The following is a 56371-nucleotide window of genomic DNA, read 5'->3' as shown; positions in this document are numbered from 1 at the left end:
ACCTACCGCCCAGACATCCTGGGCCGGCTGTTCGACAACGGACGGGTACGCAGGCTCTATTTCCACGATGCGCGCACCGGGCTTGCGCTCGGCGCACAGCCGCTGTTTGAGCAAGCAGAACATGGCAGCGAACGGGAGGGCTGCCTGGCTTGGCTGCCACTGCGCCATGAGGTGTCGGGATGATTCTGCAAAGTCTGGATCTGGATGCACTACAAGGGGCGGTACTGTGGTCAACCAACCGCAGGCTGTCTGACTTCCTGCTAGAGACGTTGAATGGTTCACTTCCGCGCTTTCATACCCGCGGCGAGGATGTTCCTCCCTTCGTAGCCAAAGCGGGGGCGCTCGTCAGCAAAAACGGTTACACCTGCGGCAAGGAGTACAGCTTGCTCGTGCTCAGCCATTTATTGTTAGGCCTGGGGTGGTGGGCCGATCCCGCGTGCGAATCGGTGTGGTCAATCAGACAAGCACCTGGCCTCACCCAGAATGAGCAACTTGACCTGCTGACCATGCAGGCGGCAAATCATCGTTCACGGTGGGAGCGTCAGCTTACCCCCATGCACGACATCACACTGGGGATGTTGCGCTGGACCGACGACGACCGCGACCAAGACCGCCGGTGGCGATCGCTGGAACAACTGATGGCCCTGCGTGGCGTACCTGAAGACGCATATCATGCGTGCTATTGCCGCTATGAGTCGGATGCCTGCAGCCGCTATGCGCTGCCCGTCATCAACCACGTGGAGCTTAACGGAAACGAAATCCGCGCCTATCGCTATTACGGCAAACGGCTACCACAGCCCTCCGACGACCTGCACAAGCTGCCCCAATTGTCCCGCAGCCGAGTGCTGCTGCATGTCCTCCTGGCCATAGCATTCGGTCGTTACTTCTTCCTCAACCCTTTGTTCACTCCCTGGGTGAAGTCGCTGGAGGCCACCGACTCGCCCAGCGAGCGACGCCACGCGTTGGCAAGTCAACTTGCAGCTCATCAACAGGCACTCAAGGAGCCGAGCCCGCATGTTTGAATCATCTGCTTTACAAGCCTTGAGTCATGCCGCACTCAACGGAGCGCTACCCATTCCTCCAGACATTTGCGTGCCGTGCTCTCTTCCCGGTGCAATGTTTTCGCTCGACGGTGGTGATGGCTGCGACCAGGTACTGGGCATTCCGTCGCAGAACGGCGTTGGCCCCGCTTGGTTTCGCAACAACCCCTGGATCCGCGACCCAGCACGCAATCACCGCGACACCTTCCTCCAGCAAGTGCTGGAACACGCTGGCGATACGCTGGGCAATGCCTGGCTGGCAGATTTTTACGCCTTTGCCGCTCGCGAAAAGCTGCAATTGGTATGCATCGACGATGAAATCCGCCTGGACGAACTGGCCCCGCCAGTACTCGACCACATGGGCAAGCGCGACCAGCAAGGCTTCGGCTTCACCCTGCACAGCAATTTCCTGTTCACCGACCACAAGATCTACTTCGCCACCTTCACCCACGTAGAGTGGCGCGAAGCGCAACGGGAAGAATACATCGACGAGCACGGCACCCAGCGCATCAGTCCACCCTACACCTGGCACACACCCAGCGGCCTGTACCCAATCAACCTGGCCTGCGAACAGCTGGCCCGCCACTATGCCGAAGCCAAGGGCCGCGCACGCCTGTGGCAAGGCGTTATCGGTGCGGGCGAATTCGCCCTCGGGCTTCTGGCAGTCATCCCTGTGGTGCGGGGTGTCAAGGGTGCCCTCACCCGCGGCCGCTATGCTTTCGTCGCCCTGGAAGCCGCCTTGGCAGCAGACGCCATGATCGATGGCAGCAGCCGCATGATCACCGGCGAAGGCCTGAGTATCGGCGAGCAGTTCTTCACCGACCTGGCGCGCCTGGCCAACCCAGACACCGCCGAGGCACGTGGCAAGCAAGTATTCATGGCCATCAACCTGGCCTTGCTGCTGCCGGCCGCCATGGGCGGCGCCCGCTGGCTGATGCACAAGCTGCGGCCCGGCAGTATCACTACCGTGCGCCTGGACAACGCCGCACTGTCGCAAGAAGACGTCCGTCGCCTGGGCAACCGCAGCGATGGCGAAGTCACCGTACTGGAAACCCGCATCCAGCGCCGCACCCGCGAAGGTGAGCTATCGGTCACTGCCCGCGAACTGCACTCGGTAGACCGCAATGCCAGCCAGGTCGCACTCGACGTGGTCGGCGGCAAGGCCGACTACGCCTTCATGGCCACCACCCTGCGTGACCGGCTGGTGGCACTGATCCAGCACAGCGTCGGTCCAGTGCGTATGGGCGGTAGCCTGACCCGCGTCGTCGCCGATGCCGGCGAAGAAGCCTTGGCAGCGGCCCTGGTCAGTCACTGGAAGGTCAAGCCCGAAAACATCCTCGGCATGAGTACCCACCCCTCCCGGCCCAGCCAGTTCGGCTTGAAGAACAAGAGCGACCAAGGCATCGACATGCTGGTGTACGTACCGCCTCCGCCTTCGATGACGGTACGAAATCCGACGACGCAGGAAATGCGCCATCACATTGATGGGCTGAAAGGCACGGCGCCGCTGAACGAGCTGAAGTTCGAGGCGGGGACGTTGTTGGTGATAGAAGTGAAGACGACCCTTGGAAAAAGCAGGACGCCTGGGTTCCTGAACACACAAATGGCCGGCGGAAGTGCGAATGTGGAGCGTATACAAAGACTGATAGCACGAAGGAAGGGAGGCTGGAACATCGACAACCTGAAGGTAGCAATGCCTGAGATTGCAGCCAAAGCAACACATCTGCGCAATGCAATGAGCAGCGGAAAAATCTCATACCTTCACGCGCAGGTGTTTCTTGCTCCTAGCGGACAGCTAAACAAGGTTGCGGGCAACTCGACCGGAATTCAGATAAATACCTGGTGACGAAAATGGCATCAACCTCTAGATCTCGACTAACCAGTAGCCTCAGAAACATTCGCGATTGGGCATCATCTGACGCATCACTTGAAAGATGCAGAATCACTGATTACATACAAGGGAATGACAGCATCGCTATTGCCGCCGACGAAGTATTCAGGCTCGGCATGAATAGCATAGGAGACAGTCTACTCCAAGCCGCTGAAAACCCATACGCGAAAGCGCCCCAAACACTGGCTACGGGCGTATTGAGGCTACTAGTAGGAAACAGCGTAATCGTCGAGAATCTTAAAGGCACTTCCCGAACCGGCCTTGATGATCTGGATGGCATCACCCATGTAATGCTATGCGCCTTGGCAACCGGACAATTTACGGTGGTAGTACCTTGCCATGATGCAGTCTTCTCCGGCATTAACAATGGCTACGGTGTGAGAGATGGTCACAATCCACCGATTGGCACCACCCTACGTTACGCCGCTTTTGGCCTGACCATCATCGGCGACTGGCTAGACAAACCGCTAGACCTCGACAAACACGCCCTGCCCCGCGACCCTGCCTGGGGCCAACTGGTCGCTAACTGGCGCGAGCCCGACCCCGACAAGCTGATGCCGATGCTGGTCACCGCCTGCGATACCCACGTTGAACGCATCGCCCTGACTTCCCGCGAACTCGACTCCGGCAACTTCGAATTCGGCTCGCCCTTTGAAGCCGTCTACCCTGCCGAAATCCTCGCCATTCTCAACCTGCGGCGCTCGATGGGCCTGCCAAACCCTTCCATCGACCACCCACTGATGAAGACGCCCTACGCTCAGCTGACCTGCCCGCCAGGCATGCGCTTCGAGCCGGATGAGTTACTGATGCGTTTCCTGGCTGCGGCCTGCAAGTATGATCCCGATGCCGTACCGGCTGGGCTTTACGAAGCCGTCGTGCAGAACAGTGCAGAGGATTGAGCGATGTCCAGAAAAGGCGCAATTCGCAAAGGCGACCCTCACAGTGGCGGAGGCCGGATGGGGGAAGGAAGCGGGATGGTTGTCAACGGGCGGCCGCAATGCATCCTTGGTGATCATGCGCCCTGCCCGCTTCATGGTGGGACATTTGCACTGGTATCTGGCGGTGATCGTGGTGTGCTGTGCAACGGTATTGCGTTGGTGTTCGAGCCGGCAGAGCTTGCGTGTGGATGCAGGGTTTCATCCACCTGCTCGGGACCTTACGCCAAAGATGAATGAGCGCGCAGCGGATCTTCGGGGCTTGCTCCACACATTGTTTTCGGGCCAATTAATCTTTTGCCAATGCGCCCGCACCTGACGATCAGCGGAGCAACCCTCGATATCGGATCGGACAAACGAGGCGGATAAAGATAACCACACAGAAGTGGCCGGACCGAAACAAATGTGTGCGGGCTTGCCGCGCGGGCGGCGTTCGATCTTACAGGCGCCCAATCCCGATCACCAAGCACCTGGACGCCCCACCCTCAGTCCTGCAACGCATTCCCGCGCCCGGCCAACGGTTGCCTCTCAACCCCATCCAGCAACGCCTCCACCACCGCCTTGGCCGAATCCAACCCATGGTCATTGCTCAACAACAGATCACGGCAGGTGCCCTTGGCCAGTTCCAGCGCCTTGAGGTTGGTCGCAAACGCCCCTTTCAGCAGCGTGGACAGGTGCACCAGCGCATCTTCGTAATCCACGCCCGAACGAACGGCGAACAACGGTGGATGGCTGCATTATCGCGACACAAGGCCCCACATCGACCGCGCAGGTGCCGTTGAATCTGCTTCAAGGCTGCAGATTCTGGCTCAAGAACTTGTCCACCGTGGCCTTGCCATCAGCTGGATCCCCCGCCACCTGCCACAGCCGCCGCTCGATCCCCTGCGCCAGCAAATGCCCCACCGCCGCTTCGATCGCCGACAGCACGCACAACTGCGCCGGTTCATTGGTGGTATACCCCACCTCGGCTTCCAGCAGTTTCTTGAACTCGATGAACTTGAACACCCCGGCACTGCGCCCCACCGAGTAGATGGTCTTGCTGGTCATCACGTTGGCCAGCACCTGCCCGGTGCGCACGTCCACAGCGCGCAGGTTGACGGTGACCTGGTCCACCCGGTACTCGCGAGAGATGTCGATCCCCAGGTAGCGGGCGCCCTCGCCGCCGCTGCGCACGTTGGTGTCGTAGGCGATGATGCCGCCTTCGAGCATCAGGTTGGCGGCCTGCAACGGGGGCAGTTCGCCCATGATGTTTTCCGCTACATCCGGCTTTTTCTGCGATGCACGGATGATCTTGCGTTCGGTCAACAGGTTCTGCAGCCCTTCACGCTCCAGCACCACGAACCAGCCGCTGGCACTCAGGGCGTCCATCAACATGCTGGCCGCGCCTTGGGTGACGCTGGTGGAGAACGAGCTGGCCGGGGTGGGCTTGTACTGCCCGGTCTGGTCGCGGAAGCCGTACACCACGGCCATCAGCCGGCCTTTGGGGCGTGGCATGTTGATCAGGTCGTAGTAGGTCGAGGCCCGAGGGGTCAGGGTCGGGGTTTCCGAGTCCTGTTCAGCGGGCATCGGTTCGCGCAGGCCACAACCTTGCAGGCCCAGGGCGGTGAGGATCAGCAGCGTGCTCAGCAGACGTTTCATGGTGTTCCCTCCCCAACATAAAAGCCCTTCCCTCTCAGGGGTTCAGGCCGCTGACCTCAATGATCGAAATTTCTCCTGTGGCACGATCGGTGACCTTGATGCTCAAGGCCCCGGAATCGTCGATGACGTCGATGAGAAACGCATCGGTCGCCATGCTGCCGGTGTTGCCGTTGCTGATGTTGTCCAGCAACTGCGACAACATCCGCGACTCCAGCTGGTTGCTGAAGCGCTCAAGGGCTGTGGTGCCGGTAAAGGCCGAGGCACGGTCCTTGAGGTCCGGGTCGTCGTAGTCGTTCTGCGCCTGGGCGTTGTTCAGCAGCCAGGTGCCGTTCAACGGGTTGCCGCCAAAGGCCGGGTTGACCGGGGTGTACACCAGCTCGGTGGCCTGGGCAGCACAGGCGCTGGCCAGCAGGCAGGCGGCAATGCAACGTGGAATGCGGTGGTTCATAGCTCGTCCCTCTCCAAGTCGGTGGTGTCCTGTAGCAGGCGTTGCAGCTTGCGTTGAATGATCTGCTGCTTGACCAGGTCGGCGGCGGCGACGGCCTCGTCTTTGAGCTCGGTGGTATTGGGTGGCAGGAAGCGGCGGTACACCACTTCACGCTCGAACTCCACCGTCACCAGGCTGCCCCAGCGGGCATCGGGGCGTTCGCGTACCACCAGGTTGAAGTCCAGACGGCTGGTGGCACGCAGGCGGTCGGCGAAGTAGTAGTAAAAGTCGTGGCCGATGTGCGAGATGGTGTTGTCAACGATAAAGCCCTGCATCTCGTCTTCAGCACCCGCCCTGGCGCAGGTGGTCACCCCTGCCATCAGCAGCAGGCCCAGGCACAGCGCAGCCAGGCGCTTCATGGCGTGTCTCCCGGGCCTGCATTCGTCTGCACACCGCGTGCACTTTCGGTAAAGGCCTGCTCGGCGACGAACTGCCAGTCGCTGTAGTGCTCCATCCCCTCGAAACCGCTCCATTCGGCGCTGAAGCCACTGCGCTTGAAAGGGGTGGCATCCGAACGGCTGTACACCCCGGTGATACGGCCGTCGATCGAACGCAGCAGGCCCCACTCGTCGCTGTTGCTGATCGGGTCAGGGTAAAGCCTGCGAATGTGCCGTTTGGCCTGCGGGTAGCGGTTGTCCTGCAGCAGGTCGGCCAGATCCTGGGGGTACTGGGCCAGCCCTGGCGAGGCGCGGTAGTAGCTGCGCAAGGCCTGGGCATACTGGCTGCCGACCCACAGCAACTGGCGTTCGCGGTCGCGCTGGGCGGCGCTCGCCCAGATCGTGCCGGTGGCCGCCAGGGCCACGCTGCTGACCGCAATCAGCAGCAGCACACCCAGGTAGGTGAAGCCGCCGTTGGCCTTACCATTCAGCGAAGAGGCTGCCATCACGCGCCCTCCCTGTGGCACCGCTCTTGATGTCAGCCACGCCGCCAGCAACACCCTCAGGCGGCGGCACCAGCTGCCAGGCATCGCTGCGCTCGGTGATCGGGTCGACCGGTGTGTTGCGCAGGTAACGTTGTTCCACCAGTTGTTCCAGCGAATCGGGGTAGTGGCCGGTATCACCGTAGTAGTGGTCCAGCGCCTCGCGCAGCACTGCCAGGCTCTGACGCAGGGTGGCCTCACGCGAGCTTTCCAGGCTGTTGAAGTAGCGCGGCATGGCGATGGTCATCAGCGTGGCGATGATCGCCATCACCACCAGCAGTTCGATCAGGGTGAAGCCTTTGCTGCGTTTCATGGCTGTCACCATTGCCCGTAAGGGATATTGTTCAGGCCTTTGCCGCGGGCCCTGGAATACACGTCGAACACGTCTTCGCCCTCGCGCGGGTTGTCGGGGCTGCTGTCGTAGGCGCGCAGGCCCCAACCGCCTTCGTCTTCATCCTTTGCCGCCACCAGCGGGTCGTGCGGGATGCGCCGCAGGAAGTAGAACTTGGCGCCCTTGGCACTGCGCACATCGCGCACGCCCTCTACCAGCACCTGCAGGTTCGGCGGGTAGCCACTGCTATCGACGCGCTTCTCGATGTAGCCGGCGTCGAAGGCCCGCTTGTAGGCATCGATGGCGTCGCGAATCTGGTACAGCGCCTCGCGCAGTTGCTGCTCCTTGCCGCGGCGTACCACCGTTTCGGTCAGCGGCGCGGCCATGCTGGCGAGCAAGCCGAGCAGTGCCAGGGTCAGCACCACCTCGATCAGGCTGAAGCCGTGCATGCGACGCCGGGCGCTCATGGCCGTGGGCTCCCGTTGACCGGGGCGACCGCCATCTGGCTGTCCACGACCGGTTCATCGGTGGTCGGCGCATTACCAGGTATGTCCATCGGCGGCAGTGGCGCCATCTGGCGCACCTGCATGGCCGACTCGGTGCCCGTGGAAAACTCCATGTCCGACGGGCTCTGGTACGGCAGGTTACGCACGATGCGCGGGGTGATCGCCAGCACCAGCTCACTCTTGCTCATGTCGTCCTTGTTGCTGCCGAACAGCCGGCCCAGGCCCGGGATGTCGCCAAGGCCGGGAATCTTGTTGCCACTGGCGTTGTGGTCGTTGCGCACCAGGCCGGCCAGCACCTGGGTTTCGCCGTCGTGCAGGCGCAGGCTGGTCTGCGCGTTGCGGGTGTCGACCTGGACCGGGATGGTGCCCTGGCGGGTGGCCTCCAGCGGGGTGGCGTTGCTGACCTCGAGCGCCACCTTGATCGCCACTTCGTTGTTCAGGTGCACGGTGGGCTGCACTTCTAGCTTCAGGCCGACGTCCAGGTAGGTGACGCTCTCGGTAATGACCGGCCCTTGGGTCGACGGCACCGAGGTGGCGCTGATGATCGGCACCCGCTGGCCGATGTGGATGCGCGCCTGTTCGCGGTTGCTGACGCGGATCACCGGGCTGGCCAGGGTGTTGATGTCCTTGTCCTGGGCGTTGATCTTGGCCTGCGGCGCCGGCGCAATGCTGATGCGGCTGGAATTGATGCCCTTGAGCTGGTCGAGCACGCTGACCGGGTTGCCATCGTCGCTCAGCACGCCGAAGGTGTTGGGCCATTGCAGGCCAAGGTCGAGGATGCGCGAGGTGGCCACCTCCATCACCTCCACTTCCAGCACCACCTCGGGGTTGGACTGGTCCTGCGACTGCAGCAGCTTCTCGGCCATGCGCACCGCGTCCGACGTGTCGCGCATGGTCAGGGTGTTGAGGCGCTCGTCAACGAACACGTCGCGGGTCTTGAGCATGGTCTTGACCATGTTCAACGCGGTATTGGCGTCGATGCTGGTCAGGTAGAACGTGCGCATGACCAGTTCCTGGTAGTCCTTGGTCTTCTGCGGCGAGTCGGGGTAGACCATGACGGTGTTGTCGTTGACGATCTTCTGGCGCAGCTGGTTTTGTTCCAGCAGCAGCGCTATCGCGTCCTCGATGCGCACCTCGCGCACGAAGATGGTGGCTTTCATGTCCGGCCGCAGGTCCTTGTCGAAGATGAAGTTGATGCCGGCCACCTGCGACAGCACTTCGAAGATGGTCTTCAGGTTGGCATCGCGAAACTCCAGGGTGACCGGCCGCTCCAGCTTGCTGCGCAATTGCGGGTACGGCTGCGCGGTGCGTGCCTGCACGTTTTCGATGTCGCTGCGCAGGGTCATGCCCTTCTGGTTCTGCGGGTCCAGACGCAAGACTTCGCGCATGTAGCGTTCGGCACCGAACAGGTCGCCCTGGCGCAGCGCCGCCTGGCCAAGCGCTATGCGTTCGTCCAGGGTGCGGATCAGCTCCAGCTGGCGAATGCCTTCCTGGGCGCGGCGGTTGTTCGGCTCCAGGGTGAGCACCCGGCCATAGCCCATCCGGGCATTGGCGAAGTCGTGGCGGACGCGGTCGCTGTCGGCCTGGCCAATCAGGGCCTCGACCGCCGCCTGGCGGCTGTGGGCCAGGGCGATATTCAGCTCTGTATCACGCGGGTCATCGCGCAGGGCCTCTTCCAGGCGGGCGATACCGGCTTCGTACTGGCCCTCTTTCATCAACTGGTCGCTGTCCTGGCGAACCGCACTGGAGCCGCAACCGGCAATGGCCACGCACAGCGCCACGAGCAGAAACGGAGCAGGCTTGCACAGCTTTGACGACTTCATGGTGCGCTCCCGACAGACAAGGTCTGCGACTGGTGCAAAGGCAGGTAGACCAGGTTCAGCTCGTTGGCCGATACCCGGTCGAGGCGATAGGTGTCTTCGATCACGTCGCCTTGGCGCACGACGTAGAGTTTTTCGCCGCTCTGCAGGAAGACCTGCAGGTCGTCGCGGTCACCCATGCGGCCGATGAACTGGAAAGGCAGTTCCGGGGCCGTCGGGGCCGCGGCGACGACAGGTGCGATCATCACGGGTTGTTCGGTGACCGTGGCCAGGGTTTGGGGTTGGGTCCATTGCTGGGTTGGGAACAGGTCGCGGGAGGCCTGTTCTGGCCCTTTCGCGGGCAAGCCCGCGCCTACAATGGACGCAGCGCTTTCTGTTGTAGGAGCGGGTTTACCCGCGAAGGCCGCGACGCCATCGTCCTGGCCAAACCAATGGTCCGGTGCCCAGGCCAGCGCCGCGCTCACGCCGAGGAAGCCGGCCCAGATGACTGCACGTTGTGTGTTCATCACGACCTCGACAGATAAAGGGTCATGCGCAGGCGGGCATTGAGCTCGCTGTCGCCGATGCGCTTGCGTTGCAGCTCAAGGTCTTCCAGCACCAGCGTCGGCAGTTGCTTGAGCAGGCCCTTGATAAAGCCACGAATCTGCGGGTAGCTGCCGCGCACTGGCAGCACGATCTGGTAGCGGGCCAGCTCGGTCTTGGGGTCGATACCCAACGCGTATTCACCGCGGGCCAAGCTGATGCGCTCGGCGCTGGCCAGGCGGTACAGACGCTCGATCAACTCGCTGGCCTGGGGCTGACCGGGCAGTTGCTGGCGCAGGCTGTCGAGGGCCTGCTGCTCGGGCTGGACCGCAATCTTCAGCTCACCCCGCTTGACACGCCCTACCTGTTCGCTGGCCTGCGCTTCGGTGGCACGCAGCTCGCGTACGCTTTGCCATTGCGGCAGCACGCCGGCACACCCCACGCCAATGGCGAGCAGGCCTACGGCTACGGCAGCCAGGCCTACCGGGCCGACAACACGCAGGCGCTCCTGGAGGATCAGGCTGCTGAACGATTCAAGGGCGCGCATGGCCGGTCTCCCAGGTGGCGGTGAGGGTGAAGCGCACCGGGTGCTCGGGCCGCGCAGCGAGCACCTCGTGGTTGAGCAGCGACACGTCGCTGAGCTCGTCGCTGGCTTCCAGGCGCTGGTGGTACTGCAGCATCGCTTCGAGGTTGCGCGCCTCGGCGGCAATGCGCACCTGGCCCTTGCGCGCATCCGGCGTCAGGCCGAGCAGCGCGACGTCGTCCTGCGGCATGGCTTCAAGCATGGCGAACAGTTGCTGCCAAGGGCGTTGCAGTTGCTGCGACACACTGCGCATTTGTGCCAGGCGCTCAGCCTGCTCCCGGCTGGCAGCGCTGTTCTTGGGTTGTGCAATGGCCGGGCGCCGGCCAAGTTGCAGTTCCAGGCTATGGACGCTGGCTTCCAGCGCCACTTGCTCGGTCTGCAAGCGTTGCTGCAGCAGCACCAGGCCGGCGACCATGGCGCTGGCAAGGACGAGCAGCGACCAAACCAACGGGCCGCTGCGCCGTGGCTGGAATTCCAGATCGAGGCGGCGCATGTCAGGCCACCGCCCGCCACATGGCGCACAGCGGGTCGGCTTCGCTGGCTGGCTGGCACAATTGCACCGCCGCCAGTTGCGGCACGTCGCAGCGGCCCGGGGCATGCAGGTACACCCGCGGCAGGTGCTCGCCGTACAGCTCACAGGTCCGCTCGATCAGCGCTTGCAGGGCCTGGTCGCTGTCAGCGCAGCCTTGCGCCAGCACTTGCTGCCAGGCACCGCCGGCGGCCAGCAGCAATACACTGCGGCGCGGCTCGGCCAGCACGAACAGGAAGTCACCCTGCTCCAGCTGTGACCAGCAACGGTTGTAGGCAGCCATCAGGTATGGCTGCACCGAGCGCAGGCTCAGGCGGCTTTCCCGGCCCAGTGCCTGCAGCCGCTGCAGCAAGGCTTCGGGCAGCGCCGTGGCGATGCGGGCGGCACCGGCAGGCTCCGGGGACAGCACGATGCGCCAGTCGTCCAACGGCTGCCCGTAGAGGTTTTCGAAGCAAGCGCGGGCATAGGCGTCCAGCTCGCGAGGGTGGCCGATGGCGTCACTCCAGGGCACCAGGCAGAAGCGGCTGTAGCGGGCCGACAGCAGCACCCGCAACTGGGCGCCACGTACCGCATGCTCGGCCAGCAGTGCGGCCAGCCCGTCAACAGCAGCATCCCAGGTCGGTTGGGTGGCGTCGCTGCTGAATGCGCGGCTGCCCAGCCATTGGTGGTGGTTCTTGTGCCAGCGACCCAGGCCGACACCCTCGGCGCCCAATACGGCGCAGTAACGGTCAGATGAATGTGACACGGTTGATCTCCTCAAGGGTGGTACGGCCATCGCGGACCAGGTCCAGGGCCGAGGCCCGCAGCAGGCGCAGGCCGCGCTGGCAGGCAAGCGTCTTGATCTGCGCCAGCGGGCGGCGCTCCACGATCATTTGCCGCAGGTCATCATCCAGGTGCAGCAGTTCGGCAATGGCACTGCGGCCGCGGTAACCACTGCCACGGCAGTGGCCGCAGCCCTTGACGCGGACGAACGTCCAGCCGGCCACCCCCTCGCGGGTCAGGCCTGAGCCATACAGGGTGTCGTCATCGTGTTCGCAGGGCGTGGCGCAGTGCGGGCAGGCCAGCCGAATCAGGCGCTGGGCCAGTACCGCATTGAGCGCGGAAACGAAGCTGTAGGGGTCGACCTGCATCTGGCTGAAGCGGCCAATCACGTCGAACACGTTGTTGGCGTGGATGGTGGTGAACACCAGGTGACCGGTGAGTGCCGATTGCACGGCAATCTGGGCCGTGTCGGGGTCACGGATTTCGCCGACCAGGATCTTGTCCGGGTCGTGACGCAGGATCGAGCGCAGGCCGCGGGCGAAGGTCAGGCCCTTCTTCTCGTTGACCGGGATCTGCAGCACGCCGGGCAATTGATACTCGACCGGGTCCTCGATGGTGATGATCTTGTCCACGCCATGGTTGATCTCGCTGATCATGGCGTACAGGGTGGTGGTCTTGCCGCTGCCTGTAGGGCCGGTGACCAGGATCATGCCGTAGGGTTCTGCAGCCAATCGACGCAGGGCGCGCAAGGTCTCGTCGGCAAAGCCCAAGGCTTGCAGCTGCACGCCGCTGACCCGGTCGGACAAGTCCTGCTTGTCGAGCACCCGCAGCACGGCATCTTCACCGAAGATGCTCGGCATGATCGACACCCGAAAGTCGATTTGCCGGTCGCCCACGGCCACCTTGAAGCGGCCGTCCTGGGGCACGCGTTTTTCGCCGATGTCCAGCTCGGCCATGACCTTGATGCGCGAGATCACCTGGTCGGCGAAGGCGCTGCCACTGGCCTTGCCAGCACCGTTGAGCACGCCGTCGATGCGGTACTTGATGGTCAGGCCCTGGCCGGTCATGCCCAGGTGGATGTCGCTGGCGTGCAGCTTGAGGGCGTCGTACAGGGTGGAGTTGACCAGTTTGACCACGCGGCTCTGGTCTTCGCTGATACTGGCCAGCGACAGGCGTTGCAGCGGGTCTCCCTCGCTGCTGGCTTCGGCGTCGTGGTCAAGGGCATCGACTGCGTGGAAGCTTTCTTCATGACGGGCCAGGAAGGTGGCCAGGTCGGCGGCGTGGGCCAGGTAAAGCGGCGCGCCTTGCAGTACGTCGTCGATCCAGGCCAGGCGAGCGGGGTCGAAGGGGTCGGCAAACACGCCCAGCAGTTGGCCGCCTTGCTCGATCAGCACACATTCGCGCTTGAGGCACTGGGCCAAGGCCACCTTGTCGAAGCGTGGGGTGCTGGCCAGCAGGCTGTGGCTGTCGAGTACCGGGTAATGCAGGGTCAGGCCCAGGCGCTGGGTAAAGGTGTCGGGGGTGTCGCAGGCCAGGCGTTCCAGGCAGTCGAGCAGGCGCTCGTCAGTGGCTTGCAGACGGGCCTGGGCCAGCAGTTCGCGGGGGTAGGCGGAAATTTTTGCTGGGTTCTTCGCGGGCATGCCCGCTTCCACAGGTACATCACAGGTCTGTGGGCTGCATACATCCTGTGGGAGCGGGCATGCCCGCGAAGACGTCGGTGCAGGCTTTGCAGATTCCGGGGTTGCATCGAATGCTTCTGGCATGGCCTGCGACTCCGCTCAGGGGCGCGTCGCAGGCTGGCTTGGCCAGGGGTGCGGGCGCCGCTATTCCCCTGTGAGCAGTTGATCGTCGTCGGGCCCTGGTGGCTTGGCGCCGTTACGGCGGCGGTCGGCCAACACCCAGCTTCCATCGTACAACTGCAGGGGGAACGATTCGTTCCTGTTCTGGCGTCGTTCGACGAACCCTTCGGCCGGGTTGTCCGTGGCCCTGCGCCGGCGCTCGATGCCCAGCAGGTCGAAGATCGCACGCGCCAGCTCCATCAGTGGGAACGGCTTGAACAGGACGTGACTCACTCCGAGTTCGGCGGCCCGCTCACGCACCTCGACGGTGGGGTGGGCGGTGATCAGCACGAAGTGGCATTGCCTGTTCTTGCGTACAGCCTCCAGAACCTGAAAACCTTCCATGTCGGGCAAGCGGTAATCCAGCACAACTACTTGCGGTGCCAGGCTTTCAGCCTGTTCGATACCACTGGCACCGTCGTGGGCAACATGAACTTCCAGGCCTTGCGCCTGCAGATACGCTTGCAGGTTCTGCGCAAGAGTCTGTTCGTCATCGACTACCAATACTCTGTTCACCAAGGTCGACTCCCAAGTACTGCCCGGTTCCCCGGTCTGCGAAGTACGCCCTTGTAGAGACTTGAGCAGGCTTCGTGCCAGGCGTGAATAGTCATGTTGCACCACTGTAAGCCACTGATTTTACTAAGGTGCCGGCCAGCAACCGACAGACGCTGAACAGGCAAACCCAACCCGTTCCCCACAAGCGGGGAAAATGATGGCACATTGCCAAACATTAATTCCCCAGCATTGGGGGAAGCGCCCTCAACGGCCTCAGTCGGCGATTTCCACTTTAGCGGACTCGCGCAAACGTTGGCGCACGGATTGGCGCGCCTGCGCCTCCCGCTGACCGATGAGCGTTGCCCTGGCCAACGCCAGGCCCTGTTCGCGTATGACCGATGGATTATCACTTTGGTTCTGCGCTCCTTGCAGTCTCTCCTGGTTGGCATCATAGAATGCCTCCACTTCGCCCTGGCTCGGCGCGTCGACTGCGCTGAGCTGGGCGTACACCTGCTGGGCCGCCATCTCATGCCGGGTGTATTCAGTGTACTGTGCCCTATCGAAGCCTGCCTCTGCCAGCCGCCTTTCGAATAACGCCGGGCTGCCAAATGCCGCTTCCACCTCGCCAATCTGTGCCGACACTTGTTCATCGCTGACGGCAATGCCTTGGCGTTGCGCTTCCTGCCACAACAGCTCCTTGTCGATCAGCTCGTCCAACGCTTGGTCGCGCAGGCGTTTGTACAGGCCTGGGTTGCGGATGCTGGTCACCGCCCGCCCCTGGGCGTCCAGGTACTCGCTGAAGTAGCGCTCCAGGCGCATCAACCCGATCTCGACACCATTGACCCGCGCCGCCGGTACATCGGCCCAGCTCGCCCTGGTCAGCACCAGCAACAGGCACAACCATACGATACGCATGACAACCTCCGCTCAAGGGCTGGCCGGCACTGGCCGGTAGGGGCTGACCGAAGTAAAGCGCGGCCCGGGCAGGGCCACCGCCACCACATGGGCACCTGCCATGCCCTGGCGGCGACCAGGGCCAAAGCCCAGTGCCGGGGTCAGGCCGGTGGGCACATCGTGCAGGCCTTCGAGCGCAGCGATCAGTTGTTCGCGGCTGGCATCCCGACCGATCTGCTTCAGCGCTTCGCTCAGCAGGCGCAACGCGCACAGCGTATTGACCTGCAACGATGCCTGGCGCGGGTCCAGGCCCTGGCGCTGCTGCAGCCCGGCGAGCGTAGCCAGGCCTTGCTCGGTCCAGTCCTCAGGCACGTAGGGGTAGGCCAGAAACAGCCGCTGCGACCACTGCGCCGGCAAGCGCGCCACAGCGCCGGCTACCTGACTGGAAGCAGCGAACAGGTAGGGCTCGCGGCCGGCCACCTGCAACGCCGCCGCCAACTCGGCAAAGGCCTGGGCGCGGCCAAGGAAGACGATGCCCTGCCCGTCCACCGCCTGGCCGTCGAACGCCTGGATAGCGGGTGGCGCCCAGCCCTGCTGTCGTAAACGTTCGCGCACCTGCTCGGCCAACGCGGCGTGTTCGTTACCGGCATACACTACACGTAACTCATCCGGGGCCAAGCCCAGCGCCACACGGGCGTGCTCTGCCAGGCTCAGCAATTGCTCGGGCAAGCCGGGTAGCGGGTCGAAGACCTGTGCGCTGCCGCCGCTGCGCGGGGTGCTGCCGACCATCGGCACGTTCTGTGGCGCCAGCAAGGTCGTCAGGCGCTGGTCGAGCATGGGCGCCAATGGCGCGATCAGGGCGAACACCCGCTTTTGCTCGAGCAACTGTTGCAAGGCGCGTTCGGCACTGACCGGGTCGGAACCTGGGTCTAGTACGACCAGTTCCAGGCGCCGCCCGTGAATGCCGCCTTGCTGATTGAGTTGATCCACGCCGTCTTCCAGCACGGCACGCACCACCTGCCCGGCTTCGGCCAGCGGACCGCTCGCAGGCAGCAGCGTGCCAAGGCGCAGCACGCCCTCCTCCACCCCAGGGTCGCGTTCATCGGCCAAGCGTTTGAGATAGGCGGTGAGGTTGCGCTGGTCGGCCAAGGTCAGTTCGAAGCGTGGCATGGCCGGGTCGAGGCGATTGCCAGCCGGGTCAATGCCCTGCTGGATGGCCCGCGCCAGGCTGCTGTCGGTGTAGGCCGGATAGCGGCGGCCGTTGGCCTCGCGCGGGCCCTGACCAAGTGCCAGGCGTTGCCAGTCGAGGCCGGGGGGGCGCACACCGCCTTCGGCACGGCCACGGCCGTCGTTGCCATGGCAACTGGCGCAGGGCAGCACGCTGGCGGGGACTGTGATATCGCTGGCGCCGACCCGGGCTTGCAATTGAGCGTCGCTACTGGAGACGCCCTCGCGGTAAAGGCGTTTGCCGGCTTGTTCGTGGTCGGTCAGGTCCAGGGCCAAGGCTGAGGTCGAAGTTGCCATGCCAAGCACGCATGTGAGCCATATCGCAAGCCCTGTGGGAGCGGCCTTGCGTCGCGAAAGGGCTGCGCAGCAGCCCCGGCAGTGGCAGCTCAAGCGCAGAAAGAGGGGAGCGCTGCGCGCTACTTTCGCGACGCAAGGCCGCTCCCACAAAAGCGGATGCCACAGAGGCCAACTCCCCAGGCGGCCCATGATACTCACCGACCGGCCAGCGGCTGGGTCAACAGCTGCATGCGCTGGGCAATGGCCGCTGGCGGTGCATCCGGGCGAATCTTGCTCCAGCGTTTACCTGCAACATCACCGGCAATCAGCTGCGTCGAATGCTGCTCGGGACTCGGCAGGAACTGCCCTATACGGCCAAGCACCAGGTCGACATTGGCCTTGTCGCCGGTCAGGAACAGCCAGTTCGGCCCATCCACCCCCTGCTTGGCGGCGAACGCCTTCAGCGCCTCGGGGGTGTCGTTCAGCGGGTCACTGCTGATCGACACGAAGGTCACCTGGGCGGCCAGCGCTGGCCCCATGGCCTCGCGTACCTCGCGTAGCTTGCGGGTGATCAGCGGGCAGGCATCGGTGCAGTGGGTGAAGATCACGTTGAGCATCACCACCTTGTCCTTGAGCACGTCACTGTAAAAGCGCAGCTCGCGGCCATTCTGGTCCTTCAGCACGGTGTCGGTGAACCAGGTCTTGGCGTCGCGTGTACCGCCACCACTGGCCATCGCCTGCGGTGCTGGCTGCGGCTCGGGGGGTTGCGGCGCATGGCCTTCGTGGGCGAACGCCACCGACGTGAGGATCCACAGGCAGCCAGCCAGCACCAGCCAGTCGAATGCACGCATGCCAGCGCGGTGGGCGGTTGCAGTGCTCATGGTTGCACCTCGTGATGGTCGGCAATGGCAGTACTCTTGGCATGGACCCGGCGCGCACTGAGGCGGTTGATTTCTTCGATCAATACGCCCGGGTCGGTGAAGCCGTAGTAACGCGTCCAGTGCCCGCTACGCCCGTCACCCACCAGTATCAGCGGCGGGTGCTGGCTGAGGTCGGCGTTGAAGCTGCCCAGCCCCTTCAGGGTTTCGGTGATGGCGTACGGGGTACCGGTCAGCCAGCTCCAGCCCGGCCCTTTCTGGAATGCCTTGGCATAGTTTTGCAGGCGCTTGGCGTCGTCACGCTGGGGGTCGACACTGATCGACACCAGGCGAACCTCCTCGCCTACCCGGCCGCCCAGCTGCTGCTGGACCTTGCCCATGATCGACGACACCACCGGGCATACCGTGGTGCAGCTGGTGTAAATGAAGCCCATGACCACCAGATGGTCACCCACCAGGTCTTTCTCCAGGCGTACCGGCATGCCGTCCTGGTTCAGCAGCGACACATCGGCAAAACGCACACTGGTCTTTTCCTGGTGCGCCGCCGGCGGCTGCCCGGCATGGCCGTCATGGTCGTGACCGGCGTGGGCCATGGCCAGGTGGCTGGCGAATGCCAGGCTCAGGGCCAACAGTGTGCAAGCAGGCTTGGCGTTCATCGCACATTCCTCACATCAGTCTGGGAAGCGTTGGTTGCAGCAGCCGGCAGAACGCGCAGGCTGGTGTAGTTTTCTTCGGCAAACTTGCGCCCCAACGAGGGCGACTGCACATGCAGGTACCAGGCGCCGGCCTCAGGCAAGTTCAGCGCCGCCTGGTAGACCCCCTCGCCCACCTCTTGCAACCGAAGGTTGCGCGGCATCGACGATGGCGCCAGGAAGTAGCGCAGGCTCAGGTCGTTCAGGCCCAGGCGCGGCTGCCCGTCGTCACCGACAATCCGTACCCGCGCGGTGAAGTCGCTGTGCTGCGGCATCGGCTGGTCGAGGCCGATGAACTCGGCACGCGCGCCTTTGCGTTCGCTGGCACTGGCCCCTGCGGCCACCTCGGTGCTGAAGCAGTGAATGATTTGCGGCTGGTTGAGCAGGAAGGCAACGTCGAACTTGCCGGCGGCGGGCAGCTTCACCGTCGAGCCATACACCCCGGGGGCCACTTCGCGCAGGCTGCGATCAACGACGAGGGCGGCGCGGGCCTGGTGGCCGCGGTTGTTGTAGCCGGACATCGGCGCATTCATGCCTTCGGTGTAGAAGTAGGTGTTGTTGTCCACCGGGTTGACCACGAACACCGAATTGTCATCACGCGATACCGACAGCCCTTGGGCCAGTGGCAGGTCACCGGCCTGGCGCGGCGCTGCCGGGCCGGCCTCGAAGCTTTGCACGATTGGCGAGCGCCCCTCTCCCAGGCTGGCCAGATTGATCATGCTCACTCTCGGTGAGGCCAGGCCACGCACATAGGCATAGCCTTTGGTGAACGTCAGCTGGTACGGTTCGGCCGCCACCGGGATGTGGTGAATAAGCTTGTCGGTACTGGCGTCGATGACCAGTGCCTGGTTCTCAAGGGTATTGAGCACGATGCCGTAGCGGCCATCATGGCTGAAGCGCATCGGCCCCAGGCCCTGTTCGGCCTGGACCGTGTGGCGCAACTGATGGCTGCGGGCATCGAACACCCGTACGCTGCCCTCCTCGCCATCGACCACGTACACGGCCTGGGACAGCGCCGAATAGCTGACCGACAGCGGGTGCGGGCCCACCTTGATGGTCTTGGCCAGGCGCATTTCCGGGATGTCGATGACGCTTAGGGTGCCGCTGTCGCGATTGCTGACGTAGGCATAGCGCGAGTCGGCGCTGAAGGCAATTTCGTGGTGCCCGGTACCGGTGTTGAAGTGCTTCATGGCGCTGCGCCCCGGCACGTCGATCACCGTTACCCCGCCTTTGCCCGGATCGCTGCTGTTGTTGCCAACCCACAGCCGGTGCTGGTCCGGCTGCAGGGCCACGCGCAGCGGCTGGTCACCGGCGTCCAGGTCGGCCACGCGGGTAAAGGTTTCGGTATCGATCACCGAGACCTTGCCCCGCTCCGGTATCGACACGAAAACCTGCTTGTCGTCGCTGGTGGCCGCCCAGTCCATGGGCCGCCCTGGTAGCTCGATGCGGGCCATGGTGCTGGTCACGCCCCCCACCGACACCGTCGGGTCGATCACTGTCAGGCTGGCGTCATTGTTCAGCATCAGCAAGAAGTAGCTGTTCAGGTCGAGCAGCGGCCGGGCCCCGATGCTGCTCTTGAGAAACAGCGCCACCCGCGCCTTGCAGCTCTGCTCGCGGTCCCCGGCCGGGGCCGACTGCGCCGGGTCGATCCACGCCCCCGGGGCCATGCCCGACAGCGGTTGGCCACTGGTCTGGTCGCTGAGCTTGAAGCGGATGTTGGCGAAGCCGCCCTCCTTCAGTTCGCCTCCGGCCAATGGCCGGGCCTCGAACTCCACTGTCACGCCGTCCCGGCTGAGCCGGTGCAAGGCCTGCGGGCCGCCCCGTTCCTGCAACAGCTCGCGCGGGTCGCACCATAGCTTTTCGTACGCCACGCCCAGGCCGATCAGCGCTACCCCCAGCACTACCCCCAAGTAAGCAGGGCGAGTCTTTTTGTTCATGCTCGCGTTCCCCTTCCGTCACTGCGCCGGGGCCGTTGCCGGCGGCGCTTCGTTGGTCACCCGCAAGATCCCCCACAGCCCCGAGAGGTTGCCGTAGGCGGCGTAGTCGCGGAACAGGTAGTCACCCGCCACCGCGTTGGCACCGCCGGCACTCGGCAGCATGAAGCTGAAGTGCGCCGCTGGCAGTACGCTTTCCTGCGCGCCGATGTACATGGCCATCGGGTTGTAGCCAAAGCGCACCGAACCGATACCAGGCAGGCTAATCGGGTAACCATCCGCATCGCTCTTCTCGGCCTGGTAGTTGTGCAGTGGCCATACGTGCCCGTCCAGCTGGTAGACCATGCCGCGGCTGCCACCACTGGGCATCACGATATGGTTGCGCACCGGTTGGCCAGGCTTGGCGTACAGCACCGGGGTTTGCGGGTCTCCACCGACCAGGGCGTTGGCGTAGGCCATGTGGGCGTTGGGTACATCACCAAAGCCCAGGCCATTGGCGCGGCCGAATGGCGAGTCGGGCGCCATGCCGAAGCGCAGCCACAACGGTTCGGTCTTGTAGTTGACCGCCATGTTGCCGTTGTCTTGCGGATCACCGGCAGCGCCGTTGCCTTCGGTATTGATGCCTTCTACCGGACGACCATCGGCCCAGCGCATGTTCAGTGCGCGCTGCCACACCGTGACGAAGTCGCGGTAGTCCGGCTGGCCACTGACCTTCACCGTGGCCTGGGTACGGGTCGCAGTATCCTCGGTCCAGGTGGCGGTTTGCGGCAGGATGCTCATGGCGCCCACCAGGCCTTTTTGCGGCTGCTTGATGAAGTCTGACGGGGTCAGGTTGAGGCCGCCGAACTCGATAGGCGTGGTGTTTATGTTGTCCACTGTGCGGCCCAGCTGCGACACCGGTTTGCCTTCACGCTCCAGGTGGCCGGCGTAGTATTGGTACTCCTTGGTCGGGTAAGCGCCGCTGGCGCCGGCACGCGGTGGCACGGTCTGCACCGGGTTCAGGCCAACGTTGGCACCGTCGGACTTGGTGATGTCGTAGGCCAGCAACTGCGCATGCAGGCCCACGTGGCTGGACGGCCGCATCAGGTTGTTGGCAAAGGCGGTGGAGCCTTCGCTGTCGAAGCGGTCACGCTTGACCACGTTGTGCATCACTGCAGTGCTCGGCAGGTCTGGCATCACCAGTGGCAAGCGGTTCTCCAGGGTGATGCTGATGCAGTCGCCGGCATTGGCGCGCAATACCAGCGGCTCTACCGGGACACCCGCCTTGAGCTTGCCGGTGGTGGCATCGAGGTCAGCCTTGCGCACGTACAGGATCGCGGTCGGGTCATGCAGCGGCGCACTGTGGCCACCGATGGTGAAAGGCTCCCCATCTTCGGGGTCTACACCACTCACCAGCGGGATGGCGGTTCTACGGCTGTTGAACACCAGGGTGCCGCCGTTGGCCTTGAGCGCGCCACCGACATGCTGGCCGATGCCCGCCGGGTCATTGATGCTGACGCCATTACGGTTTTCGAGGATGTCGTTGGCCAGCGCCGCGACGATCTCGTAGTTGCGCTTGACCGTGGTGCGGGTGCCGATGCCATTAGGGTTGGCCGTGGTTTTCGGGCAGATGCCGTTGAAGTTCACGGTGTTGCGCATGGCCACCGGCTGCGGGTTGTTGGGCAACGGGAACAGGTCGGCACGCTGCGCGGTGTAGTTGCGCATGATGCCCCAGATACCGTTCCAGTAGCCTTCCAGGGCGGCGTCCAGCGAGTACAGGTAGTCGCCGTTGGTGGCTGCCGAACTGGAGATCATCGACACCGGTGCCATGAAGCCCAGCTGCTCGGAGATGCCGATCATTTGCGACGACTTCCAGCCCGAGTTGGAGCTGCTGCCGAAGCCAGAACCGTTCTGCAGCCATTTCACGCCGTGCAGGGTGACGTTGTGCTCCTCTTCATGGCCGCCGGCGTGCATGCGCAGGCGCACGTTGTCGCCGGAATAGGTACGCAGCAACGGGGTGAACGGGTCGCCCGGTTCGGCGCCAGCCGTGTTGATATGCGGCGGGAACAGCGTAGTGCCGCCGGTAGGGCCGACTGCCGAGGTGATCGCCGATGGCGACAGGTTCATCGCCGGGATGGCGCGGTCGGTACGGGTTTGCAGGGCATAGCTGAGGTCGCCGGCCAGGCCGTCGGCCTGCATGCCACGCTTGCCGTCCGGGCCGACCTTGTTCGGGTCATACACGCGCAGGGCCAGCGGCTCGTTGCGGTAGTTGACGACGAACATCCCCGGGTCATCCACCGAGATCGCCTGCGGGCATGGCCGGCTTGGGCAGCCCGGGTTGAGACCACCGCGTTTCTCGACGATGGCTTCGAGCAGGTTCGACGCCTTGCCACGCACGGGCGGGTTGATGGCGTAGCGGAAGCTGTCGGCAGTGGCCGGGTACGACTGGGCATTGGGAATGCCGTCCGGCCCTGCGCCTACGTACACCCCGGCTTCATAGGCATGCTGGAAGTCACTGTACTCCAGGAAGAACTCGCGGTAGCTGTCGTTCTTGCCGTCGCCATCGTGGTCGCCGGTCTTGATCACCGCCTGCCACGAGGTCGGGCCGCCGTCCTGGCGCGTGGCCGGGTTGTACAACTGCTCGCCGGTTTCGGCGTGGTACCAGGTGGAGCCGGCCGGTTCGGCCAGCACGGTGGCATACAGGCCCAGTTGCTGGTGGGTCGATGGCCCAAGGTGGTCATGGGTGAAGATGGTCCCCAGGCCACGATCGACGTTATGCACGTTCACCAGCGGGTCGGCGAACCAGCGCTGCATCGCGGTACGTGCGCCCAGCCAGTCGGCGCGGCCAAAGCGGCCGAAGTACGGATGCTGTCTGGCTTTCGGGCAGGCAGCGGTGCCATCGCGGCTATCCCCTTCGGTGCAACCGTTGTAAGTACGAATGGCATGCACGCGCTCGACCACGCTACCGGGCGAGAGAATGCCGTCTTCATAGTTCCAGCCGTTGGCCGAGCCGTCGGCAGCGGTCAGGTCCCATTTGGGCAAGTGGATGTGCTGGCCGATCACGTCGGTCGGGGTGCGCACCTGGTAATCGTCCATCTCATAGATGTTCGGGATCAGGTTGGTGTGCTGGTACATCGCGCAGTCGAAGGTGTTCATGCGCATCACCAGCGGCTCTGGCGGGCGCTGCTTGGTAATGACCGGCCAGGCGTCTTCCCACAGGGCGATGATGCGTGCCTGCGGGAAGTGGTAGCCCACTTTGTTGTACACCGCGTCGAACTGGATGTTGGCCCCTTTGTAGATGCGTGGGCGGTCGGCAGTGAAGGCCGAGGCGCCACGGAAGTTCACGCCCGTCAGGCTCTCCCCACTGTTGAACTCCCCTACCCCGGAAGACTGGGTCAGGCGTTTTCCACGGTCATCCATGCAGGGCTCGTAGAACGGCGCACCCGCAGTCGGCAAGGCGCCGTTGGTGCGGAACGCACTGGCCACTGGCTGGCTGCCGGGGATCAATGCATAGCTGGGGTGTTCACCCATGGCGTGGAACTGCATGGCTGCCTGCTCGACATCGGTGCCCTCTTCCGGCAGGTAGATGGGCTTGGCCTTGTGCACGACCTTGGTGAAGTCCAGTTTGGTGGTGGTGGTATCCGCTACGCCACCGGCGGAGACGCCGTCCAGTGCATGGCGGCCAAGGCCGCCGTCCCAGCCATCGACCTGGTTCGCATCCAGGTTGGCCCACAGGGCTTTACCACTGTCTTTCAGTTGGCGGGCCAGGGCCGGGTCGAGCATGTCCAGGGGCGGGGTTGGCGGGCGGTTGCCCACGCTGCTTTCCATGCCACCGATCCAGAACGGGTAGCCTGGGTTTTTCAGCGTACCGTCGGCATTGCGGTTGGCCTCGGTGCGGTCAACCAGCGCCAGCGAGCCCACGGCCTTGCGCACGGGCGCCTCACTGGCGTGGTCGTCATCATCCTCGTCTTCGTGGTCATCATCGTTGGCGGCAACCAACGCTTCGGAAAGCTTGGGCACGACCACGACTTTGCCGGGCATGGGCGCCATGGCCTTGCCGGGCAACGGCACGATGGCCGGAATCGGCGTACCGGCAACGATCTCGCCATCGGGCAGGGCCCGGGCGCCAACGGCCGGCTTACCGCTACGCAGGGCAAACGGGATACTGTGGAAGCCATTCTCGCCCTGCCCGCTTACCTCCAGACGCGTGCCTTCTTCGAACACGTCATGTACCCGCCACATGGCCCACATGCCCTGGGCGAAGTGCGGGTAGAAGTGACAGTGGTAAATGGCATCGCCGGCAACGCGGTTGCGGTTGCCCGAACCACCGTTGGCGATTTCGTAGGTGTAGCCGACGCCGGCGCCGATGCCTTGGGCATCGATGTAGTCGGAGTTGTCGTCATTGGGGTTGAACAGCCACTGGTGGCCGTGCAAGTGGAAGATGTGCTGCTCGTGCCCGTTGTGGGTGTTGCGGAACTTGGTGAAGTCACCGATATAGCTGTGGTGCACATTGGCAGGCTCTGAAGGGTAAAGAGCCATGCTGGCCTTGACCCCGACGGCGCTGGCCGGTGGCACCTCGCCCGGGCGGATGTGTTCCAGGCCGACGTTGGCCGGTACATCCACCAGGGTGCCTATGTCGCCGACTGTGTGGGCGCTGAGGAAGAACTCTTCATAAGCACACGACAGGCAGTCGTGCATCGGGCCCACCCCCAAGCGGTTGGCCACCACTTCGGCACCCATGCCACCAGAGCCGTAATTGATCATGAACGAATCGCGCGCCGGCTCCAGCACGTGGCCCATCACAGGGTCGGCCCAGTAGCCAGGGAAGGCCTGGGTACCGGCAACCTCGTCGGCGAACTGCGAGGCGAAATCACGGAACGCTTCCAGTCGGTTGGGCAGCGCCGGGTTGCGTTTGCCCGCGCTTTCCAGCGGGTAAGTGGATTTTGGGAAGCTGCCGTCGGGGTTGGGGCCCATGACGATGGCATCGGTTTCGCTGCTGATGATCTCGTTGCCGTTGACCATGGCAATGATCGGTTTGCCGGCCTTGCCTTCGGCGATCCACGGTTCGACCTGCGGATAACGGGCTTCGTAGTCGATCACGGGCTGGCCGGTGGCGGTTCGACCCGTGGTGGCCAGGCGCATTTCTTCTTCAGTGAGGGTGTTGCGGTAGGTACGGCCCAGTTTGGGCACGACCACCACCTGGCCGAACAGGCCGTTGGAGACGTTGCCCGCCGTGCCCTCGCCGCCGAACGTAGCGGCTTTGCTGGTGGCGGCGAAGGCGCCTTCGCGCTCGGCATACAGGGTGTAGCTGCGGGTGCTGCCGGGGCTGACGAAGAAGTTGCCGTTACGCCCGGTATAGGCGGAAATATCGGCAATGCTGTTCACCGCCTGCATCCCGTTGACCTGGAAGCCAACCATGCGCTCGGCCACCTGCTCGTCGGCGACAAAGCCCTCGCCGCCTTCGTTTTCAACCTCCGGCCCCTCTTCCTCACCCTCAGGCTGTTCAGCCTCGATACCGTGCTTGTTGGGGTTCGCCTTGTAATCCAGCAGGTTGGTCAGGTTGACCGTGAGGCAGTCACCGGCCGCCACGCGCAGCACGATAGGCCGCGGGCGCTTGTCCGGGCGCAGGGTGACCTTGCCCGGAACCGCGGCCCCGCCCATGCTCAGCGGGACGAGCTTGTCGTCCACCACATCCTCGCGCAGGGCAAACATCATGCCGTTGGCGTTTTGCGCGCCAAGGCGGTTGAACATCAGTGGCTGATCCAGTGCCACCACGTTGGCGACCAGGGTGCGCTGGCACTGCACAGCCGCCTCGCTGGTTGCTTCCCAGCCAAGCAAGGCCAGTACAAGTGATGACAGGATGGGGCCTTTCAGCGGCGTCGACATGCTGCACCTCCGGGACACAGGATCTCTGCGGGGAGCTGGAGCAAGGTGTGTGCCAGAAGAAAAATTTCATGTTTATCAGCAAGTTGCATGATCAACCGCAACGGATTGGGGAGGATCCCCCAACAGGTTCCCCCGAATCGGGGGACGAAATCCCGTGGGGGTAAAGGCTACTGCACAGGCGCGCGCTGGCCTCACACAAGGTAAAAACGCACGGTACCCTTGCACAATTGTCGATTGTGCAAGGCAAATTCGCATGCCAGGATCCTGCGATCCTCCAGCGAACTCCAGACTTCACTTGGAAAATCAATAACAAAGCAGGGAGAACGCAATGACTGCACACGCTCATACCCCGGCAGCAACCGACCATGTACTGGCCGAGGTCCGCAACCAGATCGGCCACCTGACCCTGAACCGCCCAGCCGGTCTCAATGCCCTGACCCTGGACATGGTGCGCAGCCTGCGTCAGCACCTGGACCAGTGGGCCGACAACCCGCACGTACGCGCCGTGGTCCTGCGCGGCGAAGGCCCCAAGGGGTTCTGTGCCGGTGGCGATATCCGCTCGCTGTACGACAGCTTCAAGGCCGGCGACACGCTGCATGAAACCTTTTTCGTCGAAGAGTACGCCCTCGACCTGGTCATCCACCGCTACCGCAAGCCGATATTGGTGGTGATGGACGGCTTCACCCTCGGTGGCGGCATGGGCCTGGCCCAGGGCTGCGACCTGCGCGTGGTCACCGAGCGCAGCCGGCTGGGCATGCCCGAGGTCGGTATCGGCTACTTCCCGGACGTGGGCGGCAGCTACTTCCTCTCGCGCATCCCCGGCGAGCTCGGCATCTACCTGGGTGTCAGCGGTGCCCAGATCCAGGCGGCCGACGCCTTGTATTGCGGCCTGGCCGACTGGTACCTGGCCAGCGACCAGCTCGCCGCCCTCGACCTGGGCCTCGACCAGCTCGACTTCAGCGACCACCCGCTGAAGGACCTGCAAAACCTGCTAGCTAGGCTCGGTACCCAGGTACTGGATGATGCGCCACTGGAAAAGTTGCGCCCGGCCATCGACCACTTCTTCGCCCTGCCCGACCTGCCAGCCATCGTCGAGCAACTGCGTGCGGTGAGCATTGGCGACAGCCACGCCTGGGCGGTGGCCACCGCCGATCAGCTGGAAACCCGCTCGCCTCTGGCCATGGCGGTTACGCTGGAGATGTTGCGCCGAGGGCGCGAGCTGGGCATTGACGACTGCTTTGCCATGGAACTGCACCTGGACCGCCAGTGGTTCCAGCACGGCGACATCATCGAAGGCGTGCGTGCCCTGATCATCGACAAGGACAAGCAGCCCCGCTGGAACCCGCCGACCCTGGCCGCGCTGCAAAGCCAGCGGGTCGAACAATTCTTCGAAGGCCTGTGAGCCCGGGAGTACACAGATGCAAGACCTCGAACTGAGCGAAGAACAGATCATGATCCGCGACATGGCCCGGGACTTTGCCCGTGGCGAGATCGCACCCCATGCCCAGGCCTGGGAAAAGGCCGGCTGGATCGATGATGGCGTGGTGCGCAAGATGGGCGAACTGGGCCTGTTGGGCATGGTGGTGCCCGAGGACTTCGGCGGCAGCTACACCGACTATGTCGCCTATGCCCTGGCCGTGGAAGAGATCGCCGCCGGCTGCGGCGCCACCGGGGCGATGATGAGCATCCACAACTCGGTAGGTTGCGGCCCGCTGCTGGCCTACGGCACCGCCGAACAGCAACAGCAGTGGCTGCCACGCCTGGCCAGCGGCGAGGTGATTGGCTGCTTCTGCCTGACCGAGCCACAGGCCGGCTCCGAGGCGCACAACCTGCGCACCCGCGCCGAGCTGGTAGATGGCCAGTGGGTCATCAACGGTGCCAAGCAGTTCGTCAGCAATGCCCGCCGTGCAGGCCTGGCGATCGTCTTCGCAGTGACCGACCCGGAGCTGGGCAAGAAAGGCCTGTCGGCGTTCCTGGTACCCACCGACAACCCTGGGTTCAAGGTCGACCGCAGCGAACACAAGATGGGCATTCGCGCCTCCGACACCTGCGCGGTCACCTTCGACAACTGCCGCATTCCTGCCGCCAATATCCTCGGTGAGCGTGGCAAGGGCCTGGCCATTGCCCTGTCCAACCTCGAAGGCGGCCGTATCGGCATTGCCGCCCAGGCCTTGGGCATCGCCCGCGCCGCATTCGAAGCGGCGCTGGTCTACTCGCGTGACCGCATACAGTTTGGCAAGCCGATCAACGAACACCAGAGCATTGCCAATCTGCTGGCCGACATGCAGGTGCAGGTGAACGCCGCACGTTTGCTGATCCTGCATGCCGCCCGCCTGCGCAGTGCCGGCAAGCCGTGCCTGTCGGAAGCGTCACAGGCCAAGCTGTTCGCTTCGGAAATGGCCGAGCGGGTGTGCTCGATGGCCATCCAGGTGCATGGTGGGTATGGTTATCTGGAAGATTACCCGGTGGAGCGCTACTACCGGGATGCACGGATTACCCAGATCTATGAAGGGTCGAGCGAGATCCAGCGGATGCTGATTGCGCGGGAATTGAAAAACTATCCGCTGTAACGCAAAGGCAACGCGGTTTTTGGGGGAGCGGGCGACGCGGTGGCTGGCACCGGCTTTGCCGGTGTTCGCGGGCGCGCCCGCTCCCACAGGAATGTCACCGCAGCAAACTTCTCGCCTCAGCGCCAATACCGCTCATCATCCACCACCCTGGCATGCCCCTCGAACAGCGCCGGCAGCTGCTCCTTGAGGTAGTCGATCCAGGTGCGCACCTTGGCATCCAGGTAGTGGCGTGACGGATACATCGCATACAGCGCACTCTCCCGCAGCCGATACGGTGCCAACAACCGGCACAAGCGCCCCTGCCCGATCGCCTCGCTGGCGGTGTAGAACGGCAGCAGGCCAATGCCCATGCCCAGCTCGCTGGCCACCAACATGGCGTCGGCGACGTTGGTAGAGAAACTGTCGTTTGGCGCGATCACGCACTGGTCAACCCCTTGCGGGAACACCCAGTCGCCTTCGTACATCGGGTAAGCCATGCGCAGGCAGCGATGGCCGTGCAAGTCTTCCGGGCGTTCCGGTACACCGTGGGTGTCCAGGTAGCCGGGGGCCGCGCAGGGGATGCTGAAAATGTTGCCCAGCGGCACAGCGATCAGTTGCGAATCCGGCAGCGCACCGTCCACGGTGATCACCACGTCATGCCCTTCGGCCAGCGGGTCGGGGTTGCGCTGCGACAGCGTCAGCTCGATCACCACTTCCGGGTAAAGCGTGTTGTAGCCGGCCACCAGCGGCATCAGCAAAAGCCCCATGCCGTGCGGGCAGTGCAAACGCAGATGGCCGCGAGGCGTGAGGTGCGCCCCTCGCGCTTCGCCCACGGCTTCTTCGGTCAGCAGCATGATCTGCCGCGCACGCTCCAGAAACCGCTCACCCGCCTCACTCATGCGCAGGCGCCGGGTGGTGCGGTGCAGCAGGCGGGTCTGCAGCTGGTTCTCCAGCTCGGCGACGATGCGCGAAACCTGCGCTGCAGAAATATCCAGAGCATTGGCAGCTGCAGCGAAGCTGCCACATTCCACCACACGGGTGAAGGTACGCATGGCATGCAGCATGTCCATGAAGGGGTGCTCCTTGTTTTATTCCTGCATTAAAGGCAGGAATCTATCACGGTTTAGCCCATTTATTGTGGATGACCAATGAATAGATCATTAGCCATCCATTAAAAAAGGAGCCTGTCATGAAACGCTCGATCGCCGTCCTTGCCATTACCGCTGCCTTCGCCTCGTTCGGTGCTTTTGCCGATGCAGGCGAAAACCAGCCCGTCAGCAGCACCTATGAATACGGCATGCCGCTGGACGTGGCCAAGGTCATCTCCATCACGCCGGCCAGCAACGCCGCTGACTGCCAGGTTGGCACCGCGCACATGGTGTACGTCGACCATCAGGGCCAGAAGCGCGAAATCGACTACCGGGAAATGGGCAACTGCTCGCAGCAGTGAGTCAGGCCAGCACCTGGGTGATCCAGCCCGCCTGCTGATTGAAATCGTCGATCTTCGCCTGAGGCACCGCATCGCGGGCCCGCTGGAAATTGGCCAGGGTCTGCTGCTTCTGCCGCAGCATGCGCCGCCACTTCACCACAAACGCCTCGCTTTTTTCCTGCATCAACACGGGGCCGAAGTACAGCTGTTCAGCGCTATACACCCCCCTGCCCGGCTCAGCGACGATAATCTCGTAATCGAAGCGGTTTTCCCGCAGCAGTTCCTCGCTGACGATCTGGTAGCCATTGCCCGCCAGCCACTGGCGCAGCTCGCGCTCACCGCCATTGGGCTGCAGTACCAGGCGCGTGACGCCGCCAAGGCGCTGCTTGCCGGCCTCGAGGATCTCGCACATGGTGTCGCCGCCCATCCCGCAGATGCTCACCACCGAGATACGGTCTTGCGGCTCGACCGCTGCCAGCCCATCGGCCAGGCGCACGGTTACCTGCTCTTGCAGGCCGTTTCTGCGCACATTGCGCTGGGCCGAGGCGAATGGCGTCTGTGCCACTTCACCCGCTACAGCGGCCTCGAGTACGCCACGCAGCATCAAGGCCACCGGCAGGTAGCCGTGGTCCGAGCCAATGTCGGCCAGGCGCGCCCCCTGCGGTACATGGGCGGCCACGCGCTCCAGGCGCCTGGACAAAGTCTGTTCGTTCAACGTAAACCTCTGGTTTTGCAATCGCCCGCGATTCTGACGGCGAACGCCGCGCATTTCAAACGCCGAGGCACCCTCGACCGGGCTGGTGCGCTCGCGTAGGCTTGCCGTTTTCCTTCCGTTGCAAGGCAGACACACCATGGCACATGCAGACATCATCTACACCCCGGACCCGGACGCCGAGTCGATTTCCTCGGACGTTGCCGAGTACAACGGCGTGCTGGTCACCACGCAAATCCCGACCCACGCCGACGGCAGCCTGGAGCTGGGCGGCATCGTCGAGCAGAGCGAATGCACCCTGCAGGCGCTGAAAGTGGCCCTGGAAAAGGCCGGCAGCGGTATGGACCGCGTGCTGCACCTGACCATCTACCTGACCGACATGGCCGACCGCGCAGCGTTCAACGAGGTGTACCAGCGCTTCTTCAGCAAGCCCTGGCCGGTGCGTGCGGCGGTGGGTGTGGCTTCGCTGGCTTTTGAAGGCATGCGCGTGGAAGTGACGGCGATGGCTGCCAAGCGCTGAGCTGCGCTTGTGGGGGTGCGCAGCGCCCCCGACATCGTTGACTGGCCGCAAAATCGCCGGGGCCGCTCTGCGGCCCTTTCGCGACGCAAGGCCGCTCCCACAGTTGCGCGTACCCGCAGCCAATCCCGCACCTCTCGGCACCCCAATGATGCCGCCAGCCCGTTTCACCGCTACAATGCCCGCCTAAACCGTGACAGCCCGAAAATATAACGACATGTCCCTTCCAAAGAATCACCTGGAACTGCTCAGCCCTGCCCGTGACGTGGCCATCGCCCGTGAAGCGATCCTGCACGGCGCTGACGCCATCTATATCGGCGGCCCGAGCTTCGGCGCGCGCCATAACGCCTGCAACGAAGTCAGCGATATCGCCGAGCTGGTCGAGTTCGCCCATCGCTACCATGCACGCGTGTTCACCACCATCAACACCATCCTGCACGACAACGAGCTGGAACCGGCGCGCAAGCTGATTCACCAGCTGTACGATGCCGGCGTTGACGCGCTGATCGTGCAGGACCTTGGGGTGATGGAGCTGGACATCCCGCCGATCGAGCTGCATGCCAGCACCCAGACCGACATCCGCACCCTGGAACGGGCCAAGTTCCTCGACCAGGCCGGGTTCTCGCAACTGGTACTGGCGCGGGAGCTGAACCTGCAGCAAATCCGCGCCATCGCCGCCGAAACCGATGCCGCCATCGAGTTCTTCATCCACGGCGCGCTGTGCGTGGCGTTCTCCGGCCAATGCAACATTTCCCATGCGCAGACCGGCCGCAGCGCCAACCGTGGTGATTGCTCGCAAGCCTGCCGCCTGCCCTACACGCTCAAAGATGACCAGGGCCGCGTGGTTGCGTTCGAGAAACACCTGCTGTCGATGAAGGACAACAACCAGACCGCCAACCTGGCTGACCTGGTCGATGCCGGCGTGCGCTCGTTCAAGATCGAGGGCCGCTACAAGGACATGGGCTATGTGAAGAACATCACCGCCCATTACCGCAAAGAGCTCGATGCCATCCTTGAAGACCGCCCTCAGTACGCCCGCGCGTCCAGTGGCCGTACCCAACACTTCTTCCTGCCCGACCCGGATAAAACCTTCCACCGCGGCAGCACCGACTACTTCGTGACCGACCGCAAGGTCGATATCGGCGCCTTCGACTCGCCAACCTTCACCGGCCTGCCGGTGGGCGTAGTGGAAAAGGTCGGCAAGCGTGACATGCAAGTGGTCACCGACGTACCGCTAACCAACGGCGACGGCCTCAATGTGCTGGTCAAGCGCGAAGTGGTGGGCTTCCGCGCCAACATCGCCGAACCGCGTGGCGAATTCGAAGAAGACGGCCAGAAGCGCTACCGCTATCGCGTCGAGCCCAACGAAATGCCCGAAGGCCTGCACAAGCTGCGGCCCAACCACCCGCTGTCGCGCAACCTCGACCACAACTGGCAACAGGCCCTGCAACGCACCTCCTCCGAACGCCGGGTCGGCGTGGAGTGGCACGCGGTCCTGCGCGAGCAGCGCTTGATGCTTACCCTCAGCAGTGAAGAAGGCGTGAGCGTGCAGGTGGCCCTGGACGGCCCATTCGGCGTAGCCAACAAGCCGCAGCAGGCACTGGAGCAGTTGCACGACCTGCTCGGCCAGCTGGGCACCACCCTGTACCACGCCGACCGCATCGAACTGGATGCCCCGCAGGCGTACTTCATTCCCAACTCGCAGCTCAAGGCCCTGCGCCGCGAAGCCATCGAGGCACTGACTGCAGCACGCGTGCAGGCGCATCCGCGTGGCGGGCGCAAGGCCGAGACCACGCCACCGCCGGTGTACCCCGAGTCGCACCTGTCGTTCCTGGCCAACGTATACAACCAGAAGGCCCGCGACTTCTACCACCGCCACGGTGTGCAACTGATCGATGCGGCCTATGAAGCCCATGAAGAACACGGCGAAGTGCCGGTGATGATCACCAAGCACTGCCTGCGCTTCTCCTTCAACCTGTGCCCCAAGCAGGCCAAGGGCGTGACCGGCGTGCGTACCAAGGTGGCACCGATGCAGCTGATTCAGGGTGACGAAGTGCTGACCCTGAAGTTCGACTGCAAGCCGTGCGAGATGCATGTGATCGGCAAGATGAAGAGCCACATCATCGACCTGCCGACCCCGGGCAGCGCGGTGGCCCAGGTGGTGGGGCATATCAGCCCGGAAGACTTGCTCAAGACCATCCCGCGCGGACCGCACTGAGTTCGCCTGGCAGGGCCTCTTCGCCGCTAAACCGATGTATGTCCACCCCCGGTGTAGGAGCGGGTTTACCCGCGAATACGGTAGCCGCGACAACGGTGAACGGCAGGTGGACATTGTCCAGCAGGCCCGGCCCTTTCGCGGGTGAACCCGCTCCTACGCAGGCTTGTGGTTTCCCGGTAGGAGCGGGTTTACCCGCGAATACGGTAGCCGCGACAACGGCGAACGGCGGGTGGACATTGGCCAGCAGGCCCGGCCCTTTCGCGGGTGAACCCGCTCCTACACAGGCCCTGTAGGAGCGGGTTTACCCGCGAATACGGTAGCTGCGACAATGGTGAACGGCGGGTGGAAATTGGCCAGCAGGCCCGGCCCTTTCGCGGGTGAACCCGCTCCTACACGGGCTTGTGTAGGAGCGGCTTCAAAGAACGGCGCACGCGTACCTCAACGCCGCTCAACGTATCTGGTGCTTGTGCAGCAACCGATAGAACGTCGGCCGTGAAATGCCCAGCACCTTGGCCGCCACGCTCAGGTTGTCGCTGTGCCGGTTGAGCACATCGCACAGTGCCTGGCGCTCGGCGCGCTGCTTGTATTCTTCCAGCGTGCCCAGCGGCTGTTGTTCCGGGTCGAGCAGCTGCAACCCCAGGTCCTGCGCCTCGATCTGCCGCCCTTCGGCCAGCACCAACCCGCGGCGCACGCGGTTGGCCAGCTCGCGCACATTGCCCGGCCAGTCATGCCGCCCCATCGCCGCCAGGGCATGGTCGCTGAACGACCGTGGCCGACGCCCGGTCTCCACGCTGTAGAAATGGGCAAAATGGTTGGCCAGCATCGACAGGTCACCATGCCGGTCGCGCAACGGCGCGGTCACCACCTGCAAGACGTTCAGGCGGTAGTACAGGTCTTCGCGGAAACGCCCTTGCTCAATGGCCCGCTCGAGGTCCACATGGGTGGCCGCCAACACCCGTACATCCACCGGTATGGGCTGGCTGCCCCCCACCCGCTCGATGTGCTTCTCCTGCAAGAAACGCAGCAAGTTGGCCTGCAACTCCAACGGCAGGTCGCCGATTTCATCGAGGAACAACGTGCCGCCGTCGGCCGCTTCGATACGCCCGGCCTTGCGCTGGTGGGCACCGGTAAAGGCGCCCTTCTCATGGCCGAACAGTTCGGACTGGATCAAGTGCTCGGGGATCGCCCCGCAGTTGATCGCGATGAACGGCTGCTCGCTGCGTTGCGACTGGCGGTGCAAGGTGCGCGCCACCAGCTCTTTGCCGGTGCCGCTCTCTCCGCGGATCAGCACCGGCGATTCGGTGGGTGCCAGTTTACCCAGCAACTTGCGCAACTCGCGGATAGGCCGGCTTTCGCCGAGCAACTCATGGGTCGCCTCATCGACCTTGACGGCCCCCTTGCCGCGCAGGCGCGCCATGCCAAAGGCCCGGCCCAGGGTTACCTGCACGCGGGAGACGTCGAACGGCAGGGTATGGAAGTCGAAGAACCACTCACACACAAAATCACCGAACGCCGGCATGCGCAGCTGGTCGGCGCTGAGCACGGCAATCCATTCGGTGTTGCTGCGCTTGATCATGTCCTTGACCGCGTCCGGGTGCCTCAGGTGCGAAGCCTGCAAGCGCAATAGCCCAACATCGCACGTGTGGTCCAACGCGGCCCCGAGCATACAGCTGTCCACATCCCAGCCTGCGTTGCGCAGGCCAGGTAGCAAGCGGTGACAATCGTCGCAGGGGTCGACGATAAGCAAACGGCGTTGAGCGGCAGGCTGCTGCATGACCGATCCTTGGCGCCAGTTTTTGGTTTTTTGAAATAAAACAGCAAGTTGTGGCGCCCGTTTAACAGTAGCAACGAAGTTGACGGTGCCCAGTACCGTCTGTCTGCCGAATCATTTTTTTACAAACCGCCACGGGAATTTTCGCACTTTATCGACATCACATGGCGGCGCCGGCAAGAACTGCGTCGACGCTTAAAAAAAAATTTACAGCCAATGTGTGACTTACCCACGAACAACGAGCATCAGTAGACATAACCCCGCGCTGCACTTCGCGATCGATGAGGCGACTTTGAAGCAACGCGGACTTCACTTCGATGTTTGGGACCATAGAGAGACCGAACCATGAATGCCCCGCTCCGTGTCAACGAAGCACTGCTGATTGCCGACCACGCCTTCGAACCTTTCCAGTGCGTAGCCTGGGATGCACCCAACGGTACTGGTGAACTGAGCCTGGCAGTGATCGACCGGACCAGCACCCGCATCGGCGCCAAGCAAGTGTCGTCGCGCATCTACTCCGACCCGGCCCAGTGGGCCAGCCTGATCGAAGAAGTGCGCGCCGAATTGTGTGAAAAGGGCTACGACCTGCAACCGTGGTCGATGCCGAAGTAATATTGGCCAGCACAACAAGTGCGTGCATGGTCACGCACTTGTACAACTTCTCTGTTGCTGTTGTGGCAACTTTCCCAATTGCGACAAAGTGTCGCAACCTGCCAGTTCAATCCATCACCCTGAATTGTTGCAAGTGCTGGTAATCAGCCTGCAATTGTTCTGCCAGACGCTGCGCGCGTCCCAGGCGCACGGGCGCCAGTTCCATATCGACCAACAACGTGGCGCACGGCATCGGCTGCACGGTATTGCTGTGCTGCAGGCGACCGTCGGTGAACACCAGGCAACGCAAGGCCTCTTGCGGATGGGCTCGCTGCCGCGCCTGTAGCCAGTGCCGCGCCTGTTCCAGTGCGGCGATCAGCGGCGTGCCCCCACCTGCCCCCAAGGCCTGCAGCCAGGGTTGCAAGGCAGCGGATGCCTTCAGCCCGTGGCGCTGCCACTGTGGTGTGCGCCCGCTGGCAGTCAGCAGGGCCAGGCGGGCGCGCTGGCGATAGGCCTGGTCGAACAATGCCGCCAACAGCCCTTTGGTCTGTGCCAGCGCCTGATGCCGCCGGGTTGAAGCCGAGGCATCGACGATCACCAGCCACAATTCTGCCGGACTGCCTTGGCGCTGCTGCCAGCACAGGTCCTGTCGCTGGCGTGGCCGCCCTTTGAGCAAGGTCGGCAGCCAGGCTACCCGGCCGGCCGCCGCATTTCGCACGAGGCCACGGCGGGTACCGTTCTGCTTGCCTATGCCCGCTCTGGCATCCGCCCCTTTGGCTGGTGGCTGGGGGATGCTCAGGGCTTTTTTGCCCAGTTCGGCACCTCACGGCGGGCGCCGCTGGCCACCGGCTGTGCCGGTAATGCCCCCCAGTCGCCCTGCCCGCCCCGTTCACCCGGGTTGCCGGCACCAGGCTGCTGGTCAGGCGGCTGTGGCGCCGACGGCGGGTTGGCCTGGGGCGTCATACGGCGGCGATGGCGCAAGGCGAATTCGGCCACCGCCTCGACATCCACTTCTTCGATAGCTGCAGCCCCCCGCCAGGCACAGTGGGCGCGCGCAGCGCGCAGCCACACCAGGTCGGCGCGCAGGCCGTCCACGCCGGCGGCGTAGCAGCGCTCGGTAATCCAGGCCAGCGCTTGGTCATCCAGGGCAATGTCGGCCAGGGCCTGGCGCGCCGCGTGGCAGCGCTCGCGCAGTTGCGCCTGGGCCTGGGCCCAGTGTGCGCAGAACGCCTGAGGGTCACTGTCGAAGGCCAGGCGGCGGCGAATGATCTGCTGCCGGGCCTCGGGCTCCGGCAAGCCCTCCAGCGCCACGTTCAGGCCAAACCGGTCGAGCAACTGCGGGCGCAGTTCGCCCTCTTCCGGGTTCATGGTGCCGATCAGTACGAAGCGGGCGCTGTGCCGATGCGAGATACCGTCACGCTCGATGCGGTTTGTGCCGCTGGCAGCCACGTCAAGCAACAGATCGACCAAGGTGTCGGGCAGCAGGTTGACCTCATCGACATACAGCACACCGCCGTCGGCCTGGGCCAGCACGCCCGGGGAAAACTGCGCCTTGCCCTGCCCCAGCGCGGCATCCAGGTCGAGGGTGCCGACCAGCCGCTCTTCACTGGCGCCCAATGGCAAAGTGACGAACGGGCCTTCGCCAAGCAGGTCGGCCAGGCCACGGGCCAGGGTGCTCTTGGCCATGCCACGCGGCCCTTCGATCAACACACCACCGATCCTGGGGTCGATGGCGGTCAGGCACAGCGCCAGCTTGAGGTCGTCTGCACCGACCACGGCCGCCAGCGGAAATTGTACGGGTTCACTCATTTCAAGCCTGTTCCTCGCCATCGAGCAGTTGGTCCTCAAGGGCTTCGCGGTAGTCGCCCGGCGCCTGCCACAAGCCGCGCTGCTGGGCCTCCAGCAGGCGCTCGGTGAGGTCGCGCAGGGCCTCGGGGTTGTGCTCGCGCATGAAATCGCGGGTCGCCGGGTCGAGCACATAGGCATCGGCCAGCCCCTGGTAATGATGGTCGTCGATCAGGTGCGTGGTGGCGTCGAAGGCGAACAGGTTGTCGACTGTCGCGGCCATCTCGAAAGCACCCTTGTAGCCGTGACGCTTGACCCCGTCGATCCACTTTGGGTTGAGCGCACGGGCACGGATCACCCGGTTCAGCTCTTCCTTGAGGGTACGGATGCGCGGTCGATCGGCCTGGCTGTGGTCGCCATGGTAGCTGGCCACCACCGCCCCGGACAGGGTTTCCGAGGCCGCCAGCATGCCGCCCTGGAACTGGTAGTAATCGTTGGAATCGAGCAGGTCGTGCTCGTGGTTGTCCTGGTTCTGCAGCACCGCCTGCACCTTGGCCAGGCGCTGGGCGAACTGGGCGCGGGCCGGGGTGCCGTCGTCGCTGCCGCCGTAGGCATAGCCGCCGTGGTTGAGGTAGACCTCTGCCAGGTCATCGCGGCTGTGCCACAAGCGCCCGTCGATGGCGTTCTGCACCCCGGCACCGTAAGCGCCGGGTTTGGCACCGAACACCCGCCAGCCAGCCTGACGTGCAGCCTGCTCGGCATCAACGCCTTGAGCCTGCAGCGCGGCCCGCTCGCTGCGCACACGGGCGGCCAGGGGGTTGAGGTCGTCCGGCTCGTCCAGCGCGGCCACGGCCTGCACGGCGGCGTCGAACAGGCGGATCAGGTTACCGAAGGCATCTCGGAAGAAGCCGGAAACGCGCAAGGTCACATCCACCCGGGGGCGGTCGAGCAGGCTCAACGGCAAGATTTCGAAGTCGTCGACGCGCTGGCTGCCGGTGGCCCAGACAGGCCGCACGCCCATCAGCGCCATGGCCTGCGCTATGTCGTCGCCGCCAGTACGCATGGTCGCCGTGCCCCACACCGACAGGCCGAGCTGACGCAAGTGATCGCCGTGGTCCTGCAGATGGCGTTCGAGGATCAGGCTGGCCGAGGCGAAGCCCAGGCGCCAGGCTGTGGTGGTAGGCAGGTTGCGCACGTCCACGGTATAGAAGTTGCGGCCGGTGGGCAGCACATCGAGGCGCCCTCGGCTAGGCGCACCACTGGGGCCGGCGGGCACGAAGCGCCCGGCCAGTGCCGCCAGCAGGCCATGCATTTCCGCCGTGCCGCAGGCGTCAAGGCTGGGTGCGACCGCTTCACGCAGGGCCTGCACTACAGCGTGCACCGGTTGCCACTCACTCAGGTCGGGTAACTGTGCTGTGCCTTCCAGCGCCTGCCCGATCACCTGCAGTGCCAGCAGCTCAAGGCGCTCGCGGGTGTCGCCACAGGTGCGCCAAGGTTCATTGCTCATGGCCAGCAGCTGTTCAGGGCGTATGCCCTGCCACGGCTGCCCAAGGTCGCAATCGAGCGGGTCCCAGCCCGGCACCAGTGCTTTGGCCAAAGCTCGCAGCAGGCTGGCATTACCGCCACGGCCGTCGCCACGCTCGACCCGCAACAACGCCAGCAGCGTATCCAGGCGTAGCCGCCCCTCAGGTGACTGACCAAACACGTGCAGGCCATCGCGAATTTGCGACTCCTTCAGGTCGCACAGGTAGGTATCCAGGCGCGGCAGCCAGAGCGCCGCATCGTCCAGTTGCCCTTCCAGTTGCAACTCACGGTCGATGTGGTTGGCCTTGACCAGCTCGAGGATGTCACGCTGCAACTCGCGGGCACGCCGTGGGTCGAGCAACTGCGCTTCATAGAACTCGTCGGCCAGTTGTTCCAGGTGGCGCAGCGGGCCATAGGTTTCGGCACGGGTCAGCGGCGGCATCAGGTGGTCGATGATCACCGCCTGGGTGCGGCGCTTGGCCTGGGCACCTTCGCCCGGGTCGTTGACGATGAACGGGTAGATGTTCGGCAGCGGACCCAGCAGCGCGTCCGGCCAGCACTGCGCCGACAGCCCGACGCCTTTGCCGGGCAGCCATTCGAGGTTGCCATGCTTGCCGACGTGGATCACCGCATCGGCGGCAAATGCGTGACGCAACCAGAAGTGAAATGCCAGGTAGCCGTGCGGCGGCACCAGGTCAGGGTCGTGATACACCGCGCTGGGGTCCACCTGGTAGCCCCGCGCCGGCTGGATACCGACGAAGGTCAAGCCAAAGCGCAGGCCGGCAACCATCAGCCGGCCGCTGCGGTACATCGGATCCTGTTCGGGCGGCCCCCAGCGTTCCAGCACTGCCTGGCGGTTGGCCTGCGGCAGGCGCTCGAAGGCCACCTGGTAATCGGCCAGGCTCAGGCTCTGGGCACAGGGGCGCTGGTCGAGGTGGTCGAGGTCGTTGGTCACGCCACCGAGCAACTGGTGGATCAGTTGCGTACCGCTGCCCGGCAGTTCGGCCAGCGGGTAGCCTTCGGCCTGCAGCGCCTTGAGGATGTTGAGTGCGGCGGCGGGCGTGTCCAGGCCGACGCCATTGCCAATGCGGCCATCGCGAGTCGGGTAGTTGGCCAGCACCAATGCCACGCGCTTCTGGGCATTGGGCAGGCGGGCCAGCTCGACCCAGCGGCGGGCCAGCTCGGCGACAAAGTCCATGCGCTCGGGGTGGGCGCGGTAGCAGACAACGTCGGATTGGCTGCGCTCGCTGCGCCAGGCCATGTCCTTGAAGCTGACCGGGCGCGTGATGATGCGCCCGTCCAGCTCCGGCAATGCAATGTGCATGGCCAGGTCGCGCGCGCCCAGGCCCTGCTCGCTGGCTTCCCAGCCTGGCTGGTTGTCCTGCGCGCAGATGGCCTGCAGCACCGGGATGTCGCGGCGGAACGGGCGCAGGTTGGGGCGCTCGGGGCTGGACAAGGCGAAACCGGTGGTATTGACCAGCACTTCGGCGCCGACCTCGTCCAGCCAGGCTTCGACCTGTTCCAGGCAGGCGCTTTCCTTGAGGCTGGCCACGGCGATCGGCAACGGGTTCAGGCCGGCAGCCTGCAGGCGCTGGCAGAACACGTCGATGAAGGCGGTATTGGCCGCTTGCAGGTGCGAACGGTAGAACAGCAGCGGCGCCACTGGCTGCTCGGGGTGCCAGTGCGGGTACCAGTCCTCGAGTGTCGCGCTGCCCTTGGCGGGGTGATAGACCGCCGTGCGCGGCAAAGGCTGCGGCTCGTCCCAGGCATAGTCGCGGCCCAGCCACTGGCTGGCCAGGCAGTTGAACAGGTTGATGGCGTTGGCCTTGCCGCCCTGGCGCAGGTAATGCCAAAGCCGCTCGGCCTGCTCACCGCGGACGTTGCCCAGGCTGGTCAGCTCCGGGTCCGGGCGGTCATCGCCCGGCACCAGAATCAGCTGGACGCCACGGGCGGCCAGCTCGACCAGTTGTTCGACGCCGTAGCGCCAGTAGCCAACGCCACCGTGCAGCGACACCAGGATGACCTTGGCGTGGCGCAGCACCTGGTCGACATACAGGTCGACCGAGGCATGGTTCTGCACCTGCATCGGGTTGGCCAGGCGCAGGCTGGGAAAGTCTTCGGGCAATTGCTCGGCGGTGTCGGCGAGCAATGCCAGGTGTGAATCGCCGCTGCAGAGAATCACCAGCTCGGCGGGTGTCTGGCCGAGGTCGGCAATGCTGTCATCCGGTACGAAACCACCGGGCTGAGTCCGCAGCAGGTGCATGGGTCAGGCGCCCAGCGCCTGGCGCAGGCGCGCCTCCAGCTGGGCAGCATCGAGGTCCTGGCCGATCAGCACCAGGCGGGTGATGCGCGGCTCGTCGGCGCGCCAGGCGCGGTCGAAGTGCTTGTCGAAACGGGTGCCCACGCCTTGTACCAGCAGGCGCATCGGCTTGCCCGGGATGGCGGCGAAGCCTTTGGCGCGCAGGATACCGAACTCCACCACCAACTGGGTCAATGCATCGAGCAGCAGGCTTTCGTCGGCTTCAGGCAGGTCGATGGAGATGGAGTCGAAAGCGTCGTGGTCATGATCGTCATGATCGTCGCCATCGTGGTGCGAATCGTGGTGGGTTCGGCGGCCATCGATATGCGCCTCGGACTCGGCACCCACGCCCAGCAGCACCTCCAGTGGCAGCTTGCCGCTGCTGGCCTCGATCACTTTCACCGCCGGCGGCAGTTCTTCGGCCACCTCGGCACGCACCTTGGCCAGGCCTTCGGCGTCGATCAGGTCGGCCTTGTTTAACACCACCAGGTCGGCGCTGGCCAGCTGGTCAGCGAACAGCTCGTGCAGGGGCGATTCATGGTCAAGGTTAGGGTCGAGCTTGCGCTGGGCATCGACCTGATCCGGGTAGGCGGCAAAGGTACCAGCGGCCACGGCCGGGCTGTCGACCACGGTGATGACCGCATCGACGGTGCAGGCGTTGCGGATTTCCGGCCACTGGAACGCTTGTACCAATGGCTTGGGCAGGGCCAGGCCGCTGGTTTCGATGAGGATGTGGTCGAGGTCGCCACGGCGGGCTACCAGCTCGCGCATCACCGGGAAGAATTCTTCCTGCACGGTGCAGCACAGGCAGCCGTTGGCCAGCTCGTAGACGCGGCCGCTGGCTTCTTCCTCGGTGCAACCGATGCTGCACTGCTTGAGGATTTCACCATCGATGCCCAGTTCGCCGAATTCGTTGACGATGACCGCAATGCGGCGCCCCTGGGCGTTGTCGAGCATGTGGCGCAGCAAGGTGGTCTTGCCCGATCCGAGGAAGCCGGTGACGATGGTGACGGGGAGCTTGGCCAGTGTTTTCATGTCGCATTGCCCTTGGCAGTGTGGCGCGGGCATGCAGGACGACAGCCGCAGGCCAGGCCGGCCGGGCTTGTTCGCCACCGGATCACCCCGCCCGGTTGAAAGTCGAAAACGTGACGAGGCAGGTCTCCTGGCTTGCACCGTTCCATGTCCCCGTTCAGTCGAACAGCGGGCTGGCGGGATGACGCCTTCCCGCGCGCTGGCGCAGTGGCTGTGTCGATCCGTTGTCGGTGCTTACAGTTGCGGGGGCAGCCGCGGCTTGTACCGCGTTCCCGTCTTAGCTTCGGCCAGGCCGAAGAACCTCGAAGTGGGCAAGGCTACGCAGTGGCTGGCGGGTGGTCAACCATTGCTGCCGGCTGGTCGACCATAAGGGGAGCAACTGCGCTACAGTGGCACCTTTTCAACGGACAAGGACGCCCCATGCCCCTCGCCCCCGCCCTACCGGTACTGCGCATGTTCTCGGCCGACAGGGCCAAGGCTTTCTACCTGGATTGTCTGCAGGTGCAGGGTCAGGCCCCGTTAGACAACCACCTGCGCTTTTGCCAGCAGATCGATGACGAGGCCAACCCATGAAGGCACTGGGCAAACGCGAAATAGGCCGCCTGGAGCGGGAGTTGGTGGCATGCCTGACCGATGCCTGCGAAACCGCCAAGGCGGAGATTGTCGGCTTCTGTTGGCTAACCCATCGCCTCAACCCGGAGGACTTTCCGAGCAGCCTGCGTATTACCTGGGTATTCGAGCAAGAGGCCGACAAGGCAGCGGCCGTGGTCGGTGATGCGAAGGCGCGCATGCTGGCACTTAGCGCTCTGGCGCTGGACCAAGCCGGGATTCAGCTGGACCATCCGGCCTGGCATGTGCGATTCGACAGTGAAGAAGCCTGCGCGCACGGCCACGGCGGAGACTGGGCCAAGCGCTTGCAGACGCAGCGCTGAGCCCCAACCGGCAGCCGGTGCTTTACCCGGCCCCAGACGGTCCGTTAGGCTACGCATTCTCTAAATTACGAGGTGTTCGTCCAATGCGCCATTGATGCCGCCGTCCTTTCGACGGCCAGTCTTCAGCCTCCGGTTCATACCGGAGATGTCGCGGCATTTGTGGAGTTGTGCATGACGAACACGTCGATTCTGACGCTGGACAGCGTCTCCTTGGCCTTGCCTGATGGCAGGCCGCTGTTTAGCAACCTCAACGAAACCTTCGACCAACGCCGCACCGGCCTGGTCGGGCACAATGGCGTGGGCAAAAGCCTGCTAGGGCAGATTCTTGCCGGCCAGCGTGAACCGAGCAGCGGCCATTGTCGGCGCCTCGGGCCTGTCCATTTGCTGGACCAGCAAGTCATCGCGCGCAGCGCCACGCTGGCCGACCTGGCCCAAGTGGGGCCGGTGATTGCGGCGCTGGAGCGCATCGAGCAAGGCAGCATCAAGCCCCAGGATTTCGACACCGTTGGCGAGCGCTGGGATATGCGCGAGCAATTGCAGCTACAGCTTCAGGGCCATGGCCTGGGTCAACTCGACTGGCGCCAGCCCGCACGAACCCTGAGCGGTGGCCAAGCCATGCGCGTGGCATTGATTGGCGCGTGGCTCAGCGATGCCGATTACCTGATCCTCGACGAGCCAAGCAATCACCTGGACAGCAACGCCCGTGCCCAGCTGCTGAGCATGATCGAAGCCTGGGACCGTGGCTTGCTGGTGATCAGCCACGACCGCAGTCTACTGGCGCACATGGCACGCATTGTCGAATTATCCAGCCTGGGCTTGCAGGCCTATGGTGGCAACTACAGCCTCTATAGTGCGCAAAAAGCCAACCAGACGGCGCAGGCCCAGCAGCAACTTGCCCGGCTGAAGCAGGAGCAGCAACGCCAGGCCCGTGAACTGCAGCGCCAACGCGAAGACCTGGAGCGCCATCAAGCCCGGGCCGGGCGCCAAGCCAAGCACGCCAACCAGGCCAAGATTCTGGTCGACCGCAAGCAGGAGCGCAGCCAGGCCACTGCTGGCAAGCAGCGCCGCGACCATCGCGATGCTCGGCAAACGCTACTGGGCAAAGTGCGTGACGCCGCCCGCGAGGTGGAGCAAGATAGCGCTATTACCTTGCACGCGCCCACACCTCAGCGTCATCCGGGCCGTGAAGTGTTGGCCTTGCAGGCACTTTGCTTGCCGCATGGCACCCGCAAAGCGCTTGACCTGCGCTTGTGCCTGGGCCAACGCGTAGGGCTGATCGGCGCCAATGGCAGTGGCAAGTCCACCCTGCTCAGGCTGCTGAATGGGGAATTGCCGGCATCGCCCGACAATGTGCGCCTCAGTGGCGAGACCGCCTTACTCGACCAGCACTGCAGCGCACTGGCAGGCAACCGCAGCGTGCTCGAACACCTGCGCCAAGCCAACCCGACGCTGGCCCAGGGAAAATTGCGCAGCCGCCTGGCGCAACTGGGCCTGGATGCGGCCCGTATCGAACTGCCCAGTGGCCTACTTAGCGGCGGCGAGCGTATGAAGGCGGCGCTGGCCGCCGTGCTGTATCGTGAACGGCCGCTCGACCTGTTGCTGCTTGACGAACCCGGCAACCACCTGGACCTGCCATCGCTGACAGCACTGGAACGCATGCTTGGGCAGTTTCGCGGGGCGCTGATAGTGGCGTCCCATGATGTGGTATTGCTGGAAAACCTGGCGCTGGATGAGTACTTGCTGTTGTAGAAACCGAAAAAAAAGCATCGCAGCCTATCAATTCGTGACTGGCCGTTCCCGATCCGCCAAGGATGTATTAAGGTGGCATGGTGCGCATATAACAGCAGCCCGAGCGATCGGGCACTTGCAAGACAATGAGGGTGTCATGAGCAACGAAAGCATTAATTGGGACAAGCTGGGTTTCGACTACATCAAGACCGACAAACGCTACCTGTCCGTATGGCGCAATGGCGAGTGGGACAAGGGCACCCTGACTGAAGACAACGTACTGCACATCAGTGAAGGCTCCACGGCCCTGCACTATGGCCAGCAGTGCTTCGAAGGCCTGAAGGCCTACCGTTGCAAGGACGGCTCGATCAACCTGTTCCGCCCGGACCAGAACGCGGCCCGCATGCAGCGCAGTTGCGCACGCCTGCTGATGCCGCACGTGCCGACCGATGTGTTCATCGAAGCGTGCAAGCAAGTGGTCAAGGCCAACGAAAAGTTCGTGCCACCGCACGGCAAAGGCGCCCTGTACCTGCGCCCGTTCGTGATCGGCACCGGCGACAACATTGGCGTGCGCACCGCCCCCGAGTTCATCTTCTCGGTGTTCGCCATCCCGGTTGGTTCGTACTTCAAGGGCGGCATGAAGCCGCACAACTTCCAGATTTCCAGCTTCGACCGTGCAGCCCCGCAGGGCACCGGCGCGGCCAAGGTCGGTGGCAACTACGCTGCCAGCCTGCAGCCGGGCGCTGAAGCGAAGAAGGCCAACTTCGCCGACGCCATCTACCTCGACCCGCTGACCCACACCAAGATCGAGGAAGTCGGTTCGGCCAACTTCTTCGGCATCACCGCCAACAACGAGTTCGTCACTCCGAAATCGGCCTCGGTACTGCCAGGCATCACCCGCCTCTCGCTGATGGAACTGGCGCAATCGCGTCTGGGCCTGACCGTGATCGAAGGCGATGTCGAGATCAGCAAGCTGGACCGCTTCGTCGAAGCCGGTGCCTGCGGCACCGCAGCCGTGATCACCCCGATCGGCGGCATCGAGTACAACGGCAAGCTGCACGTGTTCCACGACCTGGAAAAGGTCGGCCCGGTTACCCAGAAGCTCTACAACGAGCTGACCGGTATCCAGAGCGGCGATGTAGAGGCACCGGCAGGCTGGATCGTCAAGGTCGCCTGAGGCGCATCAGCTGTATGAAAACGGGGCATGCCAGCGATGGCATGCCCCGTTTTTCTTGGGTTTTCGCAGCCACCTTGAGGTGCGGGTTTACCCGCGAATACGGTGGCGGCAGCGACGGTGAACGGCTGGTGAAATTGGCCAGCAGGGCCGGCCCTTTCGCGGGTGAACCCGCTCCTACGACGGCCTGTGCATAACCCACGATGTGTGTTCACCACCGTGGTAGGAGCGGGTTTACCCGCGAATACGGTAGCGGCGGCAACGGTGAACGGCTGGTGAAATTGGCCAGCAGGGCCGGCCCTTTCGCGGGTGAACCCGCTCCTACACGACGGCCTGCGCCCAATCCCCGACGTGTGACCACCACCGTGGTAGGAGCGGGTTTACCCGCGAATACGGTAGTGGCGGCAACGGTGAACTGCGGGTGGAAATTGGCCAGCAGGGCCGGCCCTTTCGCGGGTGAACCCGCTCCTACACGACGGCCTGTGCTCAACCACCGACCTGTGTCCCCCCTGATCAATGAACCGCGCCGGGTGGCCGAATCATGCCAGGCGCCGCTGCACCAGCAGGTGCCGGGCTTTGTCGAACGCCCAGTTGTACACCACGGTGTAGGGCAGGATGATCACGAAGAAGCCCAGCTCCACCATGAACGCCTGCAGCAGCGAAACCTCCAGCATCCAAGCCGCCACCGGCAGGCACCACACCACCAGACCGGCTTCGAAGCCAAGACCGTGCACGAAACGCGTACTGGCCTTCCAGTTGATGCGTTCGGTTTGCACCCAGCGATCGACCAGTGCGTTGTAGACCATGTTCCACAGCATGGCGATCACCGACAGGGTCACCGCCAGCGCGCCCGCCGTTGCCAACGACTTGCCCATGATCCAGGACAGCAGCGGCGCACACAGCAGTACCGCAAAAACTTCATAGCCAACGGCGTGGACCAGGCGTTCGGTGAAAGACACGTTTTTCATTGCAAATCCCATCCATTGCGTGAGTCGTGCTTCCCATTCTCTTTGATAGAACTGATACTCGCGATATAGCTACCATCGGTTTTATCAATACCATGCGTTACTCTCCCGAAGCTCTGGTCGCCTTTACCGAAGCCGCCTCGCTAGGTTCGTTTTCTGCGGCGGCGCGCAAGCTGCGCAAAAGCCAGTCCACTGTCAGCATCGCCATCGCCAATTTCGAGGCCGATATTGGCTGTCCGCTATTTGACCGCAATGGCCGCCACCCCACGCTCAATGAAGCGGGCAGGCAGGTGCTGAGCCATGTCGAGGCGATTCTCGATGCCAGCGCCCAGCTCGATGCGCTGGCAGTGCGACTGGCGCAAAATGTAGAGGCGCTGGTATCTGTGGTGATGTCGGACAGCTACAGCGTAACGTTCCAAGGGGCGGTGATGACTCGTTTCGCCCAGCACTACCCCCATACCGAGCTACGCTGCGGCCCGGCGGAGGACGCTGATGTGATCGAGATGGTCCAGCAGGGCCTGGCCCATGTCGGCATCCTTGCCACACAGCCCGGCTACCCCGCCGACGTGGCCGTGGCGCGCTTGCCGGAGCAGGCAGAGTTCGGCGTATATGTCGCCAGCGAGCATCCGCTGGCGAGCCTGGCGCAGGTACAGGCGCAGCATCTGGAGAACGCCCGACAGCTGTATATCAAGACCTATGCCCCCAGCCTGCACCATGGCCGTGGCCAAGCGTGGTCGGCACCGGATTACCTGACCCTGCTGGAGTTCGCCGTGCGCGGGTTTGGCTGGGCCGAACTGCCCAGGGCACTGGTTAAACGGTTTGGCAACGAGCTGGTGGAGTTGCAGATAGCGGGTTACCCCCGGCGGGTGGATATGGATGTGGCCTGGTCGAGCCGGCGTGCCTTGGGGCCGGCCGGGCAATGGCTGGTGCGACAGATGTTGGGGCAATAGTTGTGTCGCCTGCCCGAACTTGAAGTGCGCCCAGACACAACAACCGGTACACCCAGCGACAAGCCTTCCCCCCACCCCGCCCCTTAGCCTGTCACCACGCGCCGCCCCGCTGCGGCACGCACCCAAAAAGCACAAGAACAAACGTTGGTGACCTATGCAGACAGTAGATCCGATCACCCTTGCGGTTGTCCGGGGTGCGCTGGAGACAGCGCAACGCGAAATGACCCTGACCCTGGAAAAGACCGGGCGCTCCAGTGTGTTCAACCTGGCCCACGACTATTCCAACTCGCTGTTCGACCACTTGCCGGAAATGATCCTGCAGGGCCAGGACATTCCCATCCACCTGGGCTCGCTGATCCCGGCCATGAAGTGCGTGGCCGAGTTCTTCGGCGACGACATCGCCGAAGGCGACGTGATCTACCACAACGACCCCGCCTACAAGGGCAGCCATATTCTCGACTGCTGCATGTACAAACCGGTGTATTACCAAGGCGAGCTGGTGTTCTGGACCGTTTGCAAGGGCCACCTGACCGACATCGGCGGCCCGGTGCCGGCGGGCTACAACCCCGATGCCAAGGAGATCTACGCCGAGGGCCTGCGCATTCCACCGGTCAAGCTGTGGGAAAAGGGCAAGCGTCGTGAGGACGTGATCAACTTCATGCTCACCAACATGCGCGCCCGCCCCTATCAGGAAGGCGACCTCAATGCCCAGTATGGCGCCTGCAAGGTCGGCGAGCGGCACTTGCTGGAGCTGCTGGACAAGTACGGCGTGGCACAGGTGCGTGCCTGCATCGCCGAACTGAAGAACATGGCCGACCGACACATGCGGGCGCTGTTGCGCGATGTGCCGGATGGTGACTACAGCGGCACCGCCGTGCTCGAAGATGCCGGCCACGGCCTGGGTGAACTGGCCATCACCGCCCATGTGCAGATCCGTGGCGACCAGGCCCATGTACGCATCGAAAGCCCGCCGCAGGTGCCGTACTTCATCAATTCCTATGAGGGCAACTCGGTATCCGGGGTGTACCTGGGGCTGATGATGTTCGCCCAGGTGGCGCCGCCTTACAACGAAGGCCTGTATCGCTGCGTAACGGTCGATGTCGGCCCCAGGGGTACGCTGTGCAATGCCGAGGAACCCGCGCCTCACGTCAATTGCACCACCACGCCGATGGAAACCCTCGCCGATGCCGTGCGCACGGCACTGGAACAGGCCTCGCCACAGCGGGTAACGGCCTCCTGGGGGCATACCAGCGGCATCAACATTGCCGGCCGCGACCCGCGCAACGGCAATAGCGAGTACGTGACGATGGTGCTGGCCTCGATCATTTCCGGTGCCGGTGCCAACAAGGTGATGGATGGCTGGCACGCCTGCGGCCCGCTGTGCTGCTTCGGGGCCCTGATGAGCGGTGACATCGAGCTGCTCGAACACGCGTATCCGGTGCTGATCCACCGCTACAGCCTGATGGCCGACAGTGGTGGCGCCGGTGAGTTGCGCGGGGGTTCGGGCACCCGCCTGGAGATCGAACCGCTGGACCACGCCATGACCGTGGTCGGCTTCGGCGAGGGCCGCCAGTTGCCCACCGCCGGTGCCGCCGGGGCTCGCAATGCCCTGCTTGAGCCCAAACTGGGCCGGCTGATCCATCGCCACGCCGATGGCCGCGAAGACCACTACACACAGAACCCCATGCTCACCCTGCAGCCCGGCGAACGCATCATCAACATCAACCCAGGGGGTGGTGGCTACGGCGACCCGCTGCGCCGTCGGGTCGCAGCAGTACTGGAGGACGTGCGCAACGGCCTGGTCTCGCCACAAGGCGCAGCCCTGGAATATGGCGTGGTCCTCGATGCCGATGGCCAACTGGACGAAACAGCCACCCGCCTTGCCCGCGCCCCGCGCTAACCGGAGAACACGCATGCGTAACCAATATCGCCTGGGCGTAGACGCCGGCGGCACTTTCACCGATTTCATCCTGGCCGATCGCGACGGCGGCGTGCAGCTGTTCAAGGCCCCGTCCACGCCCCAGGACGGCACCCTGGCCATTCGCGCCGGCCTGGCACAGATCGCCGACGCCACCGGGCGTAGCCCGGCCGAACTGATCGCCAACTGTGACCTGTGCATCAACGGCACCACCGTGGCCCTCAACGCGCTGATCGAGCGCACCGGGGTCAAGGTGGGCCTGCTGTGCACCGAGGGGCACGAGGACAGCCTGGAAATCCGCCTGGGCCACAAGGAAGAAGGCCACCGCTACGACGCCCACTACCCGCCGGCACACATGCTTGCCCCACGCCACCTGCGCCGCCCGATCGGTGGCCGAATCCTTGGCGATGGTCGTGAGCACAGCCCGCTGGACGAAGCCGCCATCCATGCCGCCATCGACTACTTCCGTGCCGAAGGCGTGCAGGCCGTGGCTATTTCCTTCCTGTGGTCGGTACGCAACCCCAGCCACGAACAGCGGGCCGCCGAACTGGTACGGGCTGCCCTGCCCGAGGTATTCGTCTGCACCGGCTGCGAGGTGTTCCCGCAGATCCGCGAATACACCCGCACCTCCACCACCGTGGTCAATGCCTACCTCAGCCCGGTAATGGCACGTTACGTGGCGCGCATCGACAGCCTGTTCCAGGAGCTTGGCGCACAGCAGCCAGTACGCTACTTCCAGTCCAATGGCGGGCTGGCGCCCGGGCACCTGATGCGTGAGCGCGCCGTCAACGCGATCAACTCCGGTCCGGCCTCAGCACCACAAGCCGGGTTGGCGGTAGCGAGGCCGTTCGGTATCGACAACGTCATTACCGTGGACATGGGCGGCACCTCGTTCGACATCACCCTGACCAACGCCGGACGCACCAACTTCAGCAAGGACGTGGACTTCCTGCGCCAGCGCATCGGCGTGCCGATGATTCAGGTGGAGACCCTGGGTGCCGGCGGTGGCTCCATCGCCCACCTGGACGAGTTTGGCATGCTCCAGGTCGGACCGCGCAGCGCCGGCGCCATGCCTGGGCCGGTGTGCTACGGCAAGGGTGGCCGCGAACCCACGGTCACCGACGCCAACCTGGCTCTTGGCTACCTGCCCGACGGCGCACTGCTGGGCGGCAGTATCCGCCTGAACCGCCAGGCCGCGCTGGACGCCATCCGGAGCAAGGTCGCCGAACCGCTGGGCATCAGTGTGGAACGCGCGGCATTCGGCATCACCACCCTGGTCAACCTGAACATGGTCAACGGCATCCGCCGCGTATCGATCGAGCGCGGTCACGACCCGCGTGACTTCGCCCTGATCGGCGCGGGCGGTGCGGCGGGCATGCACGTGGTGCGCCTGGCCGAAGAAATTGGCATGCACACCGTGCTGATCCCCAAGGTGGCCTCGGGCTTGTGTGCGTTCGGCCAGATCCTGTCCGACGTGCGCTACGACCAGCTCACCAGCCTGTCGATGCGCCTGGACGCCGGGCACGTCGACCTGGCGCAACTCAACCAGACCCTCACCGAACTGCGCCAGCAAGGCCTGGCCAATCTGCGCGAAGACGGTTTTGGCGACCAGGCCAGCAGCTGCCACTACACCCTGGAGATGCGCTACCTGGGGCAAATTCATGAGTGCAGTGTGGACCTGCAGCAGCACAGCCTGGACGAGGCAGGGCTGGCCGCGCTGGTCAGCCGCTTCCACAGCCGCCACCAGACCCTGTACTCGTACAGCGAACCCGACAGCCCGGTGGAGCTGGTGAACCTGGAGTGCTCGGTGATCGGCCACCTGCCACGCCCGCCGCAACCCGAGCTGCAGGGGCCGGCCGAGCCCCCCGCCCCCACCGCGCAATCCGTCCGCCCGATGCTGTTCAGTGCCGACGGTGAATGGCAGCCCACACCGGTGTTCAACGGTAACCACCTGTTGCCAGGGCAGACCGTGCATGGCCCCTGTGTGATCGAGGAAGACACCACCAACATTGTCCTGCCACCCGGCTGGCAGGCGCGCCTGGAGCCTTCGGCCACCTACCGGGTGACACGCGGGGGTTGATCTTGGGGTCGGCGCGCGCCGATCATGGGCCTGACAACCGCCCGGCAGTTTTGCGCTGCCGGGCGGTTCGTACAATAACAAGAGCTGCTTGAGTAGCTTGCCTGCAGTTCCTTTTTTCAATGCTGCCCTCTTTGAAAAAGGACCCACCATGCCCACAGAACTCTCGACCCACGGCTGGCCACAGCCAGAGCGCCAGGTACGCTGGGCCGAAGCCATCAGTGACACCTATTTTCCGCTAAGCCTTGAATTTGCTGCCGGACAGCCGTTCGATGGCCACCTGCAGCGCTGGAGTACGCCGAGCACACCGCTCAGCCTGTCGCGCCTGCGGTCCAGCCAGCTGGGTTACTCGCGCAGCAAAGCGCACATCGGCCAGGACCATGAAGCGTTCTACCTGGTGACCGTGCCGCATGGCAGCGAGGTGCACTTTGAACAGGACGGCCACCAGATCAGTTGCAGCCCGGGCGGTTTCATCGTCGAGCGCGGCGATGCACCCTACCGCTTCCACTACGGCACGCAGAACGACTTGTGGGTGCTCAAGCTGCCCGAGCGTGCGCTCAAAGCCAACCTGCTGGGGCACAAGCGCTATACCCGGCATTGCTTCGATGCCCGTCAGGGCCTGGGGCGCATCTTCGTCGAGCAACTCGACCTGTGTGCCCGCCATTTCGACACCAGCCCCCCGGCAGCCCGGCATTTACTGCTGGAACAGGCCTCCGCCACCCTGCTGCTGGCCTTGCAACAGGATGAGCGCGTGCTGGGCAGCGAAGGCAGCAACCTCAGCACCCTGCACCTGACGCGGGTCGAGCAGTACGTGCAGCAAAACCTGGGTGACCCCGAGCTGTCGCCACAAACCATCGCCAGCGCCTGTGGGCTGTCGCTGCGTTATCTGCACAAGTTGTTCGCGATCACGCCCTACACCCTTGGCGAGTGGGTACGCCGTCAACGCCTGGAGGCCGTGCACCGGCAACTGCTTGACCCGCATTGCCACCTGGCGATCGGCGAACTGGCATTTCGCTGGGGCTTTGCCGATCAGGCGCAGTTCACCCGAGCGTTCCGCCAGCAGTATGGGTGCACGGCGAGCGAGGTGCGGGCTACGCGTACGCACTGATCACAACAACGGAAAATTGCCCGCGCTCACAAGGGGCGCGGTCGCGTTGGCTTGGCGGGCTCAATCCCCCGCCGCCACATCCACCACTTTCCAGCTGTCATCCGGGTCGAAGCGTTTCATCTCCTTCGCCAGCCTGTCGCCATGCGGCCCGAGGTCTTTCTCGAACACTTGGCCGTCATGGCTGATCATGAAGCTCATCACCCCGGTGTCGTCGTACTTGGCCGGCCAGGCGACCATGGCGAAGCCACGGCTCATCTGGTTGCCGATCAGGTAGCTGTAGGCACCGCCCGGGGCGGAGGGGCCCTGTGCATCCAGGATGCGGAAGTGGTAGCCATACCAGGCGTCACCGACCACATCCTGGCCGAACAGCGGGCCCAACGGGCTGACGTCACCGTCGCCATCGTCATCCCAATACAACCCGTCATGCTTGCCCGGCTCGCTGAAAATCTTCTGTGCGTACTCCAGCGCACCATTGCCGTTATGGTCCTGGGTCGCGTAGTCCATTTGCGCATCGTGATAGGCCAGCAGCGACTGCAGAACACCCAGCTCGTTGCGCCCGATACGACGGGCGCGGATTTCGGCACTGCCCGCCTTGAGGTCGAAGCGCCAGCCCTGGCTGGTTCTGGTCAGCGGTATGGGCAAGGTCCAGTGACCGGCGCCCACCGCCAGGATGGCCTTGCCCTCGCCTGACATGTCGATGCTGTGCTGTGCGCGATACTGCTCGAGAAAGGTATCCACATCGCTGCGTTGCACACCACCGCGCGGTATATAGGTGCGCCAGTCATCGCCCAGCAACTGGGCCAGGCGGGCTTCATCAGGTTTTTCCTGGCCCAGCGCCGCGACAAAGGCTTCCACGGCCTTCTCCGGCGTTGAGAAGGCTTGCTGGGCAGCGGCCATGAACGACCAGGCCAGACCTGCCGTCAGCAGCAATGCAGCGAGTGTCGGGCGCTTCATCGACGGCCTCCTGCGCCGCGACGCGCGGGCGCACTGGGCCGGGAGATCGGGTGCCCGGCGGCACGCGACGCACCGGGCCGCTGAGCGAACGACTGGCTGGTACGGCCGCGGTTGGCCTGTGCGCTGGTGCGCGACGGTGAGCGCACGCCGTCGAAAGCATTGTTGCGGGCACGGCCTGCCGTATTGGCAGGACGGCTCTGCGCCAGCGGCCGCGCCTGGCCGTCGCCCTGCCGGCGTTGATTGGCCAGGTTGCCGTTCTGCTGGCGGCCTTGGTCATTGCGGGTTTCCTGCCGACGGTCAGTCGCCCGCGCGCCATCATCACGGGACGGCATGCGGTTTCCGTCAGGATTGCCTGCCTTGGCCTCGCGCATTTGCTCGCGGGCCTGACGGTTACTGGTAGCCGGCCGTTCGATACCTGCGCGGTCCATCGATGCCCGGGCTTTGTCTCGGGCCTGGGCCCGTTGGGCGTCGTCGCCGCGGAACGCAGTGCGCTGAGTGGCACCGTCCAGCTGGCGGCCGTACTGCTGACGGCTGCGAGAATCACGGTATGGCACCCCGTCGCGGTTGGCGGCATTGTGCTGCCATTTGTTCTGGTTGTTGGTGATGCGGTTGTTCACGTTGAGGTTGTTGTAGCGGTTGACGTCAATGTCGATGTCATTGTTGTCCCAGTCGCAATCGCCCCACAGCGAGGCGACGATCGCCACGCCGGTACCGAAGGCCAGGCCGGCCACCAGCGCGGAACCGGGGTAGTACATGGGCGGCGGCGGGTAATACACCGGCGGCGAGGCCGGGTAGGCCCAAGTGCCATAGGTGGTGGTCGGGTTATAGCTGGGCACATACACCACTTGCGGGTCGGCCGGCTCGATGACGATGGTGGTGGGCGGGCTGCTGGCCGCTGCCCCTTGGGTGCTACTGCCGCTGGCGGCTGGAGCAGGTGCGGTCTGCACGGTTACGTTCTGGTACTGGCTGCTCTGCAGATTGCCGGCGGCCTGCGCCTGGTGGCGCAAACGCTGCACGCTGCCCATGACATCATCGGGCTGAGCGAGGAAAGCATCGCCCAGGCGCTGCACCCAGACCGGGTCCTGGCCAAGCGTTGCCAGCACCTGCGGGAAGGCCACCAGTGCCTGTACGCTAGGGTCCCAGGGCTGCTTGGCCACTTGCCTGACTGCATCATCACCAGTGGCCTTGGGGTTGGCCTTGGACCAGGTCACGGCTTCATTGACCTGCCCCGGGTAGGTTGACGCCATCAGCACCTGAGCCAGCAACTGATCGGGGTACAAGGCAATGGGGGCAAGCATCTGGTCCAGTTGCTCCTGGGAGAACACCGGGTCCTTGGCCGCGGGCGTGGCAGCGGATGGTGCCGGCGGCGCGGGCACGTCTTCGGCCAGCACCAGGCCCGGGGCAGCGCTCAGGCAAAGCAGTGCCGACAGGACAGCAAACAATGGCATGCGCATCGCTTATCCCCATGAGGTCAGACCGCGTGGGTTAAGGGTAGCAATGGCGGTGCTTTTGACCAGACGAGGGGACGCAAACTTTTCGCGCTTCAACGGTGGGATGGTTGATGCGTTCGAGTCTATAGGTGGACTTCGCCGGAACCGTCGATAGTCACTATCGAGCAGGGCAATTTCTACCGAACGCTGTGGCCGCATAACCTAGCGTCATCCCCACGCTGCTTCCTAGACTGCCCTGGAGCTAACCGATGAATACCTTGGCCCGCCAGCTGTCCGCCACCCTTGTCGTTTTTGCCATCGCCGTGATCAGCGGCTGTGCCAGCCACCCTGAACTGCGCCCGTACACCGCCGAGGAAACCCGCCAGTTGCAACTGGAAGCCTTACAGCGCCGCGGCCTGTCGCTGGACAATTACGAGCAGCAACGGCGGGTGATCCTGCGTGCCGGTAACCTGCCTGTCGTGACCGAGGCTGCCGACGCTGAACCTTCGACCAAAGGCTGAACGGGCTAACCGGCGGTTCCCTCCCTCCACTTGCGCAGGTATCCTCTACCGCTCAACCGCAAGCCTTCCAGGACGGAGACCATGATCAGGCCCCTTCTGTTGCTGAGTGCTGCACTGCTTTTAAG

At 64.1% G+C, this 56371-nt stretch carries 51 protein-coding genes and 1 riboswitch (2 of these 52 running past the window's edge); of the genes, 21 read left to right on the top strand and 30 right to left on the bottom strand.

Annotated elements, in window-relative coordinates:
- The 5 genes in view from PRJ_RS12500 to PRJ_RS12480 are tightly spaced (at most 5 nt apart) and all read left to right on the top strand, a layout consistent with a single transcriptional unit that may run on beyond the window.
- Nucleotides 1-183: the 3' portion of a DUF4123 domain-containing protein gene (locus PRJ_RS12500; RefSeq protein WP_104961542.1), read on the top strand. Its footprint begins 393 nt before the window's first position; only the last 183 of its 576 coding nucleotides appear in the window; its start codon lies off the left edge, out of view; the stop codon is at nucleotides 181-183.
- Nucleotides 180-1022 (top strand): hypothetical protein, encoded by an 843-nt coding sequence (locus PRJ_RS12495; RefSeq protein ID WP_104961541.1) that lies wholly within the window; start codon nucleotides 180-182, stop codon nucleotides 1020-1022. Before PRJ_RS12500 ends, PRJ_RS12495 begins: the two co-directional genes overlap by 4 nt.
- Nucleotides 1015-2886, top strand: coding sequence for a hypothetical protein (locus PRJ_RS12490; RefSeq protein ID WP_256597962.1), 1872 nt, complete (start codon nucleotides 1015-1017; stop codon nucleotides 2884-2886). Before PRJ_RS12495 ends, PRJ_RS12490 begins: the two co-directional genes overlap by 8 nt.
- A gap of 5 nt (nucleotides 2887-2891) precedes the next feature.
- Entirely contained in the window at nucleotides 2892-3830 is a 939-nt protein-coding gene (locus PRJ_RS30370; RefSeq protein ID WP_256597961.1) for a hypothetical protein, read from the top strand.
- Between the two features lie 3 nt (nucleotides 3831-3833).
- Nucleotides 3834-4106, top strand: coding sequence for a PAAR domain-containing protein (locus tag PRJ_RS12480; protein ID WP_004574333.1), 273 nt, complete (start codon nucleotides 3834-3836; stop codon nucleotides 4104-4106).
- A 245-nt stretch (nucleotides 4107-4351) separates the two neighbouring features.
- Here PRJ_RS12480 and PRJ_RS12475 read toward each other — a convergent pair whose 3' ends face one another.
- From PRJ_RS12475 to mnxG, 20 genes are all read right to left on the bottom strand, one after another.
- A complete protein-coding gene (locus tag PRJ_RS12475; protein ID WP_104961538.1) occupies nucleotides 4352-4588 on the bottom strand; it encodes a hypothetical protein in 237 nt (78 codons plus the stop codon).
- 67 nt (nucleotides 4589-4655) lie between these two features.
- Nucleotides 4656-5504: a CsgG/HfaB family protein gene (locus PRJ_RS12470; RefSeq protein WP_020191117.1), complete on the bottom strand. Its 849-nt coding sequence runs from the start codon at nucleotides 5502-5504 to the stop codon at nucleotides 4656-4658.
- A 34-nt stretch (nucleotides 5505-5538) separates the two neighbouring features.
- Nucleotides 5539-5952 (bottom strand): curli assembly protein CsgF, encoded by a 414-nt coding sequence (locus PRJ_RS12465; RefSeq protein ID WP_003247970.1) that lies wholly within the window; start codon nucleotides 5950-5952, stop codon nucleotides 5539-5541.
- Nucleotides 5949-6350: a curli production assembly/transport protein CsgE gene (csgE, locus tag PRJ_RS12460; RefSeq protein ID WP_010954337.1), complete on the bottom strand. Its 402-nt coding sequence runs from the start codon at nucleotides 6348-6350 to the stop codon at nucleotides 5949-5951. Before csgE ends, PRJ_RS12465 begins: the two co-directional genes overlap by 4 nt.
- Nucleotides 6347-6874 carry a type II secretion system protein gene (locus tag PRJ_RS12455; RefSeq protein ID WP_014590787.1) on the bottom strand — a complete coding sequence of 176 codons (528 nt, stop codon included), beginning with the start codon at nucleotides 6872-6874 and terminating at the stop codon, nucleotides 6347-6349. The genes csgE and PRJ_RS12455 overlap by 4 nt, the downstream gene beginning before the upstream one ends.
- On the bottom strand, nucleotides 6849-7223 hold the full coding sequence (locus PRJ_RS12450) for a type II secretion system protein (protein WP_003247965.1): 375 nt from the start codon (nucleotides 7221-7223) through the stop codon (nucleotides 6849-6851). The genes PRJ_RS12455 and PRJ_RS12450 overlap by 26 nt, the downstream gene beginning before the upstream one ends.
- 5 nt (nucleotides 7224-7228) lie before the next feature.
- Nucleotides 7229-7708 (bottom strand): type II secretion system protein, encoded by a 480-nt coding sequence (locus tag PRJ_RS12445; protein ID WP_104961537.1) that lies wholly within the window; start codon nucleotides 7706-7708, stop codon nucleotides 7229-7231.
- Nucleotides 7705-9570: a secretin N-terminal domain-containing protein gene (locus PRJ_RS12440; protein ID WP_104961536.1), complete on the bottom strand. Its 1866-nt coding sequence runs from the start codon at nucleotides 9568-9570 to the stop codon at nucleotides 7705-7707. Before PRJ_RS12440 ends, PRJ_RS12445 begins: the two co-directional genes overlap by 4 nt.
- On the bottom strand, nucleotides 9567-10073 hold the full coding sequence (locus tag PRJ_RS12435; RefSeq protein ID WP_104961535.1) for a hypothetical protein: 507 nt from the start codon (nucleotides 10071-10073) through the stop codon (nucleotides 9567-9569). Before PRJ_RS12435 ends, PRJ_RS12440 begins: the two co-directional genes overlap by 4 nt.
- Nucleotides 10073-10636, bottom strand: coding sequence for a type 4a pilus biogenesis protein PilO (gene pilO, locus PRJ_RS12430; RefSeq protein WP_104961534.1), 564 nt, complete (start codon nucleotides 10634-10636; stop codon nucleotides 10073-10075). Before pilO ends, PRJ_RS12435 begins: the two co-directional genes overlap by 1 nt.
- Nucleotides 10623-11165 carry a pilus assembly protein gene (locus PRJ_RS12425; protein ID WP_104961533.1) on the bottom strand — a complete coding sequence of 181 codons (543 nt, stop codon included), beginning with the start codon at nucleotides 11163-11165 and terminating at the stop codon, nucleotides 10623-10625. Before PRJ_RS12425 ends, pilO begins: the two co-directional genes overlap by 14 nt.
- A gap of 1 nt (nucleotide 11166) precedes the next feature.
- Complete coding sequence (locus PRJ_RS12420; protein WP_020190865.1) at nucleotides 11167-11946, bottom strand: hypothetical protein; 780 nt, start codon at nucleotides 11944-11946, stop codon at nucleotides 11167-11169.
- On the bottom strand, nucleotides 11930-13603 hold the full coding sequence (locus tag PRJ_RS12415; RefSeq protein WP_104961532.1) for a GspE/PulE family protein: 1674 nt from the start codon (nucleotides 13601-13603) through the stop codon (nucleotides 11930-11932). The genes PRJ_RS12420 and PRJ_RS12415 overlap by 17 nt, the downstream gene beginning before the upstream one ends.
- 183 nt (nucleotides 13604-13786) lie before the next feature.
- Nucleotides 13787-14320 carry a response regulator gene (locus PRJ_RS12410; RefSeq protein WP_019437656.1) on the bottom strand — a complete coding sequence of 178 codons (534 nt, stop codon included), beginning with the start codon at nucleotides 14318-14320 and terminating at the stop codon, nucleotides 13787-13789.
- A 249-nt stretch (nucleotides 14321-14569) separates the two neighbouring features.
- Nucleotides 14570-15211 carry a SurA N-terminal domain-containing protein gene (locus tag PRJ_RS12405; protein ID WP_104961531.1) on the bottom strand — a complete coding sequence of 214 codons (642 nt, stop codon included), beginning with the start codon at nucleotides 15209-15211 and terminating at the stop codon, nucleotides 14570-14572.
- 12 nt (nucleotides 15212-15223) lie between these two features.
- A complete protein-coding gene (locus PRJ_RS12400) occupies nucleotides 15224-16714 on the bottom strand; it encodes an ABC transporter substrate-binding protein (protein ID WP_256597960.1) in 1491 nt (496 codons plus the stop codon).
- 194 nt (nucleotides 16715-16908) lie between these two features.
- Entirely contained in the window at nucleotides 16909-17574 is a 666-nt protein-coding gene (locus PRJ_RS12395; protein WP_104961529.1) for an SCO family protein, read from the bottom strand.
- A complete protein-coding gene (locus tag PRJ_RS12390; RefSeq protein ID WP_104961528.1) occupies nucleotides 17571-18227 on the bottom strand; it encodes an SCO family protein in 657 nt (218 codons plus the stop codon). Before PRJ_RS12390 ends, PRJ_RS12395 begins: the two co-directional genes overlap by 4 nt.
- Nucleotides 18224-20200 carry a cytochrome D1 domain-containing protein gene (locus PRJ_RS12385; protein WP_104961527.1) on the bottom strand — a complete coding sequence of 659 codons (1977 nt, stop codon included), beginning with the start codon at nucleotides 20198-20200 and terminating at the stop codon, nucleotides 18224-18226. Before PRJ_RS12385 ends, PRJ_RS12390 begins: the two co-directional genes overlap by 4 nt.
- A gap of 18 nt (nucleotides 20201-20218) precedes the next feature.
- Complete coding sequence (mnxG, locus tag PRJ_RS12380) at nucleotides 20219-26062, bottom strand: manganese-oxidizing multicopper oxidase MnxG (RefSeq protein WP_104961526.1); 5844 nt, start codon at nucleotides 26060-26062, stop codon at nucleotides 20219-20221.
- Nucleotides 26063-26390: 328 nt separating this feature from the next.
- Here mnxG and PRJ_RS12375 point away from each other — a divergent pair, with 328 nt between their 5' ends.
- The gene (locus PRJ_RS12375) at nucleotides 26391-27464 is read left to right on the top strand and encodes an enoyl-CoA hydratase/isomerase family protein (RefSeq protein ID WP_104961525.1); all 1074 of its coding nucleotides are present in this window, start codon (nucleotides 26391-26393) and stop codon (nucleotides 27462-27464) included.
- Between the two features lie 16 nt (nucleotides 27465-27480).
- Entirely contained in the window at nucleotides 27481-28632 is a 1152-nt protein-coding gene (locus PRJ_RS12370; protein WP_014590771.1) for an acyl-CoA dehydrogenase family protein, read from the top strand.
- A 116-nt stretch (nucleotides 28633-28748) separates the two neighbouring features.
- Here the strand turns inward: PRJ_RS12370 and PRJ_RS12365 are convergent, their stop codons facing one another.
- Nucleotides 28749-29681 carry a LysR family transcriptional regulator gene (locus tag PRJ_RS12365; protein ID WP_064490985.1) on the bottom strand — a complete coding sequence of 311 codons (933 nt, stop codon included), beginning with the start codon at nucleotides 29679-29681 and terminating at the stop codon, nucleotides 28749-28751.
- A gap of 119 nt (nucleotides 29682-29800) precedes the next feature.
- Between PRJ_RS12365 and PRJ_RS12360 the strand changes: the two genes are divergently transcribed.
- Nucleotides 29801-30061 carry a DUF2790 domain-containing protein gene (locus PRJ_RS12360; RefSeq protein WP_104961524.1) on the top strand — a complete coding sequence of 87 codons (261 nt, stop codon included), beginning with the start codon at nucleotides 29801-29803 and terminating at the stop codon, nucleotides 30059-30061.
- A 1-nt stretch (nucleotide 30062) separates the two neighbouring features.
- Here PRJ_RS12360 and PRJ_RS12355 read toward each other — a convergent pair whose 3' ends face one another.
- A complete protein-coding gene (locus PRJ_RS12355) occupies nucleotides 30063-30755 on the bottom strand; it encodes a tRNA (adenine(22)-N(1))-methyltransferase TrmK (protein ID WP_104961523.1) in 693 nt (230 codons plus the stop codon).
- 136 nt (nucleotides 30756-30891) lie between these two features.
- Between PRJ_RS12355 and PRJ_RS12350 the strand changes: the two genes are divergently transcribed.
- Both PRJ_RS12350 and PRJ_RS12345 read left to right on the top strand, forming a co-directional pair.
- The gene (locus PRJ_RS12350) at nucleotides 30892-31272 is read left to right on the top strand and encodes a RidA family protein (RefSeq protein ID WP_004577524.1); all 381 of its coding nucleotides are present in this window, start codon (nucleotides 30892-30894) and stop codon (nucleotides 31270-31272) included.
- A 214-nt stretch (nucleotides 31273-31486) separates the two neighbouring features.
- The gene (locus tag PRJ_RS12345) at nucleotides 31487-33487 is read left to right on the top strand and encodes a U32 family peptidase (RefSeq protein ID WP_004577525.1); all 2001 of its coding nucleotides are present in this window, start codon (nucleotides 31487-31489) and stop codon (nucleotides 33485-33487) included.
- Between the two features lie 448 nt (nucleotides 33488-33935).
- On the opposite strand, the gene PRJ_RS12340 is transcribed toward PRJ_RS12345, so the two are convergent.
- Nucleotides 33936-35261: a sigma-54 dependent transcriptional regulator gene (locus PRJ_RS12340; protein ID WP_104961522.1), complete on the bottom strand. Its 1326-nt coding sequence runs from the start codon at nucleotides 35259-35261 to the stop codon at nucleotides 33936-33938.
- 342 nt (nucleotides 35262-35603) lie between these two features.
- Between PRJ_RS12340 and PRJ_RS12335 the strand changes: the two genes are divergently transcribed.
- Nucleotides 35604-35870, top strand: a complete 267-nt coding sequence (locus tag PRJ_RS12335; RefSeq protein ID WP_003247923.1) for a hypothetical protein — start codon at nucleotides 35604-35606, stop codon at nucleotides 35868-35870.
- A 106-nt stretch (nucleotides 35871-35976) separates the two neighbouring features.
- On the opposite strand, the gene PRJ_RS12330 is transcribed toward PRJ_RS12335, so the two are convergent.
- The 4 genes from PRJ_RS12330 to cobW form a co-directional block, all read right to left on the bottom strand.
- On the bottom strand, nucleotides 35977-36567 hold the full coding sequence (locus tag PRJ_RS12330; protein WP_064490983.1) for a VWA domain-containing protein: 591 nt from the start codon (nucleotides 36565-36567) through the stop codon (nucleotides 35977-35979).
- A gap of 77 nt (nucleotides 36568-36644) precedes the next feature.
- Nucleotides 36645-37658, bottom strand: coding sequence for an ATP-binding protein (locus PRJ_RS12325; protein ID WP_104961521.1), 1014 nt, complete (start codon nucleotides 37656-37658; stop codon nucleotides 36645-36647).
- Nucleotide 37659: 1 nt separating this feature from the next.
- Nucleotides 37660-41421, bottom strand: a complete 3762-nt coding sequence (cobN, locus tag PRJ_RS12320; RefSeq protein WP_104961520.1) for a cobaltochelatase subunit CobN — start codon at nucleotides 41419-41421, stop codon at nucleotides 37660-37662.
- Between the two features lie 3 nt (nucleotides 41422-41424).
- Entirely contained in the window at nucleotides 41425-42492 is a 1068-nt protein-coding gene (gene cobW, locus PRJ_RS12315) for a cobalamin biosynthesis protein CobW (RefSeq protein ID WP_003247913.1), read from the bottom strand.
- Between the two features lie 99 nt (nucleotides 42493-42591).
- Nucleotides 42592-42809: riboswitch (cobalamin riboswitch) on the bottom strand.
- A gap of 100 nt (nucleotides 42810-42909) precedes the next feature.
- Here cobW and PRJ_RS30060 point away from each other — a divergent pair.
- The 4 genes from PRJ_RS30060 to PRJ_RS12300 all read left to right on the top strand — a co-directional run bounded on the left by PRJ_RS30060 (nucleotide 42910) and on the right by PRJ_RS12300 (nucleotide 46326).
- Nucleotides 42910-43062 carry a hypothetical protein gene (locus PRJ_RS30060; RefSeq protein WP_177429894.1) on the top strand — a complete coding sequence of 51 codons (153 nt, stop codon included), beginning with the start codon at nucleotides 42910-42912 and terminating at the stop codon, nucleotides 43060-43062.
- Entirely contained in the window at nucleotides 43059-43421 is a 363-nt protein-coding gene (locus PRJ_RS12310) for a hypothetical protein (RefSeq protein WP_104961519.1), read from the top strand. Before PRJ_RS30060 ends, PRJ_RS12310 begins: the two co-directional genes overlap by 4 nt.
- Nucleotides 43422-43592: 171 nt before the next feature.
- The gene (locus tag PRJ_RS12305; protein ID WP_104961518.1) at nucleotides 43593-45170 is read left to right on the top strand and encodes an ATP-binding cassette domain-containing protein; all 1578 of its coding nucleotides are present in this window, start codon (nucleotides 43593-43595) and stop codon (nucleotides 45168-45170) included.
- Nucleotides 45171-45306: 136 nt separating this feature from the next.
- Nucleotides 45307-46326: a branched-chain amino acid aminotransferase gene (locus PRJ_RS12300; RefSeq protein ID WP_003247906.1), complete on the top strand. Its 1020-nt coding sequence runs from the start codon at nucleotides 45307-45309 to the stop codon at nucleotides 46324-46326.
- A 536-nt stretch (nucleotides 46327-46862) separates the two neighbouring features.
- Here the strand turns inward: PRJ_RS12300 and PRJ_RS12290 are convergent.
- Nucleotides 46863-47291 (bottom strand): multidrug/biocide efflux PACE transporter, encoded by a 429-nt coding sequence (locus tag PRJ_RS12290; protein ID WP_064493384.1) that lies wholly within the window; start codon nucleotides 47289-47291, stop codon nucleotides 46863-46865.
- 92 nt (nucleotides 47292-47383) lie between these two features.
- Between PRJ_RS12290 and PRJ_RS12285 the strand changes: the two genes are divergently transcribed.
- From PRJ_RS12285 to PRJ_RS12270, 4 genes are all read left to right on the top strand, one after another.
- Entirely contained in the window at nucleotides 47384-48238 is an 855-nt protein-coding gene (locus PRJ_RS12285) for a LysR family transcriptional regulator (protein WP_104887739.1), read from the top strand.
- Between the two features lie 154 nt (nucleotides 48239-48392).
- Nucleotides 48393-50138 (top strand): hydantoinase B/oxoprolinase family protein, encoded by a 1746-nt coding sequence (locus tag PRJ_RS12280; RefSeq protein WP_012052132.1) that lies wholly within the window; start codon nucleotides 48393-48395, stop codon nucleotides 50136-50138.
- A 13-nt stretch (nucleotides 50139-50151) separates the two neighbouring features.
- Nucleotides 50152-52236, top strand: a complete 2085-nt coding sequence (locus PRJ_RS12275; protein ID WP_104961517.1) for a hydantoinase/oxoprolinase family protein — start codon at nucleotides 50152-50154, stop codon at nucleotides 52234-52236.
- A 148-nt stretch (nucleotides 52237-52384) separates the two neighbouring features.
- Entirely contained in the window at nucleotides 52385-53341 is a 957-nt protein-coding gene (locus PRJ_RS12270) for a helix-turn-helix domain-containing protein (RefSeq protein WP_104961516.1), read from the top strand.
- 60 nt (nucleotides 53342-53401) lie between these two features.
- Here the strand turns inward: PRJ_RS12270 and PRJ_RS12265 are convergent, their stop codons facing one another.
- On the bottom strand, nucleotides 53402-54295 hold the full coding sequence (locus PRJ_RS12265) for a DUF2950 domain-containing protein (RefSeq protein WP_104961515.1): 894 nt from the start codon (nucleotides 54293-54295) through the stop codon (nucleotides 53402-53404).
- Nucleotides 54292-55749, bottom strand: a complete 1458-nt coding sequence (locus PRJ_RS12260; protein WP_104961514.1) for a DUF3300 domain-containing protein — start codon at nucleotides 55747-55749, stop codon at nucleotides 54292-54294. Before PRJ_RS12260 ends, PRJ_RS12265 begins: the two co-directional genes overlap by 4 nt.
- 245 nt (nucleotides 55750-55994) lie before the next feature.
- Between PRJ_RS12260 and PRJ_RS12255 the strand changes: the two genes are divergently transcribed.
- Together PRJ_RS12255 and PRJ_RS12250 are read left to right on the top strand one after the other, a co-directional pair.
- Complete coding sequence (locus tag PRJ_RS12255) at nucleotides 55995-56246, top strand: hypothetical protein (RefSeq protein ID WP_064614264.1); 252 nt, start codon at nucleotides 55995-55997, stop codon at nucleotides 56244-56246.
- 81 nt (nucleotides 56247-56327) lie between these two features.
- Nucleotides 56328-56371 carry the start of a TorF family putative porin gene (locus PRJ_RS12250; RefSeq protein ID WP_104961513.1) on the top strand. It continues 676 nt past the right edge of the window, so only the first 44 of its 720 coding nucleotides appear in the window; the start codon lies at nucleotides 56328-56330; its stop codon lies off the right edge, out of view.

It is taken from the genome of Pseudomonas sp. XWY-1, from assembly GCF_002953115.1.
Classification (GTDB): Bacteria; Pseudomonadota; Gammaproteobacteria; order Pseudomonadales; family Pseudomonadaceae; genus Aquipseudomonas; species Aquipseudomonas alloputida.
Note: the sequence above shows the minus strand (reverse complement) of the source record. Positions and strands in the feature narration are given on the sequence as shown.

What these genes read in the sequence shown, in the direction of transcription:
- PRJ_RS12495 (WP_104961541.1), top strand. Translation starts at nt 180, where the DNA reads ATGATTCTGCAAAGTCTGGATCTGGATGCACTACAAGGGGCGGTACTG.
- PRJ_RS12490 (WP_256597962.1), top strand. Translation starts at nt 1,015, where the DNA reads ATGTTTGAATCATCTGCTTTACAAGCCTTGAGTCATGCCGCACTCAAC.
- PRJ_RS30370 (WP_256597961.1), top strand. Translation starts at nt 2,892, where the DNA reads ATGGCATCAACCTCTAGATCTCGACTAACCAGTAGCCTCAGAAACATT.
- PRJ_RS12480 (WP_004574333.1), top strand. Translation starts at nt 3,834, where the DNA reads ATGTCCAGAAAAGGCGCAATTCGCAAAGGCGACCCTCACAGTGGCGGA.
- PRJ_RS12470 (WP_020191117.1), bottom strand. Translation starts at nt 5,504, where the DNA reads ATGAAACGTCTGCTGAGCACGCTGCTGATCCTCACCGCCCTGGGCCTG.
- PRJ_RS12465 (WP_003247970.1), bottom strand. Translation starts at nt 5,952, where the DNA reads ATGAACCACCGCATTCCACGTTGCATTGCCGCCTGCCTGCTGGCCAGC.
- csgE (WP_010954337.1), bottom strand. Translation starts at nt 6,350, where the DNA reads ATGAAGCGCCTGGCTGCGCTGTGCCTGGGCCTGCTGCTGATGGCAGGG.
- PRJ_RS12455 (WP_014590787.1), bottom strand. Translation starts at nt 6,874, where the DNA reads ATGGCAGCCTCTTCGCTGAATGGTAAGGCCAACGGCGGCTTCACCTAC.
- PRJ_RS12450 (WP_003247965.1), bottom strand. Translation starts at nt 7,223, where the DNA reads ATGAAACGCAGCAAAGGCTTCACCCTGATCGAACTGCTGGTGGTGATG.
- PRJ_RS12445 (WP_104961537.1), bottom strand. Translation starts at nt 7,708, where the DNA reads ATGAGCGCCCGGCGTCGCATGCACGGCTTCAGCCTGATCGAGGTGGTG.
- PRJ_RS12440 (WP_104961536.1), bottom strand. Translation starts at nt 9,570, where the DNA reads ATGAAGTCGTCAAAGCTGTGCAAGCCTGCTCCGTTTCTGCTCGTGGCG.
- PRJ_RS12435 (WP_104961535.1), bottom strand. Translation starts at nt 10,073, where the DNA reads ATGAACACACAACGTGCAGTCATCTGGGCCGGCTTCCTCGGCGTGAGC.
- pilO (WP_104961534.1), bottom strand. Translation starts at nt 10,636, where the DNA reads ATGCGCGCCCTTGAATCGTTCAGCAGCCTGATCCTCCAGGAGCGCCTG.
- PRJ_RS12425 (WP_104961533.1), bottom strand. Translation starts at nt 11,165, where the DNA reads ATGCGCCGCCTCGATCTGGAATTCCAGCCACGGCGCAGCGGCCCGTTG.
- PRJ_RS12415 (WP_104961532.1), bottom strand. Translation starts at nt 13,603, where the DNA reads ATGCCCGCGAAGAACCCAGCAAAAATTTCCGCCTACCCCCGCGAACTG.
- PRJ_RS12405 (WP_104961531.1), bottom strand. Translation starts at nt 15,211, where the DNA reads ATGCGTATCGTATGGTTGTGCCTGTTGCTGGTGCTGACCAGGGCGAGC.
- PRJ_RS12400 (WP_256597960.1), bottom strand. Translation starts at nt 16,714, where the DNA reads ATGGCAACTTCGACCTCAGCCTTGGCCCTGGACCTGACCGACCACGAA.
- PRJ_RS12395 (WP_104961529.1), bottom strand. Translation starts at nt 17,574, where the DNA reads ATGAGCACTGCAACCGCCCACCGCGCTGGCATGCGTGCATTCGACTGG.
- PRJ_RS12390 (WP_104961528.1), bottom strand. Translation starts at nt 18,227, where the DNA reads ATGAACGCCAAGCCTGCTTGCACACTGTTGGCCCTGAGCCTGGCATTC.
- PRJ_RS12385 (WP_104961527.1), bottom strand. Translation starts at nt 20,200, where the DNA reads ATGAACAAAAAGACTCGCCCTGCTTACTTGGGGGTAGTGCTGGGGGTA.
- mnxG (WP_104961526.1), bottom strand. Translation starts at nt 26,062, where the DNA reads ATGTCGACGCCGCTGAAAGGCCCCATCCTGTCATCACTTGTACTGGCC.
- PRJ_RS12375 (WP_104961525.1), top strand. Translation starts at nt 26,391, where the DNA reads ATGACTGCACACGCTCATACCCCGGCAGCAACCGACCATGTACTGGCC.
- PRJ_RS12370 (WP_014590771.1), top strand. Translation starts at nt 27,481, where the DNA reads ATGCAAGACCTCGAACTGAGCGAAGAACAGATCATGATCCGCGACATG.
- PRJ_RS12365 (WP_064490985.1), bottom strand. Translation starts at nt 29,681, where the DNA reads ATGGACATGCTGCATGCCATGCGTACCTTCACCCGTGTGGTGGAATGT.
- PRJ_RS12360 (WP_104961524.1), top strand. Translation starts at nt 29,801, where the DNA reads ATGAAACGCTCGATCGCCGTCCTTGCCATTACCGCTGCCTTCGCCTCG.
- PRJ_RS12350 (WP_004577524.1), top strand. Translation starts at nt 30,892, where the DNA reads ATGGCACATGCAGACATCATCTACACCCCGGACCCGGACGCCGAGTCG.
- PRJ_RS12345 (WP_004577525.1), top strand. Translation starts at nt 31,487, where the DNA reads ATGTCCCTTCCAAAGAATCACCTGGAACTGCTCAGCCCTGCCCGTGAC.
- PRJ_RS12340 (WP_104961522.1), bottom strand. Translation starts at nt 35,261, where the DNA reads ATGCAGCAGCCTGCCGCTCAACGCCGTTTGCTTATCGTCGACCCCTGC.
- PRJ_RS12335 (WP_003247923.1), top strand. Translation starts at nt 35,604, where the DNA reads ATGAATGCCCCGCTCCGTGTCAACGAAGCACTGCTGATTGCCGACCAC.
- PRJ_RS12325 (WP_104961521.1), bottom strand. Translation starts at nt 37,658, where the DNA reads ATGAGTGAACCCGTACAATTTCCGCTGGCGGCCGTGGTCGGTGCAGAC.
- cobN (WP_104961520.1), bottom strand. Translation starts at nt 41,421, where the DNA reads ATGCACCTGCTGCGGACTCAGCCCGGTGGTTTCGTACCGGATGACAGC.
- cobW (WP_003247913.1), bottom strand. Translation starts at nt 42,492, where the DNA reads ATGAAAACACTGGCCAAGCTCCCCGTCACCATCGTCACCGGCTTCCTC.
- PRJ_RS30060 (WP_177429894.1), top strand. Translation starts at nt 42,910, where the DNA reads ATGCCCCTCGCCCCCGCCCTACCGGTACTGCGCATGTTCTCGGCCGAC.
- PRJ_RS12310 (WP_104961519.1), top strand. Translation starts at nt 43,059, where the DNA reads ATGAAGGCACTGGGCAAACGCGAAATAGGCCGCCTGGAGCGGGAGTTG.
- PRJ_RS12305 (WP_104961518.1), top strand. Translation starts at nt 43,593, where the DNA reads ATGACGAACACGTCGATTCTGACGCTGGACAGCGTCTCCTTGGCCTTG.
- PRJ_RS12300 (WP_003247906.1), top strand. Translation starts at nt 45,307, where the DNA reads ATGAGCAACGAAAGCATTAATTGGGACAAGCTGGGTTTCGACTACATC.
- PRJ_RS12290 (WP_064493384.1), bottom strand. Translation starts at nt 47,291, where the DNA reads ATGAAAAACGTGTCTTTCACCGAACGCCTGGTCCACGCCGTTGGCTAT.
- PRJ_RS12285 (WP_104887739.1), top strand. Translation starts at nt 47,384, where the DNA reads ATGCGTTACTCTCCCGAAGCTCTGGTCGCCTTTACCGAAGCCGCCTCG.
- PRJ_RS12280 (WP_012052132.1), top strand. Translation starts at nt 48,393, where the DNA reads ATGCAGACAGTAGATCCGATCACCCTTGCGGTTGTCCGGGGTGCGCTG.
- PRJ_RS12275 (WP_104961517.1), top strand. Translation starts at nt 50,152, where the DNA reads ATGCGTAACCAATATCGCCTGGGCGTAGACGCCGGCGGCACTTTCACC.
- PRJ_RS12270 (WP_104961516.1), top strand. Translation starts at nt 52,385, where the DNA reads ATGCCCACAGAACTCTCGACCCACGGCTGGCCACAGCCAGAGCGCCAG.
- PRJ_RS12265 (WP_104961515.1), bottom strand. Translation starts at nt 54,295, where the DNA reads ATGAAGCGCCCGACACTCGCTGCATTGCTGCTGACGGCAGGTCTGGCC.
- PRJ_RS12260 (WP_104961514.1), bottom strand. Translation starts at nt 55,749, where the DNA reads ATGCGCATGCCATTGTTTGCTGTCCTGTCGGCACTGCTTTGCCTGAGC.
- PRJ_RS12255 (WP_064614264.1), top strand. Translation starts at nt 55,995, where the DNA reads ATGAATACCTTGGCCCGCCAGCTGTCCGCCACCCTTGTCGTTTTTGCC.